59 protein-coding genes and 1 riboswitch (2 of these 60 only partly in view) are annotated in these 55,572 nt (G+C 71.2%); of the genes, 52 read left to right on the forward strand and 7 right to left on the reverse strand.

Translation table 11 applies throughout. The features are described 5' to 3' along the window. Positions 1–37: the end of a hypothetical protein gene (locus Q7L65_RS16215; protein ID WP_304722549.1), read on the forward strand. The gene continues 170 nt to the left of window position 1, outside the view; 37 of the gene's 207 nt are visible here — the last part of the coding sequence; its start codon lies off the left edge, out of view; it ends in the stop codon at positions 35–37. A 155-nt stretch (positions 38–192) separates the two neighbouring features. After that, entirely contained in the window at positions 193–768 is a 576-nt protein-coding gene (locus Q7L65_RS16220; RefSeq protein ID WP_304722551.1) for an ArdC family protein, read from the forward strand. Between the two features lie 67 nt (positions 769–835). On the opposite strand, the gene npdG is transcribed toward Q7L65_RS16220, so the two are convergent. After that, entirely contained in the window at positions 836–1,507 is a 672-nt protein-coding gene (npdG, locus tag Q7L65_RS16225) for an NADPH-dependent F420 reductase (RefSeq protein ID WP_304722553.1), read from the reverse strand. A 154-nt stretch (positions 1,508–1,661) separates the two neighbouring features. Here npdG and Q7L65_RS16230 point away from each other — a divergent pair, with 154 nt between their 5' ends. Further along, entirely contained in the window at positions 1,662–2,333 is a 672-nt protein-coding gene (locus Q7L65_RS16230) for a cupin domain-containing protein (protein ID WP_304722557.1), read from the forward strand. Positions 2,334–2,397: 64 nt separating this feature from the next. Continuing rightward, the gene (locus tag Q7L65_RS16235; protein WP_304722558.1) at positions 2,398–3,156 is read left to right on the forward strand and encodes an isochorismatase family protein; all 759 of its coding nucleotides are present in this window, start codon (positions 2,398–2,400) and stop codon (positions 3,154–3,156) included. A 46-nt stretch (positions 3,157–3,202) separates the two neighbouring features. Here the strand turns inward: Q7L65_RS16235 and Q7L65_RS16240 are convergent, their stop codons facing one another. Beyond that, positions 3,203–4,657 carry a gamma-aminobutyraldehyde dehydrogenase gene (locus Q7L65_RS16240; protein WP_304722559.1) on the reverse strand — a complete coding sequence of 485 codons (1,455 nt, stop codon included), beginning with the start codon at positions 4,655–4,657 and terminating at the stop codon, positions 3,203–3,205. A gap of 181 nt (positions 4,658–4,838) precedes the next feature. On the opposite strand from Q7L65_RS16240, the gene Q7L65_RS16245 reads away from it, so the two are divergent. The 26 genes from Q7L65_RS16245 to Q7L65_RS16370 all read left to right on the forward strand — a co-directional run bounded on the left by Q7L65_RS16245 (position 4,839) and on the right by Q7L65_RS16370 (position 29,380). Continuing rightward, positions 4,839–5,474: a cupin domain-containing protein gene (locus tag Q7L65_RS16245; protein WP_304722560.1), complete on the forward strand. Its 636-nt coding sequence runs from the start codon at positions 4,839–4,841 to the stop codon at positions 5,472–5,474. Positions 5,475–5,624: 150 nt separating this feature from the next. Then, positions 5,625–6,473 carry a DMT family transporter gene (locus tag Q7L65_RS16250; protein ID WP_304722562.1) on the forward strand — a complete coding sequence of 283 codons (849 nt, stop codon included), beginning with the start codon at positions 5,625–5,627 and terminating at the stop codon, positions 6,471–6,473. An 85-nt stretch (positions 6,474–6,558) separates the two neighbouring features. Then, the gene (locus Q7L65_RS16255) at positions 6,559–7,482 is read left to right on the forward strand and encodes a dihydrodipicolinate synthase family protein (RefSeq protein WP_304722564.1); all 924 of its coding nucleotides are present in this window, start codon (positions 6,559–6,561) and stop codon (positions 7,480–7,482) included. A 33-nt stretch (positions 7,483–7,515) separates the two neighbouring features. Continuing rightward, complete coding sequence (locus Q7L65_RS16260; protein WP_304722566.1) at positions 7,516–8,448, forward strand: DUF6282 family protein; 933 nt, start codon at positions 7,516–7,518, stop codon at positions 8,446–8,448. Next, positions 8,445–9,500, forward strand: a complete 1,056-nt coding sequence (locus tag Q7L65_RS16265) for a hypothetical protein (RefSeq protein WP_304722567.1) — start codon at positions 8,445–8,447, stop codon at positions 9,498–9,500. The genes Q7L65_RS16260 and Q7L65_RS16265 overlap by 4 nt, the downstream gene beginning before the upstream one ends. A gap of 12 nt (positions 9,501–9,512) precedes the next feature. Continuing rightward, on the forward strand, positions 9,513–10,262 hold the full coding sequence (locus Q7L65_RS16270) for a hypothetical protein (RefSeq protein ID WP_304722569.1): 750 nt from the start codon (positions 9,513–9,515) through the stop codon (positions 10,260–10,262). Beyond that, on the forward strand, positions 10,259–11,260 hold the full coding sequence (locus tag Q7L65_RS16275) for an LLM class flavin-dependent oxidoreductase (RefSeq protein ID WP_304722571.1): 1,002 nt from the start codon (positions 10,259–10,261) through the stop codon (positions 11,258–11,260). Before Q7L65_RS16270 ends, Q7L65_RS16275 begins: the two co-directional genes overlap by 4 nt. A gap of 45 nt (positions 11,261–11,305) precedes the next feature. Continuing rightward, positions 11,306–12,058 carry an SDR family oxidoreductase gene (locus Q7L65_RS16280; protein WP_304722572.1) on the forward strand — a complete coding sequence of 251 codons (753 nt, stop codon included), beginning with the start codon at positions 11,306–11,308 and terminating at the stop codon, positions 12,056–12,058. Positions 12,059–12,069: 11 nt separating this feature from the next. Next, entirely contained in the window at positions 12,070–12,726 is a 657-nt protein-coding gene (locus tag Q7L65_RS16285; RefSeq protein WP_304722574.1) for an urea carboxylase-associated family protein, read from the forward strand. Further along, a complete protein-coding gene (locus Q7L65_RS16290; protein WP_304722576.1) occupies positions 12,719–13,309 on the forward strand; it encodes a DUF1989 domain-containing protein in 591 nt (196 codons plus the stop codon). Before Q7L65_RS16285 ends, Q7L65_RS16290 begins: the two co-directional genes overlap by 8 nt. Before the next feature lie 31 nt (positions 13,310–13,340). Further along, on the forward strand, positions 13,341–13,493 hold the full coding sequence (locus Q7L65_RS16295) for a hypothetical protein (protein ID WP_304722578.1): 153 nt from the start codon (positions 13,341–13,343) through the stop codon (positions 13,491–13,493). 6 nt (positions 13,494–13,499) lie between these two features. After that, positions 13,500–14,291, forward strand: coding sequence for an SDR family oxidoreductase (locus Q7L65_RS16300; RefSeq protein ID WP_304722581.1), 792 nt, complete (start codon positions 13,500–13,502; stop codon positions 14,289–14,291). Between the two features lie 50 nt (positions 14,292–14,341). Next, complete coding sequence (locus Q7L65_RS16305; protein WP_304722583.1) at positions 14,342–15,652, forward strand: FAD-binding oxidoreductase; 1,311 nt, start codon at positions 14,342–14,344, stop codon at positions 15,650–15,652. A gap of 14 nt (positions 15,653–15,666) precedes the next feature. Further along, positions 15,667–16,044: a RidA family protein gene (locus tag Q7L65_RS16310; protein WP_304722585.1), complete on the forward strand. Its 378-nt coding sequence runs from the start codon at positions 15,667–15,669 to the stop codon at positions 16,042–16,044. Positions 16,045–16,221: 177 nt separating this feature from the next. Continuing rightward, positions 16,222–17,307: an extracellular solute-binding protein gene (locus tag Q7L65_RS16315; protein ID WP_304722835.1), complete on the forward strand. Its 1,086-nt coding sequence runs from the start codon at positions 16,222–16,224 to the stop codon at positions 17,305–17,307. A gap of 35 nt (positions 17,308–17,342) precedes the next feature. Then, on the forward strand, positions 17,343–18,254 hold the full coding sequence (locus Q7L65_RS16320) for an ABC transporter permease (protein WP_304722588.1): 912 nt from the start codon (positions 17,343–17,345) through the stop codon (positions 18,252–18,254). Further along, entirely contained in the window at positions 18,251–19,057 is an 807-nt protein-coding gene (locus Q7L65_RS16325) for an ABC transporter permease (protein WP_304722590.1), read from the forward strand. The genes Q7L65_RS16320 and Q7L65_RS16325 overlap by 4 nt, the downstream gene beginning before the upstream one ends. Further along, complete coding sequence (locus tag Q7L65_RS16330) at positions 19,041–20,216, forward strand: ABC transporter ATP-binding protein (RefSeq protein ID WP_304722592.1); 1,176 nt, start codon at positions 19,041–19,043, stop codon at positions 20,214–20,216. The genes Q7L65_RS16325 and Q7L65_RS16330 overlap by 17 nt, the downstream gene beginning before the upstream one ends. Further along, a complete protein-coding gene (locus Q7L65_RS16335; RefSeq protein ID WP_304722594.1) occupies positions 20,209–20,949 on the forward strand; it encodes an SDR family NAD(P)-dependent oxidoreductase in 741 nt (246 codons plus the stop codon). Before Q7L65_RS16330 ends, Q7L65_RS16335 begins: the two co-directional genes overlap by 8 nt. Positions 20,950–20,965: 16 nt before the next feature. Beyond that, positions 20,966–22,186 (forward strand): MFS transporter, encoded by a 1,221-nt coding sequence (locus tag Q7L65_RS16340; protein WP_304722596.1) that lies wholly within the window; start codon positions 20,966–20,968, stop codon positions 22,184–22,186. Between the two features lie 97 nt (positions 22,187–22,283). Then, positions 22,284–22,976 (forward strand): cupin domain-containing protein, encoded by a 693-nt coding sequence (locus tag Q7L65_RS16345; protein ID WP_304722598.1) that lies wholly within the window; start codon positions 22,284–22,286, stop codon positions 22,974–22,976. Positions 22,977–23,135: 159 nt separating this feature from the next. Next, a complete protein-coding gene (locus Q7L65_RS16350) occupies positions 23,136–24,797 on the forward strand; it encodes an ABC transporter substrate-binding protein (protein WP_304722599.1) in 1,662 nt (553 codons plus the stop codon). Beyond that, positions 24,794–26,743, forward strand: a complete 1,950-nt coding sequence (locus Q7L65_RS16355) for an ABC transporter ATP-binding protein (RefSeq protein WP_304722601.1) — start codon at positions 24,794–24,796, stop codon at positions 26,741–26,743. The genes Q7L65_RS16350 and Q7L65_RS16355 overlap by 4 nt, the downstream gene beginning before the upstream one ends. Continuing rightward, a complete protein-coding gene (locus Q7L65_RS16360; RefSeq protein WP_304722603.1) occupies positions 26,740–27,654 on the forward strand; it encodes an ABC transporter permease in 915 nt (304 codons plus the stop codon). Before Q7L65_RS16355 ends, Q7L65_RS16360 begins: the two co-directional genes overlap by 4 nt. Beyond that, a complete protein-coding gene (locus tag Q7L65_RS16365; RefSeq protein WP_304722604.1) occupies positions 27,635–28,648 on the forward strand; it encodes an ABC transporter permease in 1,014 nt (337 codons plus the stop codon). Before Q7L65_RS16360 ends, Q7L65_RS16365 begins: the two co-directional genes overlap by 20 nt. 30 nt (positions 28,649–28,678) lie before the next feature. After that, complete coding sequence (locus Q7L65_RS16370; protein ID WP_304722606.1) at positions 28,679–29,380, forward strand: hypothetical protein; 702 nt, start codon at positions 28,679–28,681, stop codon at positions 29,378–29,380. A gap of 216 nt (positions 29,381–29,596) precedes the next feature. On the opposite strand, the gene Q7L65_RS16375 is transcribed toward Q7L65_RS16370, so the two are convergent. From Q7L65_RS16375 to Q7L65_RS16385, 3 genes are all read right to left on the reverse strand, one after another. Further along, the gene (locus tag Q7L65_RS16375; RefSeq protein ID WP_304722608.1) at positions 29,597–30,355 is read right to left on the reverse strand and encodes a FadR/GntR family transcriptional regulator; all 759 of its coding nucleotides are present in this window, start codon (positions 30,353–30,355) and stop codon (positions 29,597–29,599) included. A gap of 73 nt (positions 30,356–30,428) precedes the next feature. Further along, positions 30,429–31,226 (reverse strand): SDR family NAD(P)-dependent oxidoreductase, encoded by a 798-nt coding sequence (locus Q7L65_RS16380; protein ID WP_304722610.1) that lies wholly within the window; start codon positions 31,224–31,226, stop codon positions 30,429–30,431. 40 nt (positions 31,227–31,266) lie between these two features. Next, positions 31,267–32,220 (reverse strand): alpha/beta hydrolase, encoded by a 954-nt coding sequence (locus Q7L65_RS16385; RefSeq protein ID WP_304722612.1) that lies wholly within the window; start codon positions 32,218–32,220, stop codon positions 31,267–31,269. Positions 32,221–32,496: 276 nt separating this feature from the next. Here Q7L65_RS16385 and Q7L65_RS16390 point away from each other — a divergent pair, with 276 nt between their 5' ends. Then, entirely contained in the window at positions 32,497–34,038 is a 1,542-nt protein-coding gene (locus tag Q7L65_RS16390; RefSeq protein WP_304722615.1) for an MFS transporter, read from the forward strand. Between the two features lie 33 nt (positions 34,039–34,071). On the opposite strand, the gene Q7L65_RS16395 is transcribed toward Q7L65_RS16390, so the two are convergent. Next, entirely contained in the window at positions 34,072–34,920 is an 849-nt protein-coding gene (locus tag Q7L65_RS16395; RefSeq protein WP_304722617.1) for an MBL fold metallo-hydrolase, read from the reverse strand. 57 nt (positions 34,921–34,977) lie between these two features. Here Q7L65_RS16395 and Q7L65_RS16400 point away from each other — a divergent pair, with 57 nt between their 5' ends. The 21 genes from Q7L65_RS16400 to Q7L65_RS16500 all read left to right on the forward strand — a co-directional run bounded on the left by Q7L65_RS16400 (position 34,978) and on the right by Q7L65_RS16500 (position 54,955). Next, a complete protein-coding gene (locus tag Q7L65_RS16400; protein ID WP_304722619.1) occupies positions 34,978–36,231 on the forward strand; it encodes a Xaa-Pro peptidase family protein in 1,254 nt (417 codons plus the stop codon). Between the two features lie 79 nt (positions 36,232–36,310). Then, positions 36,311–36,526: a hypothetical protein gene (locus tag Q7L65_RS16405; protein ID WP_304722621.1), complete on the forward strand. Its 216-nt coding sequence runs from the start codon at positions 36,311–36,313 to the stop codon at positions 36,524–36,526. A gap of 42 nt (positions 36,527–36,568) precedes the next feature. After that, on the forward strand, positions 36,569–37,207 hold the full coding sequence (locus Q7L65_RS16410) for a TetR/AcrR family transcriptional regulator (protein WP_304722623.1): 639 nt from the start codon (positions 36,569–36,571) through the stop codon (positions 37,205–37,207). A gap of 163 nt (positions 37,208–37,370) precedes the next feature. Next, entirely contained in the window at positions 37,371–38,522 is a 1,152-nt protein-coding gene (locus Q7L65_RS16415; protein ID WP_304722625.1) for an LLM class flavin-dependent oxidoreductase, read from the forward strand. Between the two features lie 207 nt (positions 38,523–38,729). Beyond that, positions 38,730–40,085: an ABC transporter substrate-binding protein gene (locus Q7L65_RS16420; protein ID WP_304722627.1), complete on the forward strand. Its 1,356-nt coding sequence runs from the start codon at positions 38,730–38,732 to the stop codon at positions 40,083–40,085. Then, positions 40,082–42,019 (forward strand): ABC transporter permease, encoded by a 1,938-nt coding sequence (locus Q7L65_RS16425; protein WP_304722629.1) that lies wholly within the window; start codon positions 40,082–40,084, stop codon positions 42,017–42,019. Before Q7L65_RS16420 ends, Q7L65_RS16425 begins: the two co-directional genes overlap by 4 nt. After that, positions 42,000–42,734, forward strand: coding sequence for an ABC transporter ATP-binding protein (locus Q7L65_RS16430; protein WP_304722631.1), 735 nt, complete (start codon positions 42,000–42,002; stop codon positions 42,732–42,734). The genes Q7L65_RS16425 and Q7L65_RS16430 overlap by 20 nt, the downstream gene beginning before the upstream one ends. Next, positions 42,718–43,449 carry an ABC transporter ATP-binding protein gene (locus Q7L65_RS16435; RefSeq protein WP_304722633.1) on the forward strand — a complete coding sequence of 244 codons (732 nt, stop codon included), beginning with the start codon at positions 42,718–42,720 and terminating at the stop codon, positions 43,447–43,449. The genes Q7L65_RS16430 and Q7L65_RS16435 overlap by 17 nt, the downstream gene beginning before the upstream one ends. Then, positions 43,446–44,051: an NADPH-dependent FMN reductase gene (locus tag Q7L65_RS16440; protein WP_304722635.1), complete on the forward strand. Its 606-nt coding sequence runs from the start codon at positions 43,446–43,448 to the stop codon at positions 44,049–44,051. Before Q7L65_RS16435 ends, Q7L65_RS16440 begins: the two co-directional genes overlap by 4 nt. Next, on the forward strand, positions 44,048–45,184 hold the full coding sequence (gene ribB, locus Q7L65_RS16445) for a 3,4-dihydroxy-2-butanone-4-phosphate synthase (RefSeq protein WP_304722638.1): 1,137 nt from the start codon (positions 44,048–44,050) through the stop codon (positions 45,182–45,184). The genes Q7L65_RS16440 and ribB overlap by 4 nt, the downstream gene beginning before the upstream one ends. Positions 45,185–45,281: 97 nt before the next feature. Next, positions 45,282–45,719 carry a cobalamin B12-binding domain-containing protein gene (locus Q7L65_RS16450; protein ID WP_304722640.1) on the forward strand — a complete coding sequence of 146 codons (438 nt, stop codon included), beginning with the start codon at positions 45,282–45,284 and terminating at the stop codon, positions 45,717–45,719. After that, on the forward strand, positions 45,719–47,128 hold the full coding sequence (locus Q7L65_RS16455; protein WP_304722642.1) for a phenylacetate--CoA ligase family protein: 1,410 nt from the start codon (positions 45,719–45,721) through the stop codon (positions 47,126–47,128). The genes Q7L65_RS16450 and Q7L65_RS16455 overlap by 1 nt, the downstream gene beginning before the upstream one ends. After that, a complete protein-coding gene (gene meaB, locus Q7L65_RS16460; RefSeq protein WP_304722644.1) occupies positions 47,125–48,114 on the forward strand; it encodes a methylmalonyl Co-A mutase-associated GTPase MeaB in 990 nt (329 codons plus the stop codon). The genes Q7L65_RS16455 and meaB overlap by 4 nt, the downstream gene beginning before the upstream one ends. Beyond that, positions 48,114–49,826: a methylmalonyl-CoA mutase family protein gene (locus Q7L65_RS16465; RefSeq protein WP_304722646.1), complete on the forward strand. Its 1,713-nt coding sequence runs from the start codon at positions 48,114–48,116 to the stop codon at positions 49,824–49,826. The genes meaB and Q7L65_RS16465 overlap by 1 nt, the downstream gene beginning before the upstream one ends. A gap of 8 nt (positions 49,827–49,834) precedes the next feature. Then, positions 49,835–50,320 (forward strand): hypothetical protein, encoded by a 486-nt coding sequence (locus Q7L65_RS16470; protein ID WP_304722648.1) that lies wholly within the window; start codon positions 49,835–49,837, stop codon positions 50,318–50,320. Beyond that, positions 50,317–51,327, forward strand: a complete 1,011-nt coding sequence (locus Q7L65_RS16475; RefSeq protein ID WP_304722649.1) for a zinc-binding dehydrogenase — start codon at positions 50,317–50,319, stop codon at positions 51,325–51,327. The genes Q7L65_RS16470 and Q7L65_RS16475 overlap by 4 nt, the downstream gene beginning before the upstream one ends. A gap of 24 nt (positions 51,328–51,351) precedes the next feature. After that, positions 51,352–52,503: an LLM class flavin-dependent oxidoreductase gene (locus Q7L65_RS16480; protein ID WP_304722651.1), complete on the forward strand. Its 1,152-nt coding sequence runs from the start codon at positions 51,352–51,354 to the stop codon at positions 52,501–52,503. Position 52,504: 1 nt separating this feature from the next. After that, entirely contained in the window at positions 52,505–53,179 is a 675-nt protein-coding gene (locus Q7L65_RS16485) for an AzlC family ABC transporter permease (protein WP_304722653.1), read from the forward strand. Beyond that, entirely contained in the window at positions 53,176–53,481 is a 306-nt protein-coding gene (locus tag Q7L65_RS16490; RefSeq protein WP_304722655.1) for an AzlD domain-containing protein, read from the forward strand. Before Q7L65_RS16485 ends, Q7L65_RS16490 begins: the two co-directional genes overlap by 4 nt. 51 nt (positions 53,482–53,532) lie before the next feature. Then, positions 53,533–53,715, forward strand: a riboswitch (cobalamin riboswitch). A 60-nt stretch (positions 53,716–53,775) separates the two neighbouring features. Beyond that, positions 53,776–54,525: a GntR family transcriptional regulator gene (locus Q7L65_RS16495; RefSeq protein WP_304722657.1), complete on the forward strand. Its 750-nt coding sequence runs from the start codon at positions 53,776–53,778 to the stop codon at positions 54,523–54,525. Positions 54,526–54,580: 55 nt separating this feature from the next. Next, a complete protein-coding gene (locus Q7L65_RS16500) occupies positions 54,581–54,955 on the forward strand; it encodes a riboflavin kinase (protein WP_304722659.1) in 375 nt (124 codons plus the stop codon). 22 nt (positions 54,956–54,977) lie between these two features. Here Q7L65_RS16500 and Q7L65_RS16505 read toward each other — a convergent pair whose 3' ends face one another. After that, a protein-coding gene (locus tag Q7L65_RS16505) for an anti-sigma factor (protein ID WP_304722661.1) crosses the window boundary here: on the reverse strand, positions 54,978–55,572 show its 3' portion. It continues 77 nt past the right edge of the window; 595 of the gene's 672 nt are visible here — the last part of the coding sequence; its start codon lies off the right edge, out of view — the gene reads right to left on this strand; it ends in the stop codon at positions 54,978–54,980.

Genomic DNA, 55,572 nt, shown 5'->3' on the forward strand with positions numbered 1-55,572 from the left:
CGAGCACCGCGAGACGTTCGACCGCCTCGCCGAGTAGCTGCGCTCGTCGATGGCTGAGCGCTGGACTCCGACGCTCGACGACTTCGCGCGTTGGACTCAGCGGATCGCGACGCGGGTCGCGCGGGCGAGCGCGAGCTGACGGCGCGCTCGATGCAGGCGCTGCAGAGCGACTGCTGGCAGCGGTGACTGCGTGTGCGCGGGCACTTCCACAGCTACAGCGTCGCGAACCAGTTCCTGATCGCTTTGCCGTGCCCCGACGCCACACGTGGCGGGTTCAAGGCGTGGCTGAAGCTCGGCTATTGCGTCCGAAGAGGAGAGACCGGGATCCGCATCTGGGCGCCGGTGCCGCCGTCGAAGTCGCGGCTGCAAGCGTGGCGCGAGGCCGGCGCCGACCCCAGAGAGCGGCCGCGGACGTTCTTCCGCCTGGCGGCCGTCTTCGACCGCGCGCAGGTCGACCCGCTGCCCGACTTCCCCGGCGAGCCCGCCGTGCTCGACCCGCCGATCGTGCCCGTCGACGGCGACGACCTCGCCCACCTCTTCGATCCGCTGCGCGAGCTGGCCGCCGACATCGACCGCGTGCCGCGGCACATCGAGCACGCCGTCGTCCGAGCGCTGCGCAGTCTGCCCCGCGCACGGCTGTCTGCGCGCCGCGACGACACCGCGACGCACCTGATCTTCCCCAGACGGCTTGTCGCCGGTCCGGCTGCTCGCCGGTCCGGCTGCTCGCCGCCTCCCGATCGAGGAACGTCGCGGTTAGCCCGTCGGTAGAAGGCGTCCTCCGTTGAGCGGCGAGCCTCGATTCGCTTCCTGGGCGGGACCTGTCGGCGTCGGCCGGTCAGTCAAGACCCGTGATGCGGATGCCCGTGTGCGTTCTGTTGCGGATGTTGAGACCGATCAGCAGCGGCGTCAACGACTCTGTGATGCGGCTCGTCTCAAGCCTGCCGGCGTCGATCGCGCGCAGGCCCGGCAGGAGCCCCAGGAGTTCCATCACCGTCGCCTTCTCGGCGCGGACGTCGCCGCACACGAGGGTGTCCTGGCCGAGGTCGCGGTCGAGCTCCTCGAGGTCCGCGGCGCTGATCGTGTGCAGGGCCGAGACGACCCCGGCGTGGGCGGGGACCAGCGCGCGGGTCTGCTGCGCGGCGGAGCCGTGCCAGACGCCGAGCAGATGTGTCGGGCGGCCGCCGACCGCCGGGGCCAGTGGGACGGTCGCGTCGAGCACGATCTGTCCCTCGCGCAGCGCCGGCGCGATCGCTCTCAGCGTCGCCGCGTGGCTCGCGAACGGGACGGTCAGGACGACGATCGTGCCGGCTCCGGCCGCCGCGTGCTCGTTGAGGGCGCCGTCGAAGCGGCCGTGCGGGACCGTCGCGGCGGCGCGCTCGGCGGCGGCGCGCGCTCTCCCCTCCTCGCGCGAGCCGATCGTCACCTGGACGCCGGCGCCGCCGAGGCGCAGCGCCAGCCCGTAGCCGAGCGCGCCGGTGCCGCCGAGGATCGCCACATGCTCTGCCATTCGCTTCCTTTCGTTGCGTGGACCGGGCCGGAGCGCGTACGCGACCGGACCGGCCACGGCGTTTGCACGTCGCTTCAGTGCTATTGAAGTGCGTGTACAATGCTACTGATCTACGGCACGGTATGGTCCGTGCCGGCGGTCAAGGAGGAAGGGCATGGCCAAGCCGGTCGTCCGCGCTTATCAGAGAGACATCGACGCGCTCCCGTGGACGCAGGTCGCCGACGCTTCCGGGGCGCTCGAGCGGGTCATCGCGCACGATGACGAGAGCGGTTCCGCCACCCGGTTCCTGAAGCTCGAGTCCGCCGCGACGCTGCCGGCGGAGACGCTCGACCGCTGGGAGGAGACCTACGTCCTCGACGGCGTGTTCGAGCGCGACGGCGTCGCGTACCGCGCCGGTTCCTACATCTGCCAGAGACCGGGCGACTCGCGCTCCGCCACGGCCTCCGCCGAGGGCGCGCTGCTGTTCCAGCTGCGCGACTTCAACGACGTGCTCGACAAGGAGTCGGTCGCCTGGACCGCGGAAGCGCTCGAGGCGCTGCCGTGGGAGCGGATCCCGTACCGCGACGACGACTTCCAGCAGAAGGTGCTCTCCTCGGGCCCCTCCGGTTCGCTGACCGCGCTCGGGCGCATCGAGCCCGGCGCTCGGACGACCGAGCCTGACCTGCACGACTTCGACGAAGAGGTCCTGATCTTCGACGGCGCCTGCAGTTCGCATCGCGGTACCTACGGGCCCGGCACCTACACGTGCATGCCGGCGGGCGCGGAGGACGGGCCGTTCGTGTTCGACGAGCGGCTGACCTGCCTGGAGATCAAGAACTACTCCTGATCTCGGCGATGCTGACGTTCACGCGATACGACGACTGCGGCGAGACGCCGGGAGGCGAGGCGGAATGAGCGGTTGGGATGCATTCATCACCGAGCGGGACAAGAGACTGTTTCCGCTCACCGGCTACGGCGAGCGCGGGGGCTTCGGCGAGCGGCCGGTGCTGCTCGTGATCGACGTCTCCTACGCCTTCACCGGCGACGGGCCGGAGCCGATCTTCGAATCGATCAAGAGATGGCACAACAGCGCCGGCGAGGAGGCGTGGAAGGCGATCGCGCAGATCCAGCGGCTGATCGCGGCCGCGCGCGAGCGACGCGTGCCGATCTTCTACACGACCGGTCCGGAGAGAGCGATCGCAGGCGACTTCGGGATGGGTCGCTGGAAGGACAAGTGCGGCCGCGAGACGGAGGACCTGGAGCCGGAGCGGGCCAACCAGATCGTTCGCGAGATCGAGCCGGGACCGGCCGACGTCGTGATCGAGAAAGGGAAGTCGAGCGCGTTCTTCGGCACGCTGCTGCCCTCGTACCTGGCCGACCTCGGTGCCGACTCGATCATCGCCTGCGGCGTCGCGACGAGCGGGTGCGTGCGCGCGAGCGTCAACGACGGCTTCTCCTACAACTACAGAATGATCGTCGTCGAGGAGTGCACCTTCGACCGCGCCGAGGCGTCGCACTGGGTCAACCTGTTCGACATGCACATGAAGTACGCCGACGTGCTCGGCATCGAGGAGGTGCTTCAGTACGTCGGCTCGCTGCCCGACGACCTGTTCGTCGATCGCATGCCGATCCTGAAGCGCGCCGCCGCTGAGGATCCGGCGGCACGGTGACGGGCGGGCTGCGGGGCTGCGCTGCCGCCCCGCAGCCACCGTCGCGTCAGCCTGCGGCGCCGTTGGCGATCATGACGTGCTTCACGTCGGTGTAGTCGTCAAGTGCGTATGTGCTCATGTCCTTGCCGTAGCCCGAGGCCTTGTAGCCGCCGTGCGGCATCTCGGAGACGAGCGGGAGGTGGGTGTTGACCCACACGCAGCCTGTGTGGATCGCGCGTGAGGCGCGCATGGCGCGTCCGACGTCGGAGGTCCAGACCGAGGAGGCGAGGCCGAACGGGGTGTCGTTGGCGAGGCGCAGCGCCTCCTCTTCGTCGGCGAACGGCTGCACCGTGATGACCGGGCCGAAGATCTCCTGCTGGACGACGTCGTCCTGCTGGCGGACGCCGGCGAGGACCGTCGGCTCGTAGAAGGACCCGGCGCCCAGCGCCTCCGGGACGCGCCCGCCGGCGACGACCTCGACGTGGTCCGGCCGCTCGTCGACGAAGCGCGCGACGCGCGCACGATGTCCGGTCGAGTTGAGCGGCCCGAGCGTCGTGTCGGGCGCGAGCGTGTCGCCCAGCTTCAGCTTGCGCGCCTCGGTGGCGAGCCCTGCGACGACCGTGTCGTAGATCTCCTTCGCGACGATCACGCGTGTCGCGGCGGTGCAGTCCTGTCCCGCGTTGAAGAACGCAGCCGTCGCCAGCCCGGGGAGCGCCGTCGCCAGGTCCGCGTCTGCGAATACGACCGCCGGCGCTTTGCCGCCGAGCTCCAGGTGGAGGCGCTTGACGCCGTCGGCGGCGAGCCGGGCGATGTGCTGCCCGGTCTCGATCGAGCCCGTGAGCGAGACCATCGCGACGTCGCGGTGCAGCACCAGCGAGTCGCCGATCGCCGATCCGTGCCCGGCGATCACGTTGAGGACGCCGGGCGGCAGCAGGTCGGCGCACAGCCGCCCCAGCTCCAACGTCGTCAGGGGCGTCGTGCGGGCGGGCTTGAGAACGACGGTGTTGCCGGCCGCGAGCGCCGGCGCGATCTTCCAGACGGCCATCATCAACGGGTAGTTCCAAGGGGCGATCTGGCCGACCACGCCGATCGCCTCGCGACGGATGAACGAGGTGTGGCCGGCGAGGTACTCGTCGGCAGCACGGCCCTCGATGCAGCGTGCGGCGCCGGCGAAGAAGCGCAGGTTGTCGATCGCGAGCGTGATGTCCTCCTCCAGCAGCCCGGTGATCGGCTTGCCCGCGTCGAGTGCCTCAAGCCGCGCGAACCGCTCGGCGTCGTCCTCGAGCGCCTCGGCGATCCGCAGCAGCGCCTCGGCCCGTGCGCGCGGCGTCGTGCCGGACCAGGACGGGAACGCGGCGCGCGCGGCCCTCGCGGCGCGGTCGACGTCGGCTTCGGTCGAGACCGGCACGGTCGCGATCGGCTCCCCGGTCGCCGGGTTGACGACCGCTTCGGTGCGGTCGTCCGAGGCGCCGGACAGCTCGCCGCCGATCAGGTTGAGCGGTGCTTCGGTGACGCTGTGCATCGATCCCTCCCTTTCCAGATTTGCTGCAATGCTACTGATGAAATTCCAGGAAGTATTTCATCCTGATTGAATTTCTGTGGAGGCGTGCCGATCGCGCCGGTCGACCGTGGTGCTCCGTTTGCATCCTGCCTGCACGAGCGTTGAACTTTCCTGTGATCACCCTGGTAGGGTGTCGCCCACCATGGGGGCTGAACGGCAAGCATCGGCGACATCGGTCGACGGCGTCGTGAACGACGATCTCGACGCCGTGCGCCTCGGTCGCAAGCTGCGCGCGATGCGCACCGACGAGGGGCTGACGCTGCAAGATCTGGCTGGTCGCGCCGGTGTCTCGCAGAGCCTCATCTCGCAGGTGGAGCGGGGCATCGCCAGCCCGTCGATCACGACGCTGCGACGGCTCGCGGCCGCGCTCAGCGTCCCGATCGCCGCGCTGTTCGTCGAGCACGACCAGGCGGAGGGCGGTGCGGAGGAGTTCGACGGCAGACGGATCATCGTCCGCAGAGGCGAGCGCAAGGGGCTCAGGGTGCGGCGCTCGCGCGTCGAGTACGAGCTGCTGACGCCGGATCTCAACCGGGCGATCGAGTTCCTCTGGATCGAGTACGCGCCCCGCTCGCGCACGCACCCCACGCCGATGTCTCACCCGGGTGAGGAGAACGCCGTCTGCATCGAGGGGGCGGTCGTCGTCTCGATCGAGGGCCGCGAGTACGTGCTCGGCCCCGGCGACAGCATCTCGTTCGACAGCGGCCGGCCGCATCAGGTCGAGAACCGCTCCGACGAGCGGGCCGTGCTCGTCTCCGCCATCACGCCGCCGTCGTTCTGAGGCGGTTCGCCGGCCGGTGCGGCGGCGGCTAGGGCAATTACAATGCGGTAGTACCGCTGTTACAGTGAGACTGTGGAGATGGTCTCATCGTCGGCGCGTCCGGATGCGCGCGAAGGAACGCCGTGGCGCCCCGCGCGCCGAGTTGGCATCGTGTTCGCGCTCGTCGACGTCCTCTTCGTCGGGACCTCCTTCGTCGCATTCGCCGAGCTCGGCGCCTATCCGACCGCGACGGGGCAGGCGATGCGCTACGCGCTCGCTGCGGCGGTGCTCTTCCTCGCGCTGCCGTCGAAGGCGCGGCGGCTGCCGTCGAGTCGTGACGCGGTCTCGATGCTGCTGCTCTCCGCGGGCGGCGTGGTCGGCTCCAACGTGCTGATGGTCGCCGCGGTGCGAGAGGTGGGGCCGGCGCCGGTCGGGATGATCGCGGGCTGCCTGCCGGTCGTGCTCGCGCTGCTCGCCCCGCTCAGCGAGCGGCGTCGCCCGTCGCGACGGAGCCTCGCGGCGGCGCTGCTGGTGTCGGTCGGAGTGGCGACCGTGTCCGGCGGCGGGGCGCTGTCGCTCATGGGTGCCGGCGCGGCGGTCGCCGCGCTGCTCTTGCAGGCGGGCTTCATGGTCGCGATCGGCGGGATCCTCGGCCGGATGGGAGCGCATCGGGTGGCTGCCTGGACCTGTCTCGCCGCGGCGCTCGTATCGGCCGCGGCGGCCGCGCTCTTCGATCACGGCTTCGCGCTCCCGGCGCGCGGAGAGGCGCTCGCGATCGTCTACCTCGGGCTGTTCGTCACGGCCGCCGCGTTCCTCTGCTGGAGCTTCGCGGTCCTGGCGCTCGGCGCCGCGCGCATGGGGCTGTTCGTCGGGGCGGTGCCGCTGCTCGCGCTGGTCAGCGCGGTCGCGCTCGGCCACGACGCGGTCTCCGTCAGCGCCGCGTCCGGCTGCGTCGCGATCGTCGCGGGCGTCGTCTACGGCCTTGGCGGCGAACACGAGACGGCGCGGAGACGGTCATGAGAATTTGCAATGTCATTGAAGTCTGCCTACACTAATCCTTAAGAGAGTGTCCGTGGCATCGTGGTCACGGCGTGAAAGGAGCTGCATGGCCGAGACTGTGGGAGTGATGCCGCCGTGCGTCACCATCTTCGACGAGGACGGGGCGGTCGACGAGGCGCGCACGAAGGAGCACGTCGACTGGCTGCTCGACGCCGGCGTGCACGCCCTCCTGGCATTGGGCACGTGCGGTGAGTTCTTCTCGTTCGAGACCGAGGAGCGAGAGCGGCTGGCGGCGAGGTTCGTCGAGTGGGTCGACGGCCGCGTGCCCCTCTACATCGGCGTCATGGACACGTCGACCGACATCGCCGTGCGGCTGGCGAGATCCGCCGAGGCGGCCGGCGCGACCGGCGTCATGAGCGTCGCGCCCTATTACTCCAGCCCGCCCCGCCGCGAGGTGATGCAGTACTTCCGCGACATCGCGGCGGCGGTCGAGATCCCGTTCGTCGTCTACAACAACCCGGGCGCCTCGGGCGTCTCGCTGGAGACCGCCGACCTCGCCGAGCTGGCGAACGACGGCACCGCGAAGATCGTCAAGGAGTCCCACGGGGACCCCGCGCGGATCCACGACCTCAAGCTGACTGTGCCCGCCGACGTGCCGGTCCTGTACGGCGAGGACTACGGCGCCTTCGAGGCGATCTGCGGCGGCGCCGACGGCTGGGTCGCGGGCGTCAGCAACTTCATGCCGCACGAGGCGGTCAAGCTGTGGAACCTCGCCCAGGCCGGCGAGCTCGAGGCGGCCCGCGAGCAGTGGTACCGGATCCTGCCGCTCGTGAACATGACCTCGATCAAGCCGATGTTCGGGCGCGCGGACGAGCGTCCCGACTTCATCCAGATCTTCAAGGCCGGTCTCGAGCGGGTCGGGCGCACCGGCGGTCCCTGCCGTCGTCCCCTGCTGCCGCTGCCGCCGGAGGACGTCCACTACCTGCACAGACTGATGGACGAGATCGGGCTGACCCCCGTGGCGGCCTGAGCCCGCCAAACCAACGAAGGAGAGCACCCACCGATGATCGACATCAGAGGCGCATTCGACTGCCACGTCCACACCGCGCCGTCGCTGTTCGAGCGGCCATGGACCGCGTTCGAGACGGCCGAGGCCGCGCTCAGACAGGGGATGAAGGGCTTCGTCCTCAAGCATCACTTCCAGCCGTCGGTCGCGCAGGCGAGCGACGTGCAGAAGGCCTTCCCGGAGCTGACGGTCGTCGGCGGCGTCGTGCTGAACCGCTACACCGGCGGCCTCAACCCGTTCGCGGTCGAGTCGGCGATCAAGATGGGCGGCCGCGTCGTGTGGTTCCCGACGGTCGACTCCAAGAACCACTTCGACTACTTCGGCACGGCGAGCAGCTACGACGTGACCGACGCCGGCGACGGCGGTCCGCAGCTGATCGGCGGCAACGAGGGCTTCGAGCGCCTCACGCGCGGCCCGGGCGTCGCCGCGCTCGGCGAGGACGGCGAGCTGCTGCCCGAGGCGAGAGAGGTCATCGACATCTGCGTCCGCCATGACGTCGTGATCGGGACGGCCCACCTCGGCCGCGAGGAGACCTTCGCCGCCTTCCGTTACGCGGTCTCCAGAAGAGCGAGACGGATGCTGCTCGGCCACGCGCTGTGGAAGCCGCTCAACCTCTCGCTCGAGGACCTGCTCGAGATCGCCGACATGGGCGTGACGATCGAGTTCGCGGCGTCGATCTCGCTGCCGATCCCGTGCCACGCCTCGCCGGCCGAGGTCGTCGAGACGATCAAGGCGATCGGCCCCGAGCGCTGCATCCTCTCCTCCGACGCCGGCGCGGCGGTCTTCCCGCTGATGCCGGAGGCGCTGCGCAGCTACACGCAGTGCCTCGTCGACACCGGCCTCGCGGAGGACGACGCGCACCGCATGCTCGCCGTCAACCCGGTCGAGCTCGTGCTCGAGGGGGCGCCGCCGCGGGGGACCTTCGGTTGACGCGAGCGATCCGCACGGTGCACTGGGGGACCGGGGCGATGGGCAGCCACGCGCTGCGCGTCGCCGCGCGGACCCCGGGGCTCGCGGTCGCCGGAGTCGTGTCGCAGCGCTCGGCGGAGCAGGCCGCGGCGACGCTCGCGCGCGAGGCGCCGGCCGTCGCCGGCTCCGCCGTCGCCGGCGACGACCTCGCCGAGGTCGTCGCGCGCGCCGGGGGAGCAGATGTCGTCCTGCTCGCCACGCACGGCCATCTCGTCGACCTCGAGGCACAGCTGGCCGCTGCCTTCGAGCTCGGCCTGCGGGTCGTCTGCATCGGGGAGGACGCGATCTATCCCGAGGCCGTCGACGCCGCTCTGGCCCGTCGCCTCGAGCAGCTCGCGAAGCGGCATGAGACGGCGATGGTGGGCACCGGCGCCAACCCCGGCTACGTCATGGACTTCCTGCCGATGGTGCTGACTGCCGCGACGGCCGGCTGGACGAGCATCCGCGTACGGCGGGCGAGCAGCCTCGCGCCGTTCGGCGAGACGGTTCTGCGCAGCATGGGCATCGGACTCTCCCCCGAGCAGTTCGCCGCCGCCGCGAGCCGCGGCGAGATCGACGGCCACGTCGGCTACGACGTCTCGGTCGCCTTCCTCGCCGCGGCGCTCGGAGTGCCGCTGCAGATCACCGACAACGTCTCCGAACCGATCGTGCGCGAAGGGCCGACCGAGCTCGACGGCCACTCCTACCCAGGCGGCGTCGTGGTCGGCGTGGACCAGCGGTGCCGGGCCGTCGCCCCCACCGGGCAGACCGTGACGCTGGAGCACCCGCAGCGCATCGGCCGCCTCGACGGGGAGGAGCCGCTGCACGACCTGATCGAGATCGACGGGGGCGAGCTGCTGCGCGCGCGGATCAGCCCCGCGCTCGACGGCGGCATCGCGACCGTCGCCCTGATGATCAACCTGATCCCGGCGCTCGTGAAGGCCGAGCCGGGAATCCACACCATCGCCAGTCTGCCGCTCACGTCGTCTCATGCGCCCCGAGCGCAGGGACGGGTGAAGGCGGCCAACATCTGAGAGGTGACGTTCGTGCCCGCTGTGAGAACTCGTCCGGCCGGAGCGGTCGCAACGACCCGGGTCGTCTGCGTGGGGGAGAGCGAGACGGGCCGCGGCATCGCGGCGTGCGCCGCGCGGCACTCCGCGTTGGAGCTGGTGGCGGCCGTCTCGCCGCGAGAGGCGAGCGTCATCGGCAGGACTCTCGCGCAGGCGCGCGCCGACGTGGCGCTGCTCGCGCCCGCTTCGCGGGATGCGGCCTCGGCGCTCGTCACGGCGGTCGTCGCGGCGGGGGCCGACGCCGTGCTCCTGCTGCCCGCCCCGGGCTGGTCGGACGACGAGCTGGCCCGTCACAGCGCGGCCGCGGCCGCAGCGGGAACGACGCTGCTGCTGATCGAGAGCGAGCACGCGTTCGTGGCCGACATGCTCCCGGCGGTGCTGGCGATGGCGTGCGTGACGGTCGACCGGGTCGACGTCCGCCTGCCGGCCGTCGACTCCCGGCTCCCCGACAGGGCGGGCGCGAAGCTCAGCGGCCTGCTGCGCGGCGAGACGGCCGAGGCTCGCGTCCCGCCCACCGAGCGCGAGCTGCCATGCGCGCGAATCTCGATCGTCGGCGAGGGGAACATCGAGTTTGCGATGGAAGGGGAGGCGATTCGAGACGGCGGCCGCGCGGCGCTGATGGTCAATTCGATCCCCACGCTGCTGCGGGCGGCACCGGGCCTGCACCGGCTGATGGAGCTGCCGCTCCCGCATGCCTGGACGACGCTCGCCGAGGGCGCGGCATGAGCTTGGACGTCGGCGTCCAGATCTTCCCCGGCCAGCCGCGCGACGCGGTCGCCGAAGCGGTCGCCTACGAGCGGCTGGGGATCTCGTCGGTGTGGATCGCCGACCACTTCCACGGTGCCGGTCGCGACACGAGCTGGATCGTCCCCGAGGTCTTCACGACGCTCGGCGCGGTCGCCGTCTCGACCGATCGACTCCGGTTCGGCACCTGCGTGGTCTCGACCACCAAGCGCGATCCGGCGGTGCTCGCCCACGGGGCGCTGACGCTGTCCGCGCTCTCCGGCGGTCGCTTCGATCTCGGTCTCGGCACCGGCTTCGGGCCGGATCTGAGCGCCTTCGGCATCCCGACCAGAGCGGCTGTCTCGCGGCTGGAGGAGTCGCTGGAGGTCGTGCGCGGCCTGTTCGCGTCGAGCCCGGAGCGGCCCTTCGACCACGACGGGAAGCGCTGGCAGCTGCGCGGCGCCTTCCTGAACCTGCCGGACGCGCCGGCGCCGCCCGTGTCGCTGGCCGCGATCGGTCCGCGCATGCTCGAGCTCGCGGCGACGCGGGCCGACGGCTGGCTCCCGTTCGGATTGACACCGGAGATCTACCGCGTCTTCCTCGAGCGGATGCCGTCGCGCTCCGGCGCCTTCGCGCCGCGGCTGTGGGTGCCGACCTTCGTCGAGGAGCCCGGCGAGGACCGCTCGGCCGAAGCCGAGGCGAGCGGGCGGCTCTACCTCTCGATGGCGCCGCAGGTGCTCGAGCACGCGCTCGGGGAGGCGGCCGGGGAGAGCGCCGGCAGCTCGCTCGCGTGGTCGCCCGAGCGCGGCAGGGAGATCGCGCGGGCGATCCCGCGGGAGTTGGCGCTCGCGGTCACCGTGCACGGGCCTGCGCAGCGCTGCGTCGAGCAGCTGCGCGCGTTCGAGGCCGCCGGCTGCGCCGGCGTGGTGTTGCGGATCACCGACCCGGCGCGACGTCGACGCGATGTCGAGCGGCTGGCGCGCGAGCTGGCGGGCGGCTGAGCCGCCGCGATTGCGAGACGAGCGACTGTGATGAAAGGTGACGAGATGAGTGTGGACCCGGCCCGCCTCGACGGGCGGACGGCGATCGTCTGCGGGGCCTCGACCGGCATCGGCCTGGGCGTCGCGGAGGCGCTGCGGGCGGCTGGTGCGCAGATCGCCATGTTCGCGCTGGACGGCGAGGAGCTGCGCAGAGAGGCCGAGCGGCTCGGCGGCCTCGCCGTCGTCGGGGACTTCACCGACGAGGGCGACCTGCGGTCGCTGGTCGACGCGACGCTCGGCGCGTTCGGGAGCGTCGACATCGTCGTTCACAACGGCGCGGGCGCACCGGACGCGGACGCGACGACGACCTCGGCGGAGGTGCTGCGGCTCGGCTTCGAGCGGATGCTGCTCCCAACCGTCGCGCTCACGCAGCTGGCGCTGCCGCATCTGCGCCGCAGCGCAGCGGGCCGTGTGATCGCGATCACGTCGACGTCGGTGCGCGAGCCGATCGCCGGCATGGCGGCCTCGAACGCGTTCCGGCCCGCCACCGCCGGATGGCTGAAGATGCTGAGCACCGAGATCGGCGCGCAGGGCATCACTGTCAACTCGGTCGGCCCCGGGCGCATCGCCACGCGCACGCTGCTCTCGTTCTACGAGGGCCGTTCGCGCGAGCACGATCTGGCGGAGATCCCGCTGCGCCGTTTCGGGACGTCGCGCGAGGTCGGCGAGGTGGTTCGGTTCCTGGCGTCCGATGCCGGGGCCTATGTCAACGGCACGCACATTCCCGTCGACGGCGGCTTGAGCCGCGAGCTCTGCTAGGAGGGGTTGCATTGGCTCGGAACGCGACACAGGAGATCCTGCTCGACCCTCGCGCGCACACCGCCTCGGAGGTGGACGCCGGCGAGGCGCTGCGCATCACCGTCGTCGACGGACAGCAGGTGCCCGACATCGTGCTGTGGGCGCGAGCGGATCCGGCGGATCGGCTGTCGCCGACCGCCTCTCAGCTCCTCAACGAGAGCTACCTGATGATGCCGGGCTGCGTCCTCTACTCGCAGCGCGCGACTGCGCTGGCCGAGGTCGAGGCCTGCACCGCCGGGGCCGGGGTGATCGTCGGCGGCTCCTGCAGCGGACCGCTCAACTACGCCCGCTTCGGCATCCCCGACACGCCGAACTGCCGCACCAATCTGCTCGCGGCCGGAGCGCCGTACGGCGCCGAGGAGGCGGACGTGCAGCACATCTACTGCCCCTTCATGACGATCCGCCGCGACGCGGACGGAAGCTACGTGATCGACCTTCCCGAGGCCGAGTCCGGCGACTACGTCGAGCTGCTGGCGCTCGTCGACCTCGTCGTCCTGACCTCCAACTGCCCGCAGGAGCGGACGCCGACCAACGCGTTCAACCCCTCCCGCCTGCACGTTTGGGTGGGACCGCACGGCGCCTCCCGGCCGACGATCGACACGATTCTGGAGGAGGCAGGCGGTGCCTGAGGTCGAGTTGGCGGCGGGGACGATGGCGGTCGCCACGCTCGCGCCGGGCGACAGCCTCTGCGTGCGCGCGCTCGTCGCCGGACAGGCTGCCGAGCTGGTCGCGCACGCCGCGGCCGATCCCCGCGAGCGGCTCTCGACGCTGCTCACCGGGCTGGCGGAGGGCGCCTACACGCTGCGAGAGGGGATGGTCCTCTGGAGCCAGGAGTACAGAGCGCTGCTGCGCGTCGAGGAGCTGAGCAACGAGCGGCACGACCTGGCCCTGGAGGCATGCAACCCGTGGGTCAGCCGCGCGCTCAGCGCGACGCTCGCCGGCGATTGCTGCTGGACGAGCTTTCGCGCCTGGCTGGAGCGGGAGGGGCTGCCCGAGAAGTGGGTGCCGTACCCCGTCGGGATCTTCAAGCAGGCCGACGAGCGGAGCGGGCGCTACGGCCTGCGCGCGGGCTCCAGCAGCGTCGGGGACTTCGTCCGCTTCAGCGCCGCGAGCCGTTGCACGGTGCTCGTGTCCGCCTGCCCGCTGACCGCGGGCGGGGAGCCGGGAGCGCCGGCGATCGAGGTGACATGGAATGCGACACGGGAGAGTTGAGTTGAGCGATCTTGGTCTTGACGAGGTCCGGGTGATCGTGCTGCCTCCGCCGCAGACCGCCGCGGTCAACCGCCTGCTGCGCGAGGAGCGCGGCTGGCGGCTGCTGGAGGTCAAGGTGGCCGAGGGCGCGGGCGGCGCGCTGCAGGTGGTCTACGTCCTCGGGCACACGACCGGGGAGGCGTGATCGGCGATGGATCTCGGACTCGACGGACGCGTCGCGCTGATCGGCGGTGGCAGCGAGGGCATCGGCTACGGCGTCGCCGAGGTGCTGGCGGCCGAGGGCGTCAAGCTGGCGATCTACGGGCTCGGCGACGACCGTCTGCAGGAGGCGCGGTCGCAGTTGAGCGCGATCGCGGCGCAGGAGGTCCTGGCGATCGCCTGCGACGTGCGCGTCGCCGCCGACTGCGATCGCGCGGTGCGTGAGACGGTCGCGCGGTTCGGGCGGCTCGACTTCATGCTGACCAACATGAAGGGCTCCTACGGAACGCCCTTCCCGGACGACGACGCCCGCTGGGCCGACGCGTGGGAGCTGTGGACGATGGGCCCCGTGCGGCTGATGCGCAGCGCCGTCCCGGAGATGCGCAGAAGCGGCGGCGGCAGCATCGTCAATCTGACCTCCTGCGGGGTGCACCAGATGGTCCACGAGACGCGCTTCTCGGAGGTGCCCCGGCTGGCGCTGACCGGCTATGCGAAGTATCAGGCGACCGAGCTGGCGCCGGAGAACATCCGCGTCAACAATATCCTGCCGGGCTGGGTGATGACGCCGCGAGCCGAGGAGCGCTTCCGCGCGGTGGCGCAGCAGCGGGGCGTCAGTCCGAGCGAGATCGAGCGCGAGGAGGCGGCGGCCGTCCCGATGGGACGCTTCGCGAGCCCCGCGGAGATCGGCAGAGCCGTCGCCTTCCTGTTCTCCGACGCGGCGTCGTACATCACCGGCACGAACCTGCGGGTCGACGGCGGCTGGTGCGAGAACCCGGTCGCCTGAGCGACCTAGGCGGCAAAACGCGTGATTCGAGAGAACGGCAGGTGAAGGCGATGGAGCGGTTCAAGCAGCCGGAGGCGGCGGTCGTCGTCGGCGCGGGCTCGGCGGGGCTGTGGGCGGCGATCGCCCTCGCCCGTCGCGGCACGCGGGTGACGGTGGTCGACGCGGGTGCGGTCGGCAGCGGCGCCTCGTGGGGCAACGCGGGCTGGCTGTGTCCGTCGCAGGCGGGCCCGCTGCCCGAGCCGGGGCAGGTCGCCTACGGGCTGCGGTCGCTCGGCGACCGGCGCTCGGCGCTCTACATGGCGCCGAGCTCGATCCCGGGCATGGCGCTGTGGCTTGCGGCGTTCGCGCGCCGCTGCAACGCGCGCGACTACGCCGCGGGCGTGCGGGCGATGTCGCATCTCGGCTACCCGTCGTTCGCGCTGGTCAGCGAGCTGCTGGCCGAGGACGACGACGCGCCGGCCGCCCAGCGCTCGGGTCTGATGGTCGCCGCAGCCGACGCCGAGCCGGTGCGCGCCTTCCTGGCCGCGGTCGCGCCGCTGCGCGAGCAGGGGCATGAGCTGCCGCACCGTCTGCTGGACGACGACGAACTGGCCGCGCTGGAGCCGGGTCTGGTCGGCAGAGCGAGTGCGGTGCACGTCGCCGACCATTGGCAGGTCGACCCGGCCGTCTTCCTGCAATACCTGGCGCGGCGCGCGCGGGCGCTCGGCGTCGAGATCCGGGAGCGGTGGGAGGTCAGCGGCTTCGAGCTCGCCGGCGGCCGGGTCGCCGCGGTGCGCTGCCTGAACGCGACGATCGCGACCGACGCGCTCGTGATCGCCGCCGGCGCCGCCTCCCGCGATCTGGCGGCCGATCTCGGCGCGCACATCCCGGTGGTCGCCGGCAAGGGCTACAGCCTCGACGTCGCCGAGCCCGACTGGATGCCGCGGCACGCCCTGATGTACATGGACACGCACCTGGCCGTCTCGCCTTTCGGCGACCGGCTGCGGATCGCCGGGACGATGGAGTTCAGCCGCCGCCGCGGGCCCGACCCCGAGCGCGTGCGCGCGCTGGAGGACGTCGCCCGCGACACCTTCGGCGGCTGGCGCGACGCGGCGCCGGCGTGGATGGGGGCGCGGCCGATCGTCCCGGACGGACTGCCGGTCGTCGGGCGTCTGCCCGGCGTCGCCAACGCCTACGCCGCGACCGGCTACTCGATGCTCGGCATGACGATCGCGGCCGCCTCCGGCGACCTGCTCGCGCAGGAGATGACGACCGGGCGCAAGCCGGCGGTCGCCGCGCCGTTCGACCCGGCGCGCTTCTCGCGCTGGCTGCGGCCGTCGGTCTGGCGCCGCGGCGCACGCCGACCCGCCGTCTCAACCTGAACTCTGGAGGCACCATGAAGCGACAGGTCACGACCAACGCGATCCCGGCCCCGTCGGGCTCCTACTCGCAGGCGATCGTCAGCGGCGGGGTCGTCTACACCGCGGGGCAGGGTCCTTTCAGACCGGGCAGCGACGACCCGGTCGGGGCGGACGTCGCCGCGCAGACGCGCAAGACGCTGGAGAACCTGGCGGCGGTGCTCGAGGCGGCGGGCTCGAGCATGGCGGCGGTCCTCAAGACGACGGTCTTCCTGCAGGACCTGAGCGAGTTCGCAGCGTTCGACGCGGTGTACGCCGAGTTCTTTCCGGATCCCAAGCCGGCGCGTTCGACGGTCGGCTGCGACCTGGGGTTCTTCAAGGTCGAGATCGAGGCGGTCGCTGCCGTCGCCGAGTGAGGCGGCGGCGCGCCTCCAGGCGGCGCAGGCGGCCGGAAGGGCCGCGCGCTCAAACACCTCGGAGGATTCCTATCCTTAAGTACAGTTGTAATTCTTCTGCACTCTGGTTAAAGTAGTCGCGACCCCGTGAGCCCCGTCGCGCGACGTGATGGGCGAGGTGAGGAGGAAGCGGTGAGGATGTCCCTGTGGAACCGGAAGGGCCGCTGGCCGGTGATCGCCGCGACGGCGGTCGCCTGCGTCGCCCTGTCCGCATGCGGCAGCAGCAGCGACAGCGACGACGGCGGCGCGACCGCCAAGAGAGGCGGCAAGGTCACGATCGCCACCTACGGCGGCAAGACCGAGGAGGTGATGAGAAAGGTCTACTTCACGCCCGAGTTCAAGAGCAGAACCGGGATCTCGATGAGCTTCGACGCTCCGCTGGACTACGCCAAGCTGCAGACGCAGGCGGAGACCGGGAACATCCAGTGGAACATGACGAGCGGCGATCCCTACATGGCGATCGCCCAGTGCGGAACGGTCTTCGCGAAGATCAGATCCGATCCGTCGATGTTCAAGGAGAAGTACCGCGACATCGTCGGCGACTGCGTGCTGCCGCGCGACGCCGGCTCGTTCATCAAGGCGTACAACTCCGACACGTTCGCCAGCGACCCGCCGTCGACCTGGGCCGACTTCTTCGACGTCGAGAGATACCCCGGCAAGCGCGCGATCCCGAGCTTCTACTACAACGGGATCATCGAAGGCGCGCTGATCGCCGACGGGGTCGATCCGAAGGAGCTCTACCCGCTGGACCTCGACCGCGCGTTCAAGAAGATGGATTCGATCAAGGACGACCTGCTCGTCTACAACACGCTGGCGCAGTCGATTCAACAGCTGGTCTCGGGTGATGTCGCGATGGGGATCTACACCGACTCCGCCGCCTGGCAGGCCGCCGACGCGGGCGCCACGATCGAGCCGATCTGGGACCAGGCCTTCATCTACATCAACCTCTGGACGGTCACCGAGGGCACGCCCGACCGGGCTGCCGTCGATCAGGTGATCGACTGGGTGCTCAACCCCAGACTGCAGACGCAGGCCGCGGAGATGTGGCCGGTCTCGCCGGCGCTCGAAGCCGCCGAGCAGCCGAGATACCCCAACGAGCTCTTCAAGAAGTACAGCCTCGCGGTGCCCGAGCACGAGCAGGTCGCGATCCCGTTCGACCAGCAGTGGTACGCGGACAACTACGAAGAGCTCAACCAGCGCTTCACGGCGTGGATCTCCGGCTGAGCGCGAGCCGAGCGGCCTCCTGAACCATGTCGATCGTGCAGCGCTCGAGCCGCGCCGCCGCGCCCTCCCGGCCCAAGCCGGCGGGGCGCGGCCTCCGCGGGCTCTTCTCGCGTGAGTTCGCGCTCACCGTCCCGGCCCTGATCCTGCTCGGCTTCGCCATGGGCTATCCGCTCGCGACGATCGTCGAGCGCAGCGTCACCGACTTCCCCGGCGGGCACGGGGCGCTGCTGGACAACTACCGCTGGTTCTTCGAGGAGGAGCTCAACCGCGTCGTGCTGCTGCGGACCTTCCGCACGGCGGCGATCGTCACGCTCGGCTGCCTCGTGATCGCCTATCCGTACGCGTACGCGATGACGGTGGTCGGCTGGCGGATGCGCCTGGCGATGCAGGCCGCCGTGATCGCGCCGCTGCTCGTCGGCACGATGACCCGCAACTACTCCTGGGTGATCCTGCTCCAGGACAAGGGGCCGGTCAACGACGCGCTCGGCGCGCTCGGCCTCGGGCCGTTCCACATGATCGGCTCGCTCAGCGGCGTCATCATCGGGCTCGTCCAGATCAGCCTGCCGTTCATGATCCTGCCGCTGTACGCGTCGCTGCGCGAGATCGACGTGCGCCTGATGGGGGCCGCCCGCACGCTCGGCGCGACGCCGTCGCAGGCGTTCGTGCGGGTCTACCTGCCGCTCTCGCTGCCCGGCCTCGTCGCCGGCGCGCTCGTCGTCTTCGTGATCACGCTCGGGTCGTACATCACCCCGGCGCTGCTCGGCTCGCCGCAGCAGAGCCTGCTGCCGCAGCTCGTCGCGCAGCAGATCAACCAGCTCCTGGCCTGGGGGCGCGGCAGCGCGATGGGCCTGATCCTGCTGGTCGTCACGCTCCTGCTGCTCTGGCTCGGCTCGCGCGCGAGCCGCTGGAGCGCGGTGCTCAGCAACGGCGGCGGGGGTGGGAGATGAGCGCGGGCAAGGGGCGGATCGCCCTGATCGTCTTCTGCGTCCTCGTGATGGCGCTGCTGATCGCGCCGGCGCTGGTCGCGGTGCCGATGAGCTTCAACGGCCGCGCGACGTTCGAGTTCCCGCCGCAGTCGTGGTCGACGCGGTGGTACGAGAACCTCTTCACCGACGTCACCTGGCGCGACGCGATCGTCAACTCGCTCGTGGTCGCGGCGATCGTCACGGTCGTGGCGACCGTGATCGGCACCGCGGCGGCCTACGGCCTCGCGCGGGGCCGGTTCCCGGGCAGAGCCGCCGTGATGGCGCTGGCGACCGCGCCGATGATCATCCCGATCGTCCTCGTCGCGATCGCCCTCTACGCGATCTTCCTGAACGCGAGAATGGTGGGGACGCTGCAGGCGTTCGTGATCGCCCACTCGCTGATCGCGCTGCCGTTCGTGATCGTGACGGTGACGGCGGGGCTGAGATCGCTCGACGACGGCCTCGAACGGGCCGCGCGCACGCTCGGCGCCAGCCCGGCGGTCGCGTTCTTCACCGTCACGCTGCCGCTGCTGAAGCGGTCGCTGGCGATCGCGGCCGGGCTCGCCTTCGCGGCGTCGCTGGACGACGTCGTGGTGGCGATGTTCATCTCCAGCCCGACCTTCCAGACGCTGCCGGTGAAGATCTACTCGAGCCTGACCGACACGGTCGACCCCACGGTGGCCGTCGCCTCGACGCTCACGCTCTCCATCGCGGCGCTCGGGATGGCGGTCGCGTTCCTGATCATGACGAAGAAGGGAGCCGCAGGCGATGCAGCCAGCCGCTGAGACCTCGGCCGTCGGCGCGCGGGTCGAGATCAAGAACCTGACCAAGCGGTTCGGCTCGGTCGTCGCCGTCGACGACACGTCGCTGTCGATCGAGCCCGGGCAGTTCGTCACCTTCCTCGGGCCCAGCGGCTCGGGCAAGACGACGACGCTCAACGCGATCTCGGGCTTCCTCGACGTCGACGACGGCGAGATCCTGCTCGACGGGGCGTCGATCCTGTCGCTGCCCCCGCACAAGCGCAACATCGGCGTCGTCTTCCAGCACTACGCGCTGTTCCCGCACATGACGGCGGCCGACAACGTCGCCTTCCCGCTGAAGCGGCGCAGGCTGCCGAAGGCGGAGGTGAGGGAGAAGGTGCGCAACGCGCTCGAGCTGGTGCACCTCGCCGACCACGGCGAGCGGCTGCCGCGCGAGCTGTCGGGCGGCCAGCAGCAGCGCGTGGCGCTGGCGCGGGCGCTCGTCTTCGAGCCGCGGCTGCTGCTGATGGACGAGCCGCTGGCCGCGCTGGACCGGCGGCTGCGTGACGCGATGCAGGTCGAGATCAAGCGGATCCAGGAGGCGCTCGGGATCACCGTCATCTACGTGACGCACGACCAGGACGAGGCGATGACGATGTCGGACGTCGTCGCGATCTTCAACGACGGCCGGATCGCGCAGATCGGCACCGCCTCCGATCTCTACGAGCGGCCCGCCGACCTGTTCGTCGCGCGCTTCATGGGCGAGTCCAACCGCCTGCCGGTCACGACCTGCGCAGACGGCGAGGTCGAGTTCAGCTCGAACGGGGCTTCGCTGCGCCTGCGCGGGCGCAACGCCGCGCCGGCGGGCGTCGCCGGGATGCTGGTCGTGCGCCCCGAGAACGTGCGCGTCAGCCGCGAGCGCGACCTCCGCTTCGACAGCTCGCTGACCGGCTCGATCGGCCGGGTGCGCTACTTCGGCGCGTACTGCGTGACCGAGGTCGTGCTCGACGACGAGCTGATCGTCCGCTCGCGCCAGCCGGTCGAGGTCGCGTTGGAGGCGGTCGAGGGCGAGCGCGTCCACGTGCAGTGGGAGAGCCGCCACGGCCTCTTCCTGCGCAGTGGCGAGGGCGACCAGCTGAGCGGCTCCGCGTCGAGCTTCCTCGACGCGGCCGACAGCGGCGCGGAGCCGCTGGCCCATGGTTAGCCTCGATCTGAGCGGCCGCACCGCGCTCGTCTGCGGCGCGTCGCGCGGCATCGGCCGCGCCTGCGCCGAGACGCTGGTGCAGGCCGGCGCCGAGGTGATCTGCTTCGCGCGCAGCCCGCAGCGCCCCGCCACGGCTCGCGCCGATCGCTGCCTGCTGGTGGCAGGCGACCTGACCGACGCCGGCGACCTCGACCGGCTCGCCGCGGAGGTCGAGCAGTGGGGCAGAGGGCTCGACATCCTCGTCCACAACGGCGGCGGCCCCGGCGACGCGACGACCGAGTCGGTCACCCGCGGCGAGCTCGACGAGGCGATCGACCTGGTTCTCTGGCCGGTCGTCGAGCTGACGCGACGGCTGCTGCCGGCGCTGCGGCGCTCCGGACAGGGACGCGTGCTGTCGATCGGCTCGCCGACCTTCCGCGAGGTGCAGGACGGCCGCGTGCTGTCGAACTCGCTGCGCCCGGCCGTCGTCGGCTGGCTGATGACGCTCGCGCGCGAGGTCGCCGCCGACGGGATCACCGTCAACTCGATCGCGCCCGGGCGGATCGAGACCGACAGCTTCAAGGAGTACTACGCGAACCGCTCGCCGGAGGCCGACCTGGCGGCGATCCCGGCCGGCAGGTTTGGCGCGCCCGCCGACATCGCCGACCTCGTCGCGTTCCTCTCCTCGGCGCGCGCCTCCTACCTGACCGGGACCGTGATCCCGGTCGACGGTGGGCTGATGCGCTCGTGGTGATGCGGGCGCGGACGCGATGATCGCCTACCGGCGGGTGCTCGCCGTCCCGGGCCTGCCGCGGCTGCTGGCGACGGCGCTGGTGGCCCGCCTGCCGATGGGGCTCACGTCGCTGGCGATCCTGATCGCCGTGCGCGAGACGACCGGCTCGTTCGCGCTCGCGGGCACGGCCGTCGCCGCCTACTCGGCGGCGAGCGCGATCGCGCTGCCGTTCCTGGGCGGCGTCGCCGACCGCCGCGGCCGGCAGCAGGTGCTGCTGCCGTGCGCCCTGCTGCACAGCGCGCTGCTGCTGGCGTTCTCGCTGGCGGTGCGCCTCGGCGCCCCCGGTGTCGCTCTGATCGGCGCCGCGGCGTTGGTCGGCGCGACCCTGCCGCCGGTATCGGCCTGCCTGCGGTCGCTGTGGCCGCAGGTGCTGCAGGCGCCCGAGCAGCGCCAGTCGGCGTACGCGCTCGACGCGATCGCGCAGGAGGTCGTCTTCGTGAGCGGGCCGCTGCTGGTCGCGCTGATCGTCGCGCTGGTGCAGGCACCGGACGCGCTGATCGCGGCGGCGGCGTTCGCGCTCGTCGGGACGCTCGGATTCGTCGCGGTTCCGGCCGTGCGGCGGGCGCGCCCGTCGCCGCGCCGGCCGACCGGCGATCGCAGCGCCGCCTCGCTGCCGGCGCTGCGGACGGTGCTCGTGGCGATCCTGCTCTCCGGCATCTACTGGGGCGTGCTGCAGGTCGGCATCTCGGCGCGAGCCGTCGATCTGTCCGGGCCCGGTCTCGCGGGCGTGCTGCTGGCGCTCTTCAGCGCGGGCAGCTTCGCGGGCGGCCTGTGGTACGGAGCCCGCAGCTGGCGGATCGGCCCCGTCACGCGGTACGCGGCGGCGTTCGCCACCGTCGCGGTCGCGACGGTGCCGCTGGTCGGCGCCGCAAGCGCGCCGGCGGCGGCGCTCTGCGCGCTGCTGGCCGGCTCCGCCTTCGCGCCGGCGGTCTCGACCGAGTTCCTGGTGCTGAGCGAGATCGCCCCGGCGCAGCTGCTGACCGAGGCGTTCGCCTGGGCGAGCTCGGCGATGGTCCTGGGGGTCGCAGCCGGCTCCGTCTGCGCCGGCTGGATGATCGACCATGCCAGCACCGCCGCCGCATTGGCGGTCGCGCCGGCGGCGATCGCGTGCGCCGCGATCTGGATCGCCGTCCACCGCCGCGGCGCGCTCGCGCCCGTGCCCGCCGCCGCGGCTGGCGGGACGCGAGGGCGACCGTGACGAGCTTCACCCGCAGCGCACCCACACGTTCGAACCGTCCGGCAGAGAGCACGGCCCGCACCGGTCCGCCCGCTCGCGGCCGGCGAGAGGAGGCACCGTGCCGACCATCGTTGACCGTCCCGTCCAGCTGCTGCCCGAACAGGTCGCGGCGCTCGCGTGGAGGCAGCTGCGCCCGGGCGTGCAGGCGCGCGTGCTCGCCGCCAGCTCCCAGAGCGGCGCGCAGACGCGCGTGCTCTCGCTCGCAGCCGGCGCGCGGCTGGATCCGATCGACCAGCGGCTCTGGCAAGAGCTGTACGTGCTCGACGGCAGGGTCTCGATCGCCGGCCGCGCCCATCGCGCCGGCTCCTACCTCTGCTGGCGGCCGGGCGACGCCGTGCCGATCGAAGCCGGGCCGGACGGCGCGACCGTCCTGCAGCTCGAGGATGTCGCGACGCGGATGCGCAAACCGGCCGTCTCGCTGACGGCGGAGGAGGTCGAGGCGATGGCGTGGCAGCCGATGGAGGGCCGCAGCGCGGGCTTCTACGAGAAGGTCCTCGCGGAGGGGCCGTGCGGCTCGAAGACCCATCTGGTGAAGATCGAGCCGCTCGCCGGCGGCGCTCCCAACCAGCGCCATGCGGAGCTGCATAACCACGGCGAGGAGATGCTGGCGCTCGACGGCTGCTACTTCGCGGGCGAGGAGCGCGAACGCCATGCCGCCGGCACCTACACGAACAACCCGCCCGGGACCCATCACGGGCCGTTCGAGTTCAGCGAGCCGTACCTCTGCCTCGAAGTGAAGAACTACGCCTAGGCGGGCGGGGACCCAAGCGGCGATGAGCCCAGATATTACATTCCTCTTGCATCTGAATTTCAGCGCTGCTAAATATCGAGGAGTCACGGGACGTCGCCGTGGCGGAGAGATTCGTGGAGCTGGGAGCGCTCGGCGCTCCCACGGCAAAGGCTGGTTCTGATGCAGTTGCGCACTCGATCCATCGGCTCCGACAGGAGCCTGTCCGCGCGCCCCCGTGCCCCGTGGGGGCGCTGGCGCCGCGGTGCGGCGCTCGCCGGCCTTGCCGTCGTGGCAGCGGCGGCCGTCGGCTGCGGCAGCAGCGTCCCGGCGGGGGCGGGCGGCGGCGAGGGCAGATCCGCGCAGACGCTCGACATCGCGTACAACACCGGGCTGACCAACATCGACCCGGCGCTCGCCTGCTCCTCGCCGTACGACTACCACGTCGTCACCGCGGCATACGACAACATCATCGAGCTGTCGCCGAGACGGGACGCGTCGGGTGCGCACGAGATCGCCCCGGCGCTCGCGGAGAGATGGACGGTCAGCAGAGACGGGAAGACCTACACCTTCTTCCTGCGCAGAGACGCGACCTTCGCAAGCGGGAACCCCGTCACCGCCGACGACGTCGTCTTCAGCCTCCGCCGCCTGCTCGACAGAGACGGCTGTCAGGCATACGTGCTGACGATGGGCGAGAAGGGCCTCTTCAGCGCGATCGAGAAGGTCGACGCGCACACCGTCCGCGTCCGTATCGCGCACCCCGACCCGCTCTTCCTGCTGCGCATGACCTCGCGCGGCAACGGCCCGATCGACCGCAGAGTGCTGGAGCAGCACGGCGGGCTCACGAGAGCGGGCGACGAGTGGCTCGCGCGCAACACGGCCGGGGCCGGCGCGTACGAGCTCGAGTCCTACGACCCTGACAGCGAGGTGCGCCTCAGAGCGCGCGCGGACTACTGGCGCGAGCCCGTCGGCGCGAAGAACGTCGTGATGCGCATAGTCACGGACCCGACCACGCTGCAGACGCTCACCGCCTCCGGCGAGGTCGACCTCGCGTACGGCGTCGCGCTCAAGGACCTCAGATCGCTGGAGCAGCAGGGCCGCCAGGTCTTCGCCAATCCGAGCAACCGCTACGCCTACATCGGACTCAACAACGACAAGCCGCCCGTCGACGACCCGCGCGTGCGCGAAGCGCTCTGGCTCGCGATGCCGCACACCGAGCTGCAGGAGCGGTTCGGCTACGGTCACGCGAGAGCGTTCGCGGGCATGATCCCGCCGGCGATGCCGTTCTATCCCGGGCTCGCCGTACCCGAGCGCGACGTCGCGCGCGCGAAGCAGCTGATCGAGCAGGCTGGCGCCACCGGCAAGCGGATCTCGCTCGCGGTCAAGAGCGGCGAGACCGAGCAGCTGCAGATGGCGACGGCCCTGCAGTCGGCGTGGAAGGAGATCGGCATCGATCTGGAGATCAACACGCTCAGCGCGTCGGCGTTCTCGGACACCGTCTCGAACTTCAAGACGCAGGCGTACATCCTGCGTGACGGCTCGTCGGTCAACGACCCGGCCTTCTTCCTCGGCTTCTTCGCCATGTGCGGGAACCCGTTCAACTGGTCGAGATACTGCAACAGAGAGGTCGACAGGCTGCTGGAGGAGGGGCGCACCGAGCCGGATCCGAAGCGACGCGAGGAGATCTACCGCAAGGTCTCCGAGCAGGCGGTCGCCGACAACCCGATACTGCCGATCTTCGCGAGCGACACGATCGCGGTCGGCAGCCCGCGGCTCAGAGGCTACGAGTACTTCGACGACCAGCAGCTCGTGGTGCGGAAGCTGACGGTGGACGACGCGTCGTGAATCGCAACGGCGTTATCCCGGCGGCGCCCGGCGTCGGCGCCGCCGGCGCGACCGAGCGGGACGTGCTCCTGCGGGTCCGCGGGCTGAACGTCGCCTTCGGACCGGTCGAGGACCCGGTCCGGGCGGTGCGGGGCGTCGACCTCGACGTGCGCTCCGGAGAGGTCGTCGCGCTCGTCGGCGAGTCCGGCTCCGGCAAGACGGTCAGCGCGCTCGCGCTGCTGGGGCTGCTGCCGGCCGGGGCGCGCGTGACGATGGACGAGGCCGTCCTCGCAGGCGAGGATCGCGCCGCGATGAGCGAGGAGGAGCTGCGCCGGATCCGCGGCGCGCGCGCCGGCACCGTCTTCCAGGATCCACTCTCGAGCCTCAACCCCGTGCAGCGGATCGGCGACCAGATCGTCGAGGCGATCCGGCTGCACAGACGGGTCGGGCTGCGTCAGGCACGCCGGCTCGCCGTCGCGAGACTCGCCCAGGTGGGTATCCCGGATCCGGAGCGCCGCCTGCGCGACTATCCCCATCAGTTCAGCGGCGGCATGCGCCAGCGCGCGATGATCGCGATGGCACTCGCCTCCTCGCCGCCGCTGCTGATCGCCGACGAGCCGACGACGGCGCTGGACGTCACCGTCCAGGCCCAGATCCTCGACCTGATCCAGGAGCTGCAGCGCGAGCTGACGATGGGCGTGCTGCTGATCACGCACGATCTCGGCGTCGTCGGGCGCATCGCGGATCGCGTCGTGGTCATGAACCGCGGCGAGGTCGTCGAACGGGGCGAGACCGCGCGGATCCTCAGCCGTCCAAGCGACCCGTACACGGTCAAGCTGCTGGAGTCGCTGCCGCGGCTGGACGTGGCGAAGCGGTCGCACGGGGGCGCCGCCCCGGAGCCCGGCGACAGGCCGCAGGACCCGGCGCTGGAGACCGACGGGCTGGAGGTCATCTTCAGCAGACGCCGCGGGGCGATCGGCCGCAGAGTGGCAAGCGTGCGCGCGGTCGACGACGTCTCGCTGACCGTCGGCGCCGGCAAGACGCTCGGACTCGTCGGCGAGTCCGGCTGCGGCAAGACGACGCTCGGCCGCGCGATCGTGCAGCTCGCCGAGGCGACCGCCGGTCACGTGACGGTCGGCGGGACGCGGCTCGGCGACAAGAGCTCTCGTCGTCTGCGCGACCTGCGGCGGCATTTCCAGCTCGTCTTCCAGGATCCGCAGGCGAGCCTCGATCCGCGTCAGCGGGTCGGCCGGATCCTCGAGGAGCCGCTCGCGCTGCACGACCTGTGCGGCGACCGCGAGCAGCGCCAGAGACGCGTCATGGAGCTGCTGGAGCTGGTCGGCCTCGGGCCGGAGTTCGCGACGCGGCTGCCGCACGAGCTGAGCGGCGGGCAGCGCCAGCGCATCGGCATCGCCCGAGCGCTCGCGTTGGAGCCGTCGCTGATCGTGCTCGACGAGTCCGTCAGCGCGCTCGACGTCGCGATCCAGGCGCAGATCCTCTCGCTGCTCGAACGCCTGCAGCGCGAGCTCGGCATCGCCTACGTGTTCATCTCGCACGACCTCGCAGTCGTGCGTCAGATCGCCGACACGGTCGCCGTGATGTACCTCGGACGCGTCGTCGAGAGCGGCTCGTCGGAGCAGGTCTACCGCGACCCCCGGCACCCGTACACGGCGGCGCTGCTGTCGGCGGTGCCGATCGCCGACGTCGCGCGCGAACGGGCGCGCGAGCGGATCGTGTTGCACGGCGATCCGCCGAGCCCCTCCGATCCGCCGTCGGGCTGCGCGTTCCACACCCGCTGCTGGCTGCGGCACAGACTGGGAGACCCGGAGATCTGCACGACCACCCGGCCCGATCTCGGCGGCCGCGCCGACGCAAGCCAGCATCGTGCGGCCTGCCACTTCGCGGACCGTCAGGCGGAGTTCCTGCCGTCCTCGCTGCTCGGCGCGACGCGCGGAGCGCCGGCATGAGCGCGACGATGCGAGAGCCGGCGCGTCCGGCGCCCGACCCGCACGGCGGCCGGGCCGCGCGCTCGCCCGCGCTGCTGCGCCGCGTGTGGGCGGCGATCGGCTCCGCCGGGCTGCGCGCGGTCGCGATCGGGCTGCTCTTGTTCCTCGCGCTCGCGCTCGTGGGGCCGCTGCTGTGGGGCAAGGACCCGCTCGAGGTCGAGCTTTCGAGTGGTCTTCAAAGCCCCTCCGCAGCGCACCCCTTCGGCACCGACGAACTCGGCCGCGACGTCTTCGCGCGCTTCCTCGTCGGTGCGCGCATCTCGCTCGCCGTCGGCGTCTGCGCGGTGTTCGCCTCGTCGGTGATCGGAACGCTGATCGGTGCCTTCACCGGCCTCGTCGGCGGCGTCGTGGACGCGGTGATCGGCCGTGCGCTCGACGGCGTGCTCGCCTTCCCTGCGCTCATCATGGGCATGGCGCTCGCGGTCGCGATGGGTCCCGGCCCGGTCTCGGTCGGGCTGGCCATCGCAGTCACCGGCGTGCCGTGGTACGCCCGGACGGTGCGCAGCGAGGTGCTGTCGCTGCGCTCGCGCGAGTTCATCGACGCCCAGCGAGTGCTTGGCGCCCCCACCGGACACATTCTCGTCCGCCACGTGCTGCCGTCGGTGCTCGGCGGCGTCGCGGTCCAGGCCTCGCTCGGCATCGCCTACGCGGTGCTCGCGATCGCTGGCCTCGGCTTCCTTGGCCTCGGCATCCAGCCGCCGACGCCGGAATGGGGCGGGATGATCACCGAAGGCCGCACCTACCTGATCTCAGGGCAGTGGTGGATGTCGATCTTCCCGGGCCTGGGCATCCTCGCCCTGGTAACCCTCAGCATGGCTCTCGGCGAGGGCCTGCGCGACCACCTGGATCCTCATGGCAAGCTTCGTCGTTAGACGCGTCCTTGCGACGCTCGCCGTCCTCTTCTTCGCATCGCTGATCGCGTTCGTGCTGCTGCGCGCGGCGCCCGGAGACCCGGCGCGCAAGCTGCTCGGGCCGCAGGCGAGCGAGCAGGCGGTCGCTGCCCTGCGCACCGACATGGGCGTCGACCAACCGCTTCTGCAGCAGTACGGCACGTATGTCTCCGACCTCGCGACCGGCGATCTCGGCTACTCGTGGCGCACACGCACGACGGTGACCGCCGAGCTGACGGCGCGGCTGCCGGCGACGCTGGAGCTGGCGGCCACGGCGATGATCGTCGCCCTGATGCTCGCGATTCCGATCGGCGTGCTGTCGGCCGGTCGGCGACGATGGATCGATCGCCTCTCGCGCTCGGGGGCGATCGTCGGACTGGGGATGCCGCAATTCTGGCTCGGGCTGGTGCTGATCCTCGTCTTCTTCACCTGGCTCGGCATCGCGCCCGCGCCGTTCGGCCGGATCGACGACACGGTCGCGATGCCGGCCAGAACGACCGGGCTGCTGCTCGTCGACTCGCTGCTCGCAGGCGACTTCGCAGCGTTCCGCAATGCGCTCGCCCATCTCGTCCTGCCCGCGCTGACGCTCGCGATCCCGTTGGCGGCGTATCTGTCGCGGATCGTGCGACGGAGCACGATTGACGTCTACCGCAACGACTACGTCCGCACGGCGCGTGCGAAGGGCGCGAGCGAGACGCGCGTGCTGTTCCGGCACGCGCTGCCCAACGCGCTGCTGCCGATCCTGACGCTGAGCGGCATGTGGTTCGGTGAGCTGATGGCCGGAGCCCTGCTCGTCGAGGCGGTCTTCAACTGGCCGGGTATCGGCGGTTGGGTCGCGCAGTCGATCCAGGCGCAGGACTACGCGCCCGTCCAGGGGGCGATCCTGCTCGGCGCGCTCGTCTACAGCGTCGTCAACCTCGTCACCGATCTGCTGTACGGCGTCGTCGATCCGCGTATCCGCCTCGCCACCTCATGACTCCTGAAACGACGAAAAAAGGAACTCGTAGTGCCGAAAGAGCTGACTCGCCTGTTTCCCGAGGAAGTCGCGCGCCTCGCCACGACCCCGCTGCCGGGGTGGGAGGGAGCTGAGCAGCGGCTCCTCGCACGTGACCCCGTCGCGGGCTCCGAGACGCTGCGCGTGGACGTTCGCGCGGGCGCAGCCGTCGAGACCGCGTCCCCGGACGGCTGGCGCGAGACGTACGTGCTCGCGGGCGCGCTCGTGCTCGATGGGCGTCGCTTCACCGACGGGTCCTACATCTGCCGGCCTCCGCGAGCGGGAGAGCGCGCGGTGGCTGGCGGGGACGGCGCCGTCGTCCTGCAACTGCGTGACGTCAACAGCTCGCTCGACAAGTCCGCGGTCGCGCTGAGTGCCGAGGACGTCGCTGCGCTGCCGTGGACGCAGAAGCCCGACGGCACGCCGGGCCAGGCGTTCGAGAAGGTCCTGACACGCGGACCGTCGGGTTCGTTCGCGCGGGTGCTCAGGCTCGACGGCGTCACCCCCGGCGTCGCATTGCACACCTACGACGAGGACTGCCTCGTGCTTGCCGGCGCTTGCCGCGTGGGCGACGAGACGCACGTCGCGGGCACCTATACCTTCAACCCCGCCGGCACGCCGCACGGACCATTCGAGTTCATCGAGCCGCTGCGCTGCGTCGAGTTCGCCAACCACCCGGCTCGTCCTGCGGCTGCCGCCGAGCCGGACGCCTGACCGGAGGAGCCGAGGCTGAGCAGCAAGGCCGCTCTCGGCGGCGGCGGCGGGGAACCTCGCCTCGGACGCTCGGTCGCGGAAGATGCTGGCGAGAGCGCCGTGATCGCGATACGCCGCGGCAGACCGTGAGGTGCATCGCGCCGTGTTCCCCGCCGTGTTCTCCAGCGGTCCGGCGAGAGCCGTTCGTCGTTGAGCGGGGTCGTCAGTGACCGGCTGTCACACCGCAGGAGCGTGGGCGTCGTGCTCGTCCTCTACGACGTGCTGGTAGAAGCGGAAGACGTGTCTGCGCAACGCCTCGGCGGCCCCGTCGGGATCTCTCTGCTCGATCCGGTCGAGGATCGCGCGGTGCTCCTCGACGAGCCGGTCTCGCTCCTGCTGCCAGTCGGTCAGCCGTGCGAAGCCGTCGACCATCGCCCGCCGCATCGCGCCGCGCAGCGCTTCCATCAGCACCGGCAGCAGCGCGTTGCCGGAAGCGCGCGCGAGCTGGACATGGAACTCGGTGTCGCGTGCGTGGTAGACGCCGATCGACGGTGCCTTGCTCATGTCGTCGATCAGGCGGCGCAGTTGCTCCAGCGACTCGGGCGTCGCGTTGCGCGCGGCCTGCTCGGCCACCTGGCGCTCGAGCGCGGCGCGCACGTCGACGATGTCGTGGGTCGGGATGCGGAGCAGGCCGGCGTGCAGGCGCAGGACGTTCTGCAGCCCGCTCTGCGTCTCGGCTGCGAGCACCGAGCCGGCCTCGGGGCCGGTCCCCCGGCGGGCGACGACGACGCCGAACATCTCCAGCACCCGCAGTGCTTCGCGCACGGACGCGCGGCTGACGCCGAACGTCTCCGCCATCTCTCGCTCGGACGGCAGGCGGTCGCCCAGCTGCAGACGGCCGCCGATGATCGCGTCCTCGATCTGGACGATGATCTGCTCGAACGCACGGAGTTGATTGAGTGCCCGGAAGGGCGTGTCGGCCGCAGGCTGGACCATTGGTCTGACAGTACCATGGCCTACCCGACGATACGCCGGGATACCGCCCGCCTGCGGGCCGATCCGCCGGCGTTCACGCTCTGCTGAGCTGCGCGAGGAACGGCCGCAGGTCCGGATAGGTGGTCGTCTCCCAAGCGCCGTCGACGAACAGGTTCGTGCCCGACACGTATGTCGCGTCGTCGCTGCCGAGGAAGAGGGCGGCGGCGGCCATGTCCTCGGGCTGGCCGACGCGCTTGAGCGGGATCCGCTCCAGGTATGCGTCGGTCGCGCCCGGCAGCGCCTGCAGCCCGGCGGTCAGCGGAGTCTCCGTGAGGCCCGGCGACACGGCGTTCACGCGGATCCCCTGTTCGCCGAACTCGAGCGCGCCGCACTGCGTCAGCATCGCCACGCCGGCCTTGGCAGCGCAGTAGGCCGAGCCGCCGAACATCGGGACGCGGGAGTTCAGCGAGGCGACGTTCACGATCGCGCCGCCGCCCTGGTCGACGATCTGCCGCGCCTCGTGCTTCATCGCGAAGAAGACGCCGGTGAGGCAGAGGTCGAGCACCCGGCGCCAGTCGGCCTCGGTCTGCTCCACCAGCATCGCGCCGCCGCCGCCGCCGGCGACGTTGAAGCCGACGTCGAGCTTGCCGTAGCGCTCGACGGCGGTCACGACCATCGCCTCGACGGCGTGCTCGCTGGTGACGTCGGTCGTGAGGCCGGTGAAGCGCTCCCCGAGCTGCTCGCCGAGCGCTTCGAGCTTTGCGCTGTCGATGTCGCCGGCGACGACCGACGCGCCCTCGGCGACGAGACGACGGACGATCGCCGCGCCGATGCCGGACGCGCCGCCGGTCACGACCGCGACCTTGCCGGCATACCTCGAGTCGTTGCTCACTGTCTCTTCTCCTGGTCGTGTCTGCGGGACGGTGGGGCCGTCATGGACGCACGGCCGCGGCGAGGTACTCGTCGATGTGGGCGACGGCCGCCTGTGCCGCGGGAACCGGCGCGCTGTCGAAGCCGTGCTCGGCGCCGGGGACGAGCAGCAGCTCGCACGGGACCTCGGAGGCGAGCAGGCGGCAGGCGAGGAAGACGGTGTCGTCGACGAGCGAGTCGGCGGTGCCGACGCTGAGCAGGACCGGTGGCAGGCCGGTCAGGTCGGCGTAGAGCGGCGAGACGTCGGGCGTCCCGCGCACAGCCGCGTCGGGCACATAGCGGTCGTAGAACCAGTCCAGCGAACGACGGGTGATCAGCACGCCCCTTTCGCCGTGGCGCTGGCTCGGCGTCATCGTGAGGTCGTAATTGCCGTAGAGCAGGTTGGCCGCGGCGAACGCAGCGTGCGCGCCGTCTCGCTTGAGGCGCAGCAGGGCGCAGAGCGCGAGGTTCGCGCCGGCCGACTCGCCGCCGATCACGAGCCGCTCGGCGCCGAACTGCTCGGACGCGTGGTCGGAGATCCAGCGGGCGGCGCGCGCGCAGTCGTCCAGCGGCGCCGGGTAGGGATGCTCGGGCGCCCGCCGGTACTCGATGCTGACGGCCGTCATGCCCGTCGCCTCGACGATCCGCTCCAGCCGCTCGTCCTGCATGTCCGACGCGCCGATCGTCCAGCCGCCGGCGTGGCAGTGGACGTAGACCCCTGTCGGCTCGGGACTGTCGATCACTCGCAACGGGATGCCCCCGCCCGGCGAGGGGGCGACCAAGGCGCGCGCCCGCGGCGAGCGATACGGCTCGCCGGCCGCCGTCATCACGCCGCGCAGGCGCTCCAGTGACTCGGGCGGAAACGTCCAGCCCAGCTGCTCCATGCCGCCGACGAGCGCCGCGTTGAATTCACGCACCTCGTCGGAGACGGCGCGGCTGTCGAAAGCCGCCGCGTCGATTGAGGCGATCTCGTTCACTGCTCCTCCTTGCCGTGGCCCGCAGTTGAAGGCCTTACCAAGACCATATCCTCACGAATGGCATGAATGCAAGGCAAATGGTCTCCGTAGGAAGGGCGCAAGGCGTCACGTGGGTTCAAAGGCCAGACCTTGACATGGGGGAGTCATCGATGGGAAGGTCGTCCTGCCGCGGATCGCCGAGGTCGCGGATGAGAGAACAGCCGAAAGGCGCGCTTTCGCGTCGCGTCAATCCGCGCCGTGCGCAGCACGCGCAGTTCAACCGCAGGAGGGAAGACGATGAGTAACGTCCATCGGCCTGGCGTGGCCGGGCCCGCGACAGCGCACGTGCGGGGGGCGGGGTTCGCGGCCGGAATCCCGTTCTTCCTCGTGCTGCTGGCCGCGACGGGGATCGTGACCGACATCCAGGGGGTCGCGCTGCTGCCGCTCGTCGGCACGATGGCCAGCGACCTCGGGCTGTCGGCGTCGCAGACGGGCTGGGCGCTCAACGCGCTCAGTCTCGCGAGCGCGGTCGTGCTCGGGCTCAGCGCGCGCTACGCCGACATCGTCGGCCATCGGCGCGTGCTCGTACCGTTGATGACGCTGGGCGTCGTCGGCTCCGTCGTCTGCGCGCTCGCCTCCAGCTTCGAGCTGCTGGTCGTCGGCCGCGTGCTGACAGGCGTGGCGATCTCGGCGCCGATGGCATGGGCGATGCTGAAGATCCGCGCCGACGCGAGAGTGATGCAGACCGCCGCGCTGATGAACGGCACGGTGATCTCGATCATGACGCCGATCGCGCTGATCCTCGGCGGGCTGATGCTCGAGGCGGGCACGTCGTGGACGGCGGTCTTCTGGATCATCGCGGCCGGCTACCTGGTGCTGCTCGGGCTGGCGCTCGCGGCTCCCGAGACGCCGGCGGACAAGCGCTCGAAGGTGCGGCTGGACTGGCTCGGGGCGGCCGGGCTCGGCGCCTGGCTGATCTGCCTGCTGCTGGCGATCAGCAACGGGCAGGAGTGGGGCTGGGGCTCGACCGCCGTGGTCGCGCTGTTCGCGGCCGGGGTGCTGGTGCTGCTGCTGTGGATCGTCCAGCAGCGGCGCACCGAGGACGCGCTGCTCGACTTCCGCGACATGGACAGGCGCCAGGTCTTCAGCGGCTACCTCTCCTACTGCGGCATCGCCGCGCTGGCGAGCGGCATGTACCTGATCGTCCCGGCGATCGCGCAGACCCCGTCCGACGTCGGCTACGGCTTCGGCTCCAGCGTGCTCGGCTCCTCGATGACGCTGCTGCCGATCCTGCCGGGGACGTTCCTCGCCTCGGCGATCTCGCGCCATCTGCTGCCGCGCGTCGGGCCGCGGCCGCCGATGATCCTCGGCGGCGCGCTCTGCGTCGTCGCCTACCTCTGGTACGCGCTCGCGCACGCGCACCTCTGGCAGCTGTACGTCGGGACGGCGCTCTACGGCGTTGGCATCGTGATCTGCTTCAACGTCGGTTGGGCGCTCGTCGCGGCCGCCGGGCGCCAGGACAACATGTCGATCACGTTCGGGATCCAGTACGCGCTGGCGCTCCCGGTCGGCGCGTTGACGACGGCGATCATGATCGTCGTCATGAACGCCGATCACATCGCCGGCACGGCGGTGCCGGTCGAGGGCGGTTTCACCGTCGACTTCTACATCCTCGCGGGCATCGCCGTGGTGACGCTGCTGGCCAACGGGCTGTTCGCCGTCCCACGCGCGCTCACCCACCACGGGGAGCGGGACGTCAGCGGCCCTGCGACGGATGCGCTCGAAGGTCTGGAGGGGGCAGGCAGCGTCTCGCTCCCGCTCGGCGCGCGGCAACGCTGAGCGCGGCGCGCGGCCGGCGGGGCAGCCGCGCCGTCAACCGGTCTCGGTCGCGTCCCGCGCGCGTCGACGCTCGTGCGCCATCTGCAGGCCACGCTGATTCTGGTCCAGCGGAACGGTCAGCTCGTAGTCGGCCACCTGCTGGGGCGTGCAGGTGCGCGCGAGCAGCCGCCGCGCGTCGCGCACGTAGCGCTGCTCCCCGCCGCGACGCAGGCGGTCGTGCTCGGCCAGCGCCGCGGCGACCTCCTCCAGGTGCGGGCCGGGATTCGCGACCGCGCCGAAGTGCGTCAGCGCGAGCTCGCTCGGCCCCCAGGCCGCGATCAGCTCGAGCGACCGGCGCCAGAGCGCGAGGTCGACGTCCGGCGGCGGCGTCGGCGGCAGCACGGGGCCGGCACCGAGCCGCACACCGCAGACGTCGCCGACATAGGCGCGCCCAGAGTCCTCGTCGAGATACGCCAGGTGGTGCTTGGCGTGCCCGGGTGTCGCGGCCGTGCGCAAGCCGGCGGCGCGCTCGCCGCCGTCGAGCGCACGGATGTTCTGAGCCGGCACGGGCAGCATCGTCCCGAAGCGCAGCTCGAGCTCGTCTCCGAAGACGCGCTTGGCGCTCTCCCACAGCCGGGCGGGGTCAGCGAGGTGCCGGGCTCCTGCGGCGTGCACGATCACCTCGACGCCGGGCCACCGTCGCACCAGCGCCCCGACCGCGCCCGCGTGGTCGAAGTGGATGTGCGTCAGCGCGATCGCGCGCGGCCGCCAGCCGTCCAGCCGCCGCAGGAGCGTCGGCAGGGTCGAGGCGGGGCCCGGATCGACGATCGCGTCGGCGGTCCGCCAGGCGCCGATGAGGCCGGGCCGGCTCATGAACTGCAGGTCGATCGGTGTGGAGGGCATCTGGTCCGTGGATCGGGGAGTCGCGCCAGCGAGAACCCAGCGCGGTAGGATCATGAAATGGTAAGGCCTCTGGACGACTTGACCGCAGAACTGCCCGCAGCCGCGGCGTTCGACCACGCGGCGCGTCTCGAGCGCTTCTCGGCAACGCTCGGGCACACCGGCTTCGCCGCCGCGATCGTCAGTCAGCCGCAGGACCTCTATTACCTGACGGGGACAGCGCAGCCATGCAACCTCGTTGTCGTGCCGGGCGCTCAGCCGGTGCTGCTGGCGCGGCGCTTCGCCGACCTGGCCGAGGCGGAGGCCGTGGGCGTGCCGGTGCGCTCCGGCGCCGGTTTCGCGGCCGTCGGGCGCGAGCTGCAGCGGCGTGGCGTGCGCGCCGGCCGGCTCGGCCTCGAGCTCGACGTGATCCCCGCGGCGCTCTACCGCCGGGCTGCCCACGCCTTCCCCTCGTTCGAGCTCGACGACTGCGCCGCGCCGCTGCTGCGCCAGCGCGCGGTCAAGGACGAGCTGGAGGTCGCATGCCTGCGCGCCGCGGCCGCGCGCTTCGCGCTGGTGCACGAGACGCTCGTGAGCCACCTGCGCGCCGGCGTGTCCGAGCTGGAGCTGGCGGCCGAGGTCGAGCGCGTGCTGCGCCGGGCAGGCCATGCCGGGCTGGTCGCCCAGCGGCGCTGGGACGCCGCCCTGCAGCCCGAGGGGACGCTCGCGTCGGGACCCAACCTGTCGACGATCTCCGGCGGGCCGATCACGGTCTCGGGGGTCGGCCTGAGCCGCGCGACGCCGTTCGGCGCCTCGGCGCGCCGTGTCGCCTCCCGCGACCTCGTCAACATCGATCTCGGGATCAACGTCGCCGGCTACCACGCTGACATGGCGCGGACCTACGCGGTCGGCGGCGTCTGTGAGCGTACGGCCGAGCTGGCGCACGCGGTCCGCACGATCCAGGACGCGATCCTCGCGCGGGTGCGGCCCGGCGTCGCGACGGCGGACGTCTACCACGCCGGCGTCGCGGCGGCGCACGAGGCGGGCTGCGGCGACTTCTTCCAGGGCCACGGCGCGCACCATGGTCCCTACGTCGGCCACGGCATCGGCCTCGAGCTGGACGAGCCGCCGGTGCTCGGGCCGCACGCGAACGGCGCGGTCGGCGCCGGGATGGTGCTCGCGATCGAGCCGAAGCTGATCTCGCCGGGCTTCGGCGCGGTGAACCTGGAGGACGACGTCGTCGTCACCGCGGCGGGGGCGGAGCTGCTGTCGAGGGTGCCGCGCGCCGTCTTCGCCGTCGACGGCGTCGGCGGGCTGGCCGAGGCGTTGCGATGAGGCGGGGACGGCTGTGATCGGTGTGCAAACGGACGGAGAGGTCGAAATGTCGAGCGCGTCAACGAGACCGTCGGGAGTCGTGGCCTCCCACCGGTCGCAGGAGATCGTCTGCGGGCTGGGCGACGGGCAGGTGCTCGCGCTCTATCCGCCGATCGGCGGCGCCGCCTGCGAGCGCTGCTCGGTGCGGGCGGACGACGTCTGCTACGTCATCCGGGAGGGCGACGGGAGGGAGCGTCACGGAGGCGTCTGCGGCCCGTGCCTCGCGCAATTGCTCGGGCAGCACGCGCACGGGTGACCGTCGCCACCGCCGTCTCCATCGAATAGAATCGACGCGCCCGTGGCGTCCAGATCCGCACCTGCTCCGAGCCCGGGCTCCGGGCGAGCGCAGCAGCGCGAAGCGACCCGCGAGCGCCTGATCGAGGGTGCGCTCGCCTGCTTCGAGCGCAAGAGCTACCTGGCGACGACCGTCGAGGACATCCTCGAGGAGGCTGGTGCCGGGCGAGCGACCTTCTACGCGCACTTCACGGGCAAGGGCGCGCTCCTGATCAGCGCGCTGGGCGATCTCGACCCGATCGTGGACGCCTCCTACGAGCGGCTCAACTCCCAGCTGAACAGACGGGGGGAGCTCTCGCGGGCGCAGTTGCACGCCTGGCTGACGGGTTGGGCCGACGAGTGGGAGCGGTACGCCGTGCTGCTGCGGGCGGCATGGCAGGCGGCCACGAGCGACCCCGGCATCCACCGGCGCAACCTCGAGGTCGAAGCCAGGATCACGGAGCTGCTGACCCACTACCTGGAGCGGTATCAGGGGGCGTCGCGCGAGCGTGCCCGCATGCGCTCGGTCCTGCTCCAGATGATGAGCGAGCGCGCCTTCTACACGATGATCTCCTCGATCGACTTCGATCGCGAACAGGCGCTGGAGGTGCTGAGCGAGTTCTGGTGGTCGGTGCTCAGCGAGGGCGATCAATCCGTCGAGTAGGCGTCGGGCCGGCGCAATCCATGAGGTCAGGCCAATGAAAGGCGTGGTCTTGACCGGGATTGGGCCCGTATGTAAGGTGAACACCGTGTTCGCTTTTCTCCGGTGAGGAGCCGGGGGCTCGCACGGCGAGCGCGTTCTTGGTGTCCTGGAGAGGAGAGCCGGCATGCGTGCTGGTGTGACGCTGTACTTCCAGAACTACGGCGACTGGGATCGCTTCGAGGCGGCCGAGCGCGGCGAGTCGGTGCCCGGCCGCCCGGCGGTGCCCGACGCGCAGATCTGGCGCGAGGATCTGCGCATCGGCGGGCTCGTCGAGGAGCTCGGGTTCGACTCGCTGTGGACCGTCGAGCACCACGTCAGCCCGTACACGATGATCACCAACCCGCTCCAGCTGCTGGCCTACTTCGCCGGCGCGACCGAGCGGATCGACCTCGGCACGATGGTCGTCGTGTTGCCGTGGCACCATCCGCTGCGCGTCGCCGAGGACCTGGTCCTGCTGCAGAACGTCCTCGGCGAGGGGCGGCGACCGATCGTCGGGCTCGGGCGCGGGGCGGGCCGCCGGGAGTTCAAGGGGCTCGACATGGAGATGAGCGAGTCGCGCACGCGCTTCGACGAGGCCGTCGAGGTGATCAAGCTGGCGCTGACCGAGGACCGCTTCAGCTTCAAGGGCGAGCACTGGACGTTCGAGGACGTCGAGCTGCGGCCCAAGCCGCGCGACGCGAGCGAGATCCTGGAGAACCTCTTCTGCGCCTGGGGCAGCCCCGGCACGGTGCCGATCGCCGCGCAGGCGGGGCTCAAGCCGATGATCATCCCGCAGAAGGGATGGGACGACTACCACGCCGAGATGGAGCAGTTCGCGACGGTGCGGGCTGACAGCGGCTACGAGCCGGCGCAGCCGATCCTCGTCATGTGCACCTATTGCGCCGAGACCGAGGAGGCGGCGCGCGCGGGCGCCGAGCGCTGGATGCCCGAGTACGGCGACAGCGCGCTGCGCAACTACGAGCTGGCCGGCGATCACTTCGGGCGCACGAGAGGCTACGAGCACTACGCGGCGCAGTCGTCGGCGCTCAGGGCCGATCGCGCTGCCGTCGGACGCGTCTACGTGGAGAACCACGTATGGGGGACGCCGGAGCAGTGCCTGGCGAAGATCGAGACGCTGGCGCGGCAGTTCCATCCGGGCGAGTTCGTCTTCATGATGCGCTATGGCGGCATGCCGGCCGACGCGGCCGAGCGCAGCATGCGCCTGTTCGCCAAGGAGGTCCTGCCGGGCGTGCACGCGATCCCGGTCGAGGCGCCGCTGCTCTACTCCGCTCGCTGAGTCGCAGGGTCGCTGAGTCACTGAGTCGTCGGGCCAGACGTCGGCGCTCCGCGTAATTGGCACAGGAGGTGGCGGTAGGCCTGAGGTCTTACCAATGTCAGCTCGGCGCAAGAAGCCACTTGACTTACAAAGTGGACCGGCCATATGGTTGGCCTGACCATAGGCCGGCCGAGGGGAGCCAGGCTTGGACTGAGGAGGAGAGAGCGCATGGCTTCGACCATGAGGGTCCTGGCAGTCAGCAGTGCAGTGGCGGTGCTGGTGCTCGTGCTCGCCGCATGCGGCAGCAGCACGAGCGACAGCGGCACGAGCACGAGCGGTGCAAGCGGTGGTGGCGGCGACACGACGGTGGCTGCAGATCCCAAGCTGCTCGTCCCGTTCCCGAAGCACCCCGCGCCCGCCGGCGGGAACGGGGGCGCGACCGACACGGGTGTCACGGAATCCCAGGTGCAGGCCGGCAGCCTCTACGCGGCCTCGGGGCCGCTGCCCGGCGCGCAGGTGAACACCTACCTGGGCGCGAGAGCGTACTTCGAGTACGTCAACGCCAGCGGCGGCGTCTACGGCCGCAAGGTCGCGCTGAAGTCACTCGACACCGGCTTCGACGCCAGCAAGGGTCAGGCGATCTGCACGAGCAACGTGCCGGACCTGTTCGCCTTCGTCGGCACGCAGAGCAACGTCGACGCGGCCTGCAAGCCGCTCGTCGAGTCGTCCGGCATCCCGTTCATCGGCAACTGGTTCGACCCGAGCTACGCCGAGCTGCCGAACGCGATGGGATCGCTGCCCTCGCAGCCGCCGGGCGAGATGTGGAACGTCGGCTGCGCCGCGATGAAGGCCGCCAAGCCGGAGATCAAGAAGGTCGCGATCCTGTGGATCAACGTCGCCGGCATCAAGACGTTCGTCGAGCTGGAGAAGGAGTGCTGGCGCAGCGTCGGCGTCGAGCCGGTCTACGACGTCGGCATCGACGCGCAGGCGCCGAACATGACCTCCTACGTGCTGCAGGCGAAGTCCAAGGGCGCCGACGTGGTCGACGCGTTCGCACAGGACGTCACGGGCGCATCGCGCATCGCGCAGGCGATGAAGCAGCAGAGCTGGGACGCGGTCGGCTTCAACTACGCGGTCTACGACGAGAAGTGGCACAAGCTCGCAGCGCCCGGGGCGGCCGGCTGGACGTCGAATCCGCCGTATGGGATCGGGCCGTTCCTGGATCGCGCGGAGCTGAACACGACCCCGGGCGGCGCGCTCTTCTACAAGTGGTTCCCGCAGGTCAACCCCGGCAAGCCGATCGACGTCTTCGCGATCGAGGGGTGGGTGCAGGCGCAGTACTTCACGCAGGGCCTGATCGACGCCGGCCCCAAGCTCACGCGCAGAGGCCTGCTGGCCGCGCTCGCGAGAATCGACACGTGGGACAACGGCGGCCTGACCGCGCCCGTCAAGTGGAACAGACCGGGCAAGGCAGCCGGCAACTGCGGCGTCGTCATGCAGGCGACGGACGACGGCTACGAGCGCCTCGAGCCGAAGGAGAGAGGCAGATTCTTCTGCGATTCGAAGCTCGTGCGGCTCCCATGAACACGTTCTTCGTCTACCTGCTGATCGGCGTCACCTCGGGGGCGGTCTACGCGCTGGCCGCCTCCGGGCTGGTCGTCACGTACGCGACATCGCGGATCTTCAACTTCGCGCACGGCGCCATCGGCATGTGCATGGCGTTCCTGGCCTACACGCTGTGGGTGGACCAGGGCCTGCCGGAGTGGCTCGCGCTCGGGCTCTGCGTCTTCGTCGTCGCCCCGGCGATCGGCGTGCTGCTCGACTTCGCGGTGATGCGTCACCTCGAACGGGCGTCGGTCGCCGTGCGGCTCGTCGTGACGCTCACCATCTTCATCTTCCTGCAGGGCCTCGCGGTCTGGATCTGGGGCACGGAGCTGCGCTCGATGCCGCAGATCTTCGGCAACGGCTCGTTCGCGATCGGCGACCTGACCGTCACCAACGACCAGGCCGCGACCGTCCTGATCGCCGTCGTCGTCGCCGCCGGGATGTGGTTCCTGTTCAAGCGCACGACCGTCGGCACGATCATGCGCGGCGTCGTCGACGACCGCGACCTGACGCAGCTGCACGGCGTCAACCCCCGCTACGTGACGTCGCTGTCATGGGCGCTCGGATGCAGCCTCGCGGCGCTCGCGGCGATCCTCGTCGCGCCGGGCCTCTCGATGAGCATCGAGGCGCTCAGCCTGCTGGTCGTCTCGGCGTATGCGGCGGCGATCATCGGCGGGCTGACGAGCGTGCCGCTGACCTTCCTGGGCGCGCTCGCGCTCGGGATCGTCACCGCGCTGCTCGTCGGCTACCTGCCGCCGGAGAACGAGCTCGTTCAGGACGTGGCGCCGGCGATGCCGTTCGTGCTGCTGTTCGTCGCGCTCGTCGTCCGGCGCGAGGAGCTCGGCGTCTTCCAGCGGGTCGAGGTCTTCAACGAGCCGCGTCCGCCGGCGCTGCGGACGACGATCGCGATCGGCGTGGCCGGGGTGGTCGTCGTCGCGCTGGTCGCGCCGCAGCTGTCGAGCTTTCACGCGCTCGTCGCCGGCACCGGCCTCGTGTGGGCGGGGATCCTGCTCAGCCTCGTCCTGATCGCCGGCATGGCCGGCCAGGTCTCGCTTGCGCAGCTCGCCTTCGTCGGCGTCGGCGGCGTGATGATGTCGCACATCGGCGACGACATGCCGTACTGGCTCGCGCTGCTCGCGTCGGCCGCGTCGGCCGCGGTGGTCGGCGCCCTGATCGCGTTGCCCGCGCTGCGGCTGCGCGGCCTCTACCTCGCGTTGTCGACGCTCGCCTTCGCCGTCCTGATGGACAAGGTCGTGTTCGTCAACTCGCACGTCTTCCCGACCTCGGGCGGCGCGATCCCGGTTCGCGCGCCGCAGATCTTCGGTCTGCGCGCCGACTCGTTCAACTCGATGCTGCCGCTGCTCGCCGCGGTCGTCGCGCTGTATGCGATCGGCATCCTCGCGATCCGCCGGGGCCGCTTCGGCCGGCGCCTGACGGCGATGCGCGACGCGCCGGCAGCCGCGAGCGCGCTCGGCATGAACCTCGTCAGCACGAAGCTCGTCGTGTTCACGACGTCGGCCGCGATGGCGGGTCTGATCGGTGCGCTCTTCGGCGGCCTCAACGACCAGGTGATCGCGAGCCAGTTCGGCTACATGCAGTCGCTGATCGCGCTGCTGATCCTCGTCATCTACGGGCTCACGAGCGTGCCGGGAGCGATCCTGGGCTCGGTCTTCTACGCGATCTTCTTCATGATGCTGCCGGAGTGGGTCGAGGACCCGGACACCGTCAACCTGATCCAGCCGCTGGCGATCGGGCTCGCGATGTTCGGGCTGGCGCAGCACCCGGAGGGCGTCGTCAACCAGGTGCGTGACGCGATCAAGGCGCGGCGGGGCGGCGGAGCGGGGCCGCCGCGCTCCTCCGCGCAGATCGACACCGCGACCCAGAAGGAGTCTCATGCCGTTGCTCGAGGCTGACAGCATCAGCGTCTCCTTCGGAGGCATCAAAGCGCTCGCCGACGTGTCGATCGCCGCGGAGCCCGGTGCGGTCACCGGGCTGATCGGACCCAACGGCGCCGGCAAGTCGACGATGCTCGGCGTGCTGAGCGGGCTGCAGCGGCCGAAGGCGGGACGCGTCCGCTTCGCCGGACACGACGTCACGCGCAAGGCGCCGCACCGCCGCGCGCGGCTCGGCATGGCGCGGACGTTCCAGCGGCTGGAGCTGTGGAGCTCGATGACCGTCGCGGAGAACGTGCTGACCGCCGCCGAGCTCGGCCGCCAATGGAATCGCGACGCCGCTCCCCAGCGGATCGCGGGGCGGGCGCTCGAGCAGCTGGGGCTGACCACCATCGCCGACGTCCCGGTCGGCGAGCTGTCGAGCGGACAGGGCCGTCTCGTGGAGGTGGCGCGCGCGATGGCGCTGCGCCCGACGATGCTGCTGCTGGACGAGCCGTCGGCCGGCCTCAACGAGGTCGAGACCGAGGAGCTGGGGAGGATCCTGGCGTCGCTCGCGGCCGACGGCACCGCGATCATCCTCGTCGAGCATCACGTCGAGCTCGTCACGAACACGTGCTCGTACGTCTACGTGCTCGACTTCGGCCAGACGATCGCCGCTGGCCCGCCGGAGCAGATCCGCCGCGACGAAGCCGTGCAGAGAGCCTACCTCGGGAGCAAGCATGCCGCCCATTCTTGAGATCTCGGGGCTGACGGCCGGCTACGGCCCGCTCGAGGTCCTGTATGCCGTCGACCTCCCGATCGAGCAGGGCAGGATCACGGCGATCCTGGGCCCGAACGGTGCCGGCAAGACGACGACGCTGAAGGTCGCGGCGGGCCTCGTGCCGGCACGCAGAGGCTCGGTGAAGCTGAGAGGGGAGGAGCTGCTGGGAAGCGCTCCACGGAGCATCGCGCGCCGCGGGCTGTGCCTGATCCCCGAGGGGCGTGGGATCTTTCCGTCGCTCAGCGTGCGTGAGAACCTCAAGCTGCAGTCGAAGATGCCGCGTGCGGGAAGCTTGAAGGAGGTCGAGGAGATCGCCTACGCGCGTTTCCCCCGCCTCGGACAGCGGCGCAAGCAGATCGCGGGCACGATGTCCGGCGGCGAGCAGCAGATGCTCGCGCTCAGCCGTGCGCTGACGACGGCGCCGGACGTCCTGATGATCGACGAGATCTCGATGGGCCTCGCGCCGAACCTCGTCGAGGAGCTGTTCGGCGTCGTGACCGATCTCGCCAGGGCCGGCGGGACCATCGTCCTGGTCGAGCAGCTGGCGGAGTACACGCTCGAGCTGGCCGACCACGTCGCGGTGATGGCGAAGGGGCGCGTCGCCGCGTTCGGCGAGCCCGACGACGTGCGGGATCTGCTGACCGATCTCTACCTCGGCCGCGTCGACGGGGCGGAGGCAGCCGCCGGATGAGGTCTGACCACAACGCATCGGCAGAGCCGCGGCCGCTCATCATCGGCGTCGGCGGCACGACGCGCGATGACTCCTCCAGCGAACGGGCCGTGCGCGCGGTACTGCGCGAGGCGGCGGCGGTCGGAGCGGACACCGAGATGTTCGGCGCCGCCCGCATCGAGTTCCCGATGTACGCCCCCGAGCGCCCGGGCCGCGTCCCCGCGGCGGTGACGTTCGTCGAAGCGGTCCGGCGCGCGGACGGCCTCGTGATCGCGTCGCCCGGCTACCACGGCGGTCTCTCGGGTCTCGTCAAGAACGCGCTCGACTACATCGAGGATCTGCGCGCTGACGAGCGGCCCTACCTCGACGGGCGCGCCGTCGGCTGCGTGGCATGCGCCTACGGCTGGCAGGCCACGACGACGACGCTGGTGTCGCTGCGGTCGGTGGTCCACGCCCTGCGCGGGTGGCCGACGCCGCTCGGGATCGCGATGAACTCGGCCAACCGCGTCTTCGCCGAGGACGGGTCGATCGCCGACGAGGCGGTTGCCGCGCAGACGCGCCTGCTCGCGACGCAGGTCGTGCGATTCGCCCGTCTTCACGCGGCAGCTGGAAGTGAGTCGTGAGCTTCTCGGCGCCGGATGGGGCCGAGGCGCTGGATCCGGTCGACGACGCGATCGACGCGATCGCCGGCGGTGGAATGGCCGTCGTCGTCGACGACCCTGGACGCGAGAACGAGGGCGACGTGCTGATGGCGGCCGAGCACGTCACGGCACAGGCCGTCAACTTCATGGTGCGTCACGCACGCGGGCTCGTGTGCGTGCCGATGGAGCGCGCGCGCCTCGACGCGTTGAAGGTGCCTGCGATGGTGCGCTCCAGCGGGGACCGCCACGGTACCGCCTTCCACGTCGGAGTCGACCACGCGCGACTGGCGACGACCGGGATCTCGGCGGCCGACCGAGCGGCCGCAATCCGCGCGCTCGCGAGCACGCGGACGGTCGCGGCGGATCTGGTGCGTCCGGGTCACGTCTTCCCGCTCGCCGCGCGCGAGGGCGGCGTGCTCGAACGCCCGGGGCACACCGAGGCGGCCGTCGATCTGGCGCGTCTGGCCGGTTGCACGCCGGCCGGCGTGATCTGCGAGATCGCCTCGGAGGACGGCGCGATGGCGCGGCTGCCCGAGCTGCGGCGGTTCGCGGACAGGCACGGCCTGCCGTTGATCTCGATCGCCGACCTCGTCGCATATCGGACGGCACGCGCACCGCAGCTCGAGCGCGCGGTCGAGACGGCGCTGCCGCTTCCGCAGGGCGACTTCCGGATCGTCGGCTACCGCGAGCTGCTCACCGGCGGGGAGCATGTCGCGCTGGTGCTGGGCGACTTCGACGACGCGCGCAGCACGCTCGTGCGCGTGCACGAGCACTGCTTCGCGGGTGACGTACTGGGATCGCCGACGTGCCGTTGCGCGGATCGCCGTCGCGCTGCGCTCGAGCTGATCGGGGCGGTCGGCCACGGCGTGCTCGTTTACGCGCGCGCGCGAGGAAGCGGCGACGGCACGCTGGCGGCGTGTCCCGCGCGGGGGCCCCGGTCCGCCGGCGACGAGCGCTGGTCGGTCGCCGCCCAGATCCTGCATGACCTCGGCGCCGGCCCGATCACGCTGCTGGCCGACGGCGACCACGCGGGCGAGCTGCAGGAGCGCGGCGTGCGCGTCGTCGCAGAGACAGATCTCGACGACGTGACGGGCAGGGCACGTGTCCTCGCTTGACGACTCCGACGTCGGATGTATAAGGTCAGACCATACGAAGGAGAGGCCAATGACGGATATTGGCCGCGGAGAGAGATCCATGACAGGCGGAACCTCAATGAATGAACGAACGGCGACAGGCGACGGCGGCCCGATCCGCGTGTTGATGGCGAAGGCCGGCCTCGACGGGCACGACCGCGGTGTCAAGGTCGTCGCGCGGGCGCTGCGTGACGCGGGGATGGAGGTCATCTACACCGGCCTGCACCGCACTCCCCAAGAGATCGTCACGACCGCGATCCAGGAGGACGTCGACGTGATCGGCGTCAGCCTGCTCTCCGGCGCGCACATGACGCTCTTCCCGCAGTTGCTCGAGCTGCTCAAGCAGGAGGGGGTCTTCGAGCGCTACATCGTGATCGGCGGCGGCGTGATGCCCGACGAGGACGTCGAGGCCCTGACGGCTATGGGGGTGCAGGCGATCCTCGGCCAGGACACGCCGCCCGACGCCGCCGCGGCGCTCGTACGCGAGCTCGTCGCCAAGCGGGGAGCGCGGGTCTGATGGAGCAATGGAGCTGGCCGCCTCGCTACGACGACGGGTACGTCCCGCCAGTCGACCAGGAGCATTGGTTCCCGGTTCGCGAGACGATGGACCCGCAGGAGCGCAACGTCGCGATCCTCCAGCGGCTGCGCGAGGTGATGGCGTACGCCTACGAGCACGCGCCGTTCTACCGTCGCAAGTGGGACGCCGCGGGCGTCGAGGTCGGCGACGTGCGGACGTTCGCCGACTTCGAGCGCGTGCCGGTCGTGACCAAGGAGGAGCTGCGCGCGGCTCAGGCCGAGCATCCGCCGTTCGGCGACTACCTCTGCATCCCCGAGACGAACGTGGTGCGCGTTCACGGAACCTCCGGCACGACTGGGCGCCCGACCGCGTTCGGGATCGGCCGGGAGGACTGGAGGTCGATCGCCAACGCGCACGCGCGTGTGATGTGGTCGATGGGGATCCGCCCCAGCGACACCGTCTTCGTCGGCTCTGTCTTCAGTCTCTACATGGGCTCGTGGGCGGCGCTGCTGGGCGCGGAGCGGCTCGGTGCGGCGGCGTTTCCCTTCGGCGCCGGCGTCGCCGGCCAGACCCAGCGCGCCGTCAACTGGATGCGCCAGATGAAGCCCGCCGTCTTCTACGGCACTCCGTCCTACGCGCTGCGGCTGGCGGAGGTGGCCGAGGAGGGCGGGGTCGACCCGCGCGAGTTCGGCATCCGGATCCTCTTCTTCTCGGGCGAGCCGGGCGCGGCGATCCCGAGCATCCGCCGCCAGATCGAGAGCAGATACGGCGGAAAGGTCTTCGACTCCGGCTCGATGGCGGAGATGAGCCCCTGGATGAACCTCGGCGAGACGAGCGCGCAGGCCGGGATGTTGTGCTGGCAGGACATCGTCTACACCGAAGTGGTCGATCCCTCCAGCCACGCGGCCGTCGCGTACGGCAGCGAGGGAACCCCGGTGTACACGCACCTGGAGCGCACCAGCCAGCCGATGATCCGGCTGCTGTCGGGCGACCTGACGCGCTGGGAGGCCGGTCCGAGCCCGTGCGGCCGCACCTACCCGATCCTCCCGCGCGGCATCTACGGTCGCATCGACGATCAGTTCACGATCCGCGGCGAGAACGTCTACCCGAGCACGATCTCGGAGATCGTCACCTCGCTGCCGGGCTACGGCGGCGAGCATCGCATCATCGTCTCGCGCGAGGAGACGATGGACTCGCTGGCGGTGCAGATCGAATACAGCGCCAACGGAACTGCGGACGCCGGTGCGGTCGAGGCGTTCCGGATCGCGGCGCAGGATGCGCTGCGCACGACGCTCGGCGTCAGCACGCACGTCGTCGCGGTGCCGCAGAACACGTTCGAGCGCAGCGAGTTCAAGGCCCGTCGGGTGATCGACGAGCGGGACCTGTTCCGCGAGGTGGTCGGCGCATGAGCTCCACCGACGAGCGCCTCGCCGACCTGCTGACCCGCTCACGGGCGGGCGATGTGACCGCGACGAGCCAGCTGATCTCGGCGCTGGAGGCACGCCGTGTCGGCAGCGGCGCCGTGCTCGCCGACCTGTACCGGGCCGGCGGCCACGCGCACGTGATCGGAATCACCGGCTCGCCGGGCAGCGGCAAGAGCACGCTGGTGAACGCGCTCGCGCGCGAGCTGCGCGAGCGCGGCGAGACCGTCGCGATCGTCGCCGTCGATCCCTCCAGCGCTCTCAGCGGCGGCGCGATCCTCGGCGATCGCATCCGCATGCAGGACCACACGCTGGACCGCGGGATCTTCGTCCGCTCGATGTCGAGCCGCGGGTCGCTGGGCGGCATCTCGCGCGCGACCGTCGACGCCGTCTCGGTGCTCGACGCCGCCGGCTGGGACAACGTCGTCGTGGAGACGGTCGGCGTCGGCCAGGCCGAGGTCGAGATCATGCGGATCGCCCACACGACCGCGGTCGTGTCGGTGCCCGGGGCCGGCGACGACGTCCAGGCGATCAAGGCGGGCCTGATGGAGATCGCCGACGTCCACGTCGTCAACAAGGCGGACCGGCCGGACGCCAACAAGACCGCGGCCGAGCTGCTGTCGATGCTCACACTGGCGGGTCCGCCTGGCCCCGGCGGCTGGGCCGTCCCCGTCCTCAGCACCGAAGCGCTGACCGGCACCGGCGTCCCCGAACTGGCCGACACGCTCGCCGCCCACGTCGCGTGGATGGCGCAGTCGGGCGAGCGCACGCGTCGCGAGCGCTCGATCGCGACGGCGCGGATCCACTCGATCGCGAAGGACCTCGTCCTGGAGCGGCTCGCGGACCCCGCGGCGACCGAGCTCGTCGAGCGCGTCGTGCACGAGGTCGCCGCCCGACGACTGGACCCGCACACCGCCGCGCGCGCGCTGGTCGACCACGAACCCGTTCCCGAGCCGCAGCTGGAGAAGATCTGATGACCCCGAGCACGAGGGCACTCACCAACCTGATCGAAGAGACCGTCCGCCAGCACGTCGAGGCGGAGCTGGAGACGTGGGAGCAGGGAGAGCTCGCCGCGTTCGTGGCGCGCCGGCCCGAGAGTCGCGGCGAGTACCTCTCCGGTTCGCGCAGACCCGTCAAACGCGTGTACACCCCCGCGGACGTCGCCGACATCCCCTACGAGGACATCGGGCTGCCCGGACAGTTCCCGTTCACGCGCGGTCCCTACCCGACGATGTACCGCGGCCGCCCGTGGACGATGCGCCAGATCGCCGGCTTCGGCACGCCGGACGAGACGAACGAGCGCTTCCAGTACCTGATCGCCCAGGGGCAGACCGGGCTCTCGGTCGACTTCGACATGCCGACGCTGATGGGCTTCGACTCCGACGATCCCAAGAGCGTCGGCGAGGTCGGCCGCGAGGGCGTCGCCGTGGACGTGCTGGAGGACATGGACAGGCTGTTCGCCGGGATCGACCTCGAGCAGATCAGCGTCTCGATGACGATCAACCCCTCCGCATGGATCCTGCTCGCGATGTACATCGCGGTGGCGGAGGCGCGCGGGCTCGATCTGAACAAGCTGTCGGGCACGATCCAGAACGACATCCTGAAGGAGTACATCGCGCAGAAGGAGTGGATCTACCCACCTGAGCCGAGCATGCGGATCGTGCGCGACACGATCACCTACACGGCCGGGCGAATGGCCCGCTACAACCCGATCAACATCAGCGGGTACCACATCTCGGAGGCCGGCTCGAGCGCGCTGCAGGAGGCGGCGTTCACGATCGCGACCACGCGCGAGTACGTCCGCGCGGTGACGGCGACCGGTCTCGACGTCGACGCGTTCGCGCCGCGGCTGTCGTTCTTCTTCGTCTGCCAGGCGGACTTCTTCGAGGAGGTCGCCAAGTTCCGCGCGCTGCGGCGCCGGTACGCGCGGATGATGCGGGAGGAGTTCGGCGCCAAGAGCCCCGAGTCGATGCGGATGCGCTTTCACACGCAGACGGCCGCGGCGACGCTGACCAAGCCGCAGCCGCTGAACAACATCGTGCGGACCGCCATCCAGGCGCTCGCGGCCGTGCTCGGCGGCACGCAGTCGCTGCACACCAACGGCCTCGACGAGGCGTACGCGATCCCGTCGGAGCTGGCGATGAAGGTCGCGCTGCGCACGCAGCAGATCATCGCCGAGGAGACGAACGTCACGCAGGTGATCGATCCGCTCGGCGGCTCCTGGTACGTCGAGTCGCTGACGCGCGACTTCGAGCGCTCGATCGACGAGTACCTCGCCAAGATCGAGGAGGTCGGCGGCACGCTCGCGGCGATCGAGCAGAACTTCTTCCAGCGCGAGATCGCCGACTTCGCCTACGAGTTCGCCCAGCGCAAGGCCGCCGCCGACCGCACCGTCGTCGGCGTGAACAAGTTCGTCGACGACAACGAGGACCAGGAGATCGAGGTCCACAAGATCGACCCGACCAGCGAGCGGCGCAAGATCGAGCGCCTGCAGGAGATCAAGCGCACGCGCGACAACGCGCGCGTCAGCGCGACGCTCGAAGCGCTGGTGCGGACGGCGAGGGATCCCGGCGCGAACCTGATGCCGGCGACGATCGACGCCGTCCGGGCGCACGCCTCGATGGGCGAGATCGTCAACGCGCTCGAGGGGCTCTTCGGCCGTTACACGGAAACCCCGGTCTTCTGATGGCCGTCATGCTGAAGCCCGCCGACGCGCAGGCTGTGCCGATCGCCCTGGAGCGCTTCGTCGCCGGCACCGCGGACGCGGAGATCGGGCGACACGCTGTCGGGGCGTGGCACGCGCTCGCGCCGAGCGCGGCGCGCCACGCGCCCGGGAGCCCGGCCGGCGCGGTGACGCTGCCCGATGCCGCGCGGCTGCTGGCGGATGTCAGCTCGTCGTTGGCGGCGCTCGTGGGCGATGCCTGGCTGGTGCAGCGAGTCCACGACGTCAAGTTCCCGCGCGGGATCGGCGAGCCGCGCGAGGTGCGCCTGGAACTGCGCGTGATCAACCGAACGGCCGACGCAGGAGGCGTCAACGTGCGCCTCTACCTGAAGGATCGCGAGGATCGCACCTGCCTGCGCCTCGGCGCTGAGCTGATCGCGGCAACGGCGACGACGGGTGAGGGCTCCACGACGACCCGGGCCGCTCAGCCGGCGAACACGAGGAGAGGGAGCGCATGAGAGCTGTCGCGATCGGGGCCGATCGAGGCCTGGAGCTGATCGATGCGCCGCAGGCGCCCGTGATGGCCGGCGAGGTGCGCCTCGACGTCGCCTACTGCGGCATCTGCGGCTCCGACCTGCACATGCTCGACATGCCGGGGGTGCCGGCGGGGCTCGTGCTCGGGCACGAGCTCGCCGGCAGCGTCAGCGAGGTGGGGGAGGCGGTCGCGGGCTGGTCGGTAGGCGACCGTGTCACCGTGCTCCCGATCGTGCCGTGCGGGGAGTGCTACGCCTGCCGCGGTGGCCACGACCATCTGTGCGAGAACGGCCTCTCGCGCGGCCCCGGGCTCGGCCGGGCCGGTGGATACGCCGAGACGGTGGTCGTGCCGGCCGGCATGCTGCGCCGGCTCCCGGACGGCGTAAGCGAAGCGCACGGCGCGCTGACGGAGCCGCTGGCCGTGGCGATTCGCGCAATCGCGCTCGCCGAGCCGTCGCAGGAGACGGGCGTGTGGGTCATCGGTGCCGGTCCGATCGGCGTCATGACGGCGGCCGGGCTGCGCGCGCGGGGCGTGCGGCGCGTCGTGGTCGTGGAGGTGAATCCCGCTCGCCGCGAGATGGTCGAGCGGCTGGGCTTCTCGACGGCCGCACCCGGCGCGGCGGCGGCCTCCGCCGAAGAGCTGTTCGGCGCGGCCGCCGCGACGGTCGCGATCGACTGCAGCGGCCATCCGAGCGGCACCCCGCTCGCCGTCGGCCTGCTGCCGCCCGCGGGGCGGTTGGTCGTGGTCGGGATCCCAGGCGAGCCCGCGCCGCTGGACCTGACGGCGGTCGCGATGAAGGAGCTGTCGATCCGCGGCTCGCTCGCGTACTCCACACGCGACTTCGCCGAAGCGCTCGATCACATCGCCGCGGGACGGATTCCCTGCGAGCAGATCGTCACGGCCGTTGCCGGCCTCGACGAGGCGCCGCGCTGGTTCGACGACCTGCGCAGCGGCGCCACTCCGCATCTGAAGGTCTTGCTGCGCCCCTGAACCACCACCAACGAGGAGACGACGATGAAGGTCGGTCTTTCGCTCTACATTCAGAATTATCCCGACTGGGATCGATTCAACGCACTCGAGCGCGGCGAAGACGTACCGCCGCTGGAGCCCAACACCGATGCGCAGGTGTGGGCCGAGGAGCTTGAGACGGTGCTCATGATCGAGGAGCTCGGGTTCGACTCGCTGTGGACGGTCGAGCACCATGTCAGCCCCTACACGATGGTTACGAACCCGATTCAGGCGCTCACGTTCGTCGCGGGCGTGACGAAGCGGATCGACGTCGGGACGATGGTGGTGATCCTGCCGTGGCACGACCCGCTGCGGGTCGCCGAGGAGATGACGATGCTGCAGTACGTGCTGCGCGGGCGGACGCCGTACATCGGCGTCGGTCGCGGGCTCGGCCGTCGCGAGTTCAAAGCGCTCGGCATCGACCAGAACGAGTCGCGCGGCCTCTTCAAGGAGAGCGTCGACGTGATCAAGCTGGCGCTCACCGAGGAGAAGTTCTCCTATGAGGGCGAGCATCACCGCTACGAGGACACGACGATGCGTCCCCGTCCGCGCGATCCGGAGGCGCTGCTCGACGCGCTGTGCTTCTCGTGGGGCAGCCCCAGCTCCGCGCCCGTCGGCGCCAGCCTCGGGCTGCGGCCGCTGATCATTCCGCAGAAGGCCCTGACGGACTACCACGACGAGCTCGCAGCGTTCGGCGCGGCCCGCGGCGAAGCGGGCTTTGCGCCCGCGCGTCCGCGACTGCACCTGCACATGTATTGCCACGAGGACGCCGGCAAGGCCGAGGCGGCGGCGCGGCGATATGTGCCGGAGTACGTCGACTCGGCTTCGCGCAACTACGAGCTGAGCGGCAGCCACTTCGGGAGACTGAAGGGCTACGAGCACTACAAGGAGGCGGCCGCGACACCGCTGGAGACGATGAGCGAGGCGTGGATCAGCAACTCGATCTGGGGCACGCCCGACCAGTGCGTCGAGAAGCTCCGCCGGCTCTGCGACGCGTTTCATCCGGAGGAGTTCATGCTGACCGGGCGCTATGGCGCGATGACGCACAAGGAGTCGCTCGACAGCCTCGAGCTGTTCTCGCGCGAGGTGCTCCCGGCGGTGCAGGCGATTCCGCTGGAGGAGCCGATCGCCTACGAGGCGCCCGCCTCGACGGCCTGAGTTGGCCGCGACGCAACCGTCGATCGACGGCGTCGGCGCGGGAGTCCGCGCCGGCGCGCCGCTCGCCGTGCCGATGCTGTTGATCGGGACCTCCTTCGGAATCGAGGCGGTCACGCGCGGGTGGGGCGTCGTGACGCCGATCGCGATGTCGATGCTGACGTTCTCGGGCGCCGCGCAGATCGCGGTGCTGGGCGTCTTGGCGGCGGGCGGCGACGTGGTCGCGGCGCTCGCCGCGGGCATCCTCGTCAATCTGCGCTTCCTCCCGGTCGGTATCGCGATCGGTCCGTCGATCGGCGGCGGGATCGTGCGGCGGGCGTTGACGGGCCAGGCGATCGTCGACGCCTCGTTGACGATGGCGCGGCTGGCCGAGGGGCGCTACGGCGCGCGGCGCCTGATCGGCTCGACGGCGCCGCAGTGGCTCGGCTGGCAGGCCGGCACGATCGTCGGCGTCGTGATCGGCTCGCAGCTGGGCGACCCCGGGCGCTACGGTGTCGACGCGCTCTTCCCCGCCTTCTTCCTCGTGTTGCTGCTGAGAGAGCTGGGCGAGCGGCGCGCGCGTGTCACCGCCGCCGCCGCGGCGTCGATCGCAGTGGTGCTGCTTCCCGTCGCGCCTGCGGGCGTACCGGTGATCGCTGCTTGCCTCGCCGCATTCGCCGGGTGGCGCTCATCGACATGAGCGCCACCTTCCTGGCGGCTGCGGGGCTCGCGCTCGCGACGTTCGCGATCCGCGCCGCCGGTCCGGTCGGCCTCGGGGGCAGGACGCTGCCGCCATGGCTGACGCGCACCTTGGCCGGGCTGCCCGCCGCGTTGCTGGCCGCGCTGGTCGTGACGGGCACGTTCGAGCGCGGCGGCACGATCGCGCTCGACGCGCGGGTCGCCGGCCTCGGCGTCGCGGCGCTCGCGACGGCGCTCGGGGCGAGGATGGTGACCGCCGTCCTGTTGGCGGCCGCAGCGGTCAGCCTGGTCCGACTCGCATGAGCGCCGCTGCGCACGCGAGTCGATCGCTGGATGCGCGCGGCGAACCGCGCTACGATCGACCGTGGAGTCGGTCTCCTCGCATGTCGAGGTCAGGGAATCCGGTCGAAGTCCGGAGCTGGCGCGCAGCGGTGGGGACGCGATACACGGCCGACATGCCACTGGGATCAGAGCTCCTGGGAAGGCGAGCCGAGGTGCGTCTGAGCCCGAAGACCTGCCGACTCCTCCGCCCGCAACGGGCGGAACCGATCATCACGGCCTCGCGCACAGGCTGTCGGGCTGGAGGGAGCAGGACAGATGGAACCAGCGAGAGACGCTGGGGCGCACGAAGCGTCCATGCCGTTCGAGCGGGCGCGGGCGTTCGCCTACGTCGTCGAGGCGATCGAGCGTGCGATTCGCGCCGGCCAGATCGAGATCGGCGGGCGCCTCCCGGGCGAGCGCACCCTCGCCGAGCGGCTGCAGGTCAGCCGGGCGACGGTGCGCGAGGGGTTGCGCGCGCTCGAGCTGTTCGGGCTTGTCAGCGCCCGGCGGGGATCGGGGCGCGACAGCGGCTCGCACCTCGTCGCAGCGACCCACGAAGGGCTGCAGAACGCGTGGCGGCTGCATGCGCTCGCGACCGGCGTCAGAACGAGCGATCTGCTGCACCCGCTCGCCCTGGTGCAGCAGCAGGTCGCCACCGAGCTTGCGCGCACGCACCAGGCGGCGATGGTGGCCCGGTTGCGGATTGCCAACGCCGAGCTTGGCCGCGCCCGCGGCTGGACCGCACTGCTCGACGCAGACGCCGCTGTTCACGCGCTGGCGGCTCAGTTCGTTGCCGACCAGCTGGCTTCCGGCGCCGCTGCGCTGCTCGCCGCCGCGGCGCCGGATCTGCTGGAGCTGCTGCGCCCGCTGGGTGTCGAGGAGGCAACCGCACGCCTGGTCTGCGAGCACACGCAGCTGATCGACACGATCGAACGCGGGGACGTTGCGATGGCAGGGATGCTGGCGTACTCGCACGCGTTGCGCGAGCTGCAGAGGCCGGCTCGCGTCGCTGCGCTCGCGGCCTGACAGGAGCCGCGTCATCCAGGCGTGATGGGGTTCCCCGACGACGAGGAGACGACGGATGACCAGATTGGAGGGGATCGTCGTGCAAGGCGAGCGTCGGGGACGGACGATCGGCTTCCCGACCGCCAACATCGACCTGCCGCCGGACTCGCCGATCCCCGCGCACGGCGTCTACGCCGGGCTGCTGGACGGCCGGCCCGCGGCCGTCAGCATCGGCACGCGGCCGACCTTCAGATCGCGCCTCGGGGTGCTGATCGAGGCGCACGTCCTCGACTTCCACGGCAGCTTGTACGGGCAACGCGTGGTGCTCGAGCTGCTGACGCGGCTGCGCGACGAGCAGCGGTTCGAGACGGCCGACGAGCTCGTGGCACAGATCAGGCGAGACGTAGCGGCGACACGTGCGGTGTGCGCCAGATGCGCTGAGCGCCACTGAGTCCAGGGGATCACTCGGTGGGTCAGTCGACCCGCGCGCGCATCACCTCGGGCCCGGTGGCGGCGGGGTTGCCGTCGCTGGGCTCGGCGGTGATCTCGACGGTGGGGTAGAGGGCGGGGTCGGCGGCGGCTTTGAGCTGGACGTCGGAGCGGCCGGTTCTGTCGGGGTGGAAGGTGCCGGCTGAGATCCGGTTCGGTCTGGCGGGGGTGTCGCCGGGGCCGACGAACCAGACCTCGTAGTAGTCACCTCTGGGCAGCAGCGGCAGCTCGTCGGTGCGGAGGTCGACGGTGCGGCCGATGCCGATCGCGCGGATCTCCAGGGTTCCGGCGTCGCCGCCGTCGGGCAGCTGGATCGCGCCTGCGTACTCGACGACGCCCGCCGGGGCGGCGCTGTCGCTGCCGTCGATCGCCTCGCCGACGAGCACCCCGCCGATCGCCAGCGCAACGGCCGCGAGCGCCGCGCCGAGCGCGAGCCGCGGGCGCGTCAGCCAGCCCGGGACGACGAGGCGGTGCCGACGCGCAGCGGACGTCGGCGCGGTCGACGCGCCGCCGTCGTCGCCGGCGGTGTCGGCGTTGAGGGCGGCGACGGCGCGGCGGAACGCGGCCAGCCGTTGCGGG

Source organism: Conexibacter sp. CPCC 206217 (assembly GCF_030646165.1).
In the GTDB taxonomy this organism is placed as follows: domain Bacteria; phylum Actinomycetota; class Thermoleophilia; order Solirubrobacterales; family Solirubrobacteraceae; genus Conexibacter.

Excerpts from the sequence above, each read along its gene's own strand:
- Q7L65_RS16415 (WP_304722625.1), top strand. The coding sequence starts at position 37,371 with ATGCGTGCTGGTGTGACGCTGTACTTCCAGAACTACGGCGACTGGGAT.
- Q7L65_RS16240 (WP_304722559.1), bottom strand. The coding sequence starts at position 4,657 with ATGCACAGCGTCACCGAAGCACCGCTCAACCTGATCGGCGGCGAGCTG.
- Q7L65_RS16425 (WP_304722629.1), top strand. The coding sequence starts at position 40,082 with ATGAACACGTTCTTCGTCTACCTGCTGATCGGCGTCACCTCGGGGGCG.
- Q7L65_RS16435 (WP_304722633.1), top strand. The coding sequence starts at position 42,718 with ATGCCGCCCATTCTTGAGATCTCGGGGCTGACGGCCGGCTACGGCCCG.
- Q7L65_RS16500 (WP_304722659.1), top strand. The coding sequence starts at position 54,581 with ATGACCAGATTGGAGGGGATCGTCGTGCAAGGCGAGCGTCGGGGACGG.
- Q7L65_RS16280 (WP_304722572.1), top strand. The coding sequence starts at position 11,306 with ATGAGTGTGGACCCGGCCCGCCTCGACGGGCGGACGGCGATCGTCTGC.
- Q7L65_RS16315 (WP_304722835.1), top strand. The coding sequence starts at position 16,222 with ATGTCCCTGTGGAACCGGAAGGGCCGCTGGCCGGTGATCGCCGCGACG.
- Q7L65_RS16230 (WP_304722557.1), top strand. The coding sequence starts at position 1,662 with ATGGCCAAGCCGGTCGTCCGCGCTTATCAGAGAGACATCGACGCGCTC.
- Q7L65_RS16350 (WP_304722599.1), top strand. The coding sequence starts at position 23,136 with ATGCAGTTGCGCACTCGATCCATCGGCTCCGACAGGAGCCTGTCCGCG.
- Q7L65_RS16490 (WP_304722655.1), top strand. The coding sequence starts at position 53,176 with ATGAGCGCCACCTTCCTGGCGGCTGCGGGGCTCGCGCTCGCGACGTTC.
- Q7L65_RS16275 (WP_304722571.1), top strand. The coding sequence starts at position 10,259 with ATGAGCTTGGACGTCGGCGTCCAGATCTTCCCCGGCCAGCCGCGCGAC.
- Q7L65_RS16375 (WP_304722608.1), bottom strand. The coding sequence starts at position 30,355 with ATGGTCCAGCCTGCGGCCGACACGCCCTTCCGGGCACTCAATCAACTC.
- Q7L65_RS16400 (WP_304722619.1), top strand. The coding sequence starts at position 34,978 with ATGGTAAGGCCTCTGGACGACTTGACCGCAGAACTGCCCGCAGCCGCG.
- Q7L65_RS16390 (WP_304722615.1), top strand. The coding sequence starts at position 32,497 with ATGAGTAACGTCCATCGGCCTGGCGTGGCCGGGCCCGCGACAGCGCAC.
- npdG (WP_304722553.1), bottom strand. The coding sequence starts at position 1,507 with ATGGCAGAGCATGTGGCGATCCTCGGCGGCACCGGCGCGCTCGGCTAC.
- Q7L65_RS16470 (WP_304722648.1), top strand. The coding sequence starts at position 49,835 with ATGCTGAAGCCCGCCGACGCGCAGGCTGTGCCGATCGCCCTGGAGCGC.
- Q7L65_RS16335 (WP_304722594.1), top strand. The coding sequence starts at position 20,209 with ATGGTTAGCCTCGATCTGAGCGGCCGCACCGCGCTCGTCTGCGGCGCG.
- Q7L65_RS16235 (WP_304722558.1), top strand. The coding sequence starts at position 2,398 with ATGAGCGGTTGGGATGCATTCATCACCGAGCGGGACAAGAGACTGTTT.
- Q7L65_RS16465 (WP_304722646.1), top strand. The coding sequence starts at position 48,114 with ATGACCCCGAGCACGAGGGCACTCACCAACCTGATCGAAGAGACCGTC.
- Q7L65_RS16420 (WP_304722627.1), top strand. The coding sequence starts at position 38,730 with ATGGCTTCGACCATGAGGGTCCTGGCAGTCAGCAGTGCAGTGGCGGTG.
- Q7L65_RS16310 (WP_304722585.1), top strand. The coding sequence starts at position 15,667 with ATGAAGCGACAGGTCACGACCAACGCGATCCCGGCCCCGTCGGGCTCC.
- meaB (WP_304722644.1), top strand. The coding sequence starts at position 47,125 with ATGAGCTCCACCGACGAGCGCCTCGCCGACCTGCTGACCCGCTCACGG.
- Q7L65_RS16455 (WP_304722642.1), top strand. The coding sequence starts at position 45,719 with ATGGAGCAATGGAGCTGGCCGCCTCGCTACGACGACGGGTACGTCCCG.
- Q7L65_RS16365 (WP_304722604.1), top strand. The coding sequence starts at position 27,635 with ATGGCAAGCTTCGTCGTTAGACGCGTCCTTGCGACGCTCGCCGTCCTC.
- Q7L65_RS16245 (WP_304722560.1), top strand. The coding sequence starts at position 4,839 with ATGGGGGCTGAACGGCAAGCATCGGCGACATCGGTCGACGGCGTCGTG.
- Q7L65_RS16475 (WP_304722649.1), top strand. The coding sequence starts at position 50,317 with ATGAGAGCTGTCGCGATCGGGGCCGATCGAGGCCTGGAGCTGATCGAT.
- Q7L65_RS16430 (WP_304722631.1), top strand. The coding sequence starts at position 42,000 with ATGCCGTTGCTCGAGGCTGACAGCATCAGCGTCTCCTTCGGAGGCATC.
- Q7L65_RS16330 (WP_304722592.1), top strand. The coding sequence starts at position 19,041 with ATGCAGCCAGCCGCTGAGACCTCGGCCGTCGGCGCGCGGGTCGAGATC.
- Q7L65_RS16480 (WP_304722651.1), top strand. The coding sequence starts at position 51,352 with ATGAAGGTCGGTCTTTCGCTCTACATTCAGAATTATCCCGACTGGGAT.
- Q7L65_RS16300 (WP_304722581.1), top strand. The coding sequence starts at position 13,500 with ATGGATCTCGGACTCGACGGACGCGTCGCGCTGATCGGCGGTGGCAGC.
- Q7L65_RS16255 (WP_304722564.1), top strand. The coding sequence starts at position 6,559 with ATGGCCGAGACTGTGGGAGTGATGCCGCCGTGCGTCACCATCTTCGAC.
- Q7L65_RS16440 (WP_304722635.1), top strand. The coding sequence starts at position 43,446 with ATGAGGTCTGACCACAACGCATCGGCAGAGCCGCGGCCGCTCATCATC.
- Q7L65_RS16450 (WP_304722640.1), top strand. The coding sequence starts at position 45,282 with ATGAATGAACGAACGGCGACAGGCGACGGCGGCCCGATCCGCGTGTTG.
- Q7L65_RS16260 (WP_304722566.1), top strand. The coding sequence starts at position 7,516 with ATGATCGACATCAGAGGCGCATTCGACTGCCACGTCCACACCGCGCCG.
- Q7L65_RS16495 (WP_304722657.1), top strand. The coding sequence starts at position 53,776 with ATGGAACCAGCGAGAGACGCTGGGGCGCACGAAGCGTCCATGCCGTTC.
- Q7L65_RS16305 (WP_304722583.1), top strand. The coding sequence starts at position 14,342 with ATGGAGCGGTTCAAGCAGCCGGAGGCGGCGGTCGTCGTCGGCGCGGGC.
- Q7L65_RS16340 (WP_304722596.1), top strand. The coding sequence starts at position 20,966 with ATGATCGCCTACCGGCGGGTGCTCGCCGTCCCGGGCCTGCCGCGGCTG.
- Q7L65_RS16395 (WP_304722617.1), bottom strand. The coding sequence starts at position 34,920 with ATGCCCTCCACACCGATCGACCTGCAGTTCATGAGCCGGCCCGGCCTC.
- Q7L65_RS16360 (WP_304722603.1), top strand. The coding sequence starts at position 26,740 with ATGAGCGCGACGATGCGAGAGCCGGCGCGTCCGGCGCCCGACCCGCAC.
- Q7L65_RS16325 (WP_304722590.1), top strand. The coding sequence starts at position 18,251 with ATGAGCGCGGGCAAGGGGCGGATCGCCCTGATCGTCTTCTGCGTCCTC.